This window comes from Gluconacetobacter tumulisoli, from assembly GCF_014174155.1.
In the GTDB taxonomy this organism is placed as follows: Bacteria; Pseudomonadota; Alphaproteobacteria; order Acetobacterales; family Acetobacteraceae; genus Gluconacetobacter; species Gluconacetobacter tumulisoli.
In genome coordinates, this window is the sequence record NZ_JABEQM010000005.1 from 115343 (window position 1) to 172438 (window position 57096).

At 66.3% G+C, this 57096-nt stretch carries 57 protein-coding genes and 1 riboswitch (2 of these 58 only partly in view); of the genes, 17 read left to right on the forward strand and 40 right to left on the reverse strand.

Annotated features, from left to right (window positions below):
- Positions 1-730: the 5' portion of an MFS transporter gene (locus HLH28_RS07910; protein ID WP_182957176.1), read on the reverse strand. The gene continues 584 nt to the left of window position 1, outside the view; only the first 730 of its 1314 coding nucleotides appear in the window; the start codon lies at positions 728-730; its stop codon lies off the left edge, out of view.
- A gap of 214 nt (positions 731-944) precedes the next feature.
- Here HLH28_RS07910 and HLH28_RS07915 point away from each other — a divergent pair, with 214 nt between their 5' ends.
- The 3 genes from HLH28_RS07915 (at position 945) to HLH28_RS07925 (ending at position 3467) form a co-directional block, all read left to right on the forward strand.
- Complete coding sequence (locus tag HLH28_RS07915) at positions 945-2147, forward strand: sugar diacid recognition domain-containing protein (protein ID WP_182957179.1); 1203 nt, start codon at positions 945-947, stop codon at positions 2145-2147.
- A gap of 87 nt (positions 2148-2234) precedes the next feature.
- Positions 2235-2414 (forward strand): CsbD family protein, encoded by a 180-nt coding sequence (locus tag HLH28_RS07920; protein WP_182957182.1) that lies wholly within the window; start codon positions 2235-2237, stop codon positions 2412-2414.
- A 384-nt stretch (positions 2415-2798) separates the two neighbouring features.
- Positions 2799-3467, forward strand: coding sequence for an HAD family hydrolase (locus HLH28_RS07925; protein WP_182957184.1), 669 nt, complete (start codon positions 2799-2801; stop codon positions 3465-3467).
- 41 nt (positions 3468-3508) lie between these two features.
- Here HLH28_RS07925 and HLH28_RS07930 read toward each other — a convergent pair whose 3' ends face one another.
- Positions 3509-4117 carry an FMN-dependent NADH-azoreductase gene (locus tag HLH28_RS07930; RefSeq protein ID WP_182957187.1) on the reverse strand — a complete coding sequence of 203 codons (609 nt, stop codon included), beginning with the start codon at positions 4115-4117 and terminating at the stop codon, positions 3509-3511.
- Between the two features lie 78 nt (positions 4118-4195).
- Here HLH28_RS07930 and HLH28_RS07935 point away from each other — a divergent pair, with 78 nt between their 5' ends.
- Positions 4196-4588 carry a winged helix-turn-helix transcriptional regulator gene (locus HLH28_RS07935; protein WP_246395804.1) on the forward strand — a complete coding sequence of 131 codons (393 nt, stop codon included), beginning with the start codon at positions 4196-4198 and terminating at the stop codon, positions 4586-4588.
- A 75-nt stretch (positions 4589-4663) separates the two neighbouring features.
- Here HLH28_RS07935 and HLH28_RS07940 read toward each other — a convergent pair whose 3' ends face one another.
- Positions 4664-5125: an Lrp/AsnC family transcriptional regulator gene (locus HLH28_RS07940; protein ID WP_182957192.1), complete on the reverse strand. Its 462-nt coding sequence runs from the start codon at positions 5123-5125 to the stop codon at positions 4664-4666.
- Between the two features lie 115 nt (positions 5126-5240).
- On the opposite strand from HLH28_RS07940, the gene HLH28_RS07945 reads away from it, so the two are divergent.
- Both HLH28_RS07945 and HLH28_RS07950 read left to right on the forward strand, forming a co-directional pair.
- The gene (locus tag HLH28_RS07945) at positions 5241-6722 is read left to right on the forward strand and encodes an aminotransferase class V-fold PLP-dependent enzyme (protein WP_182957195.1); all 1482 of its coding nucleotides are present in this window, start codon (positions 5241-5243) and stop codon (positions 6720-6722) included.
- A 27-nt stretch (positions 6723-6749) separates the two neighbouring features.
- The gene (locus HLH28_RS07950; protein ID WP_338029685.1) at positions 6750-7280 is read left to right on the forward strand and encodes a peptide deformylase; all 531 of its coding nucleotides are present in this window, start codon (positions 6750-6752) and stop codon (positions 7278-7280) included.
- A 42-nt stretch (positions 7281-7322) separates the two neighbouring features.
- On the opposite strand, the gene aroD is transcribed toward HLH28_RS07950, so the two are convergent.
- Positions 7323-8177, reverse strand: coding sequence for a type I 3-dehydroquinate dehydratase (gene aroD / locus HLH28_RS07955; RefSeq protein WP_182957198.1), 855 nt, complete (start codon positions 8175-8177; stop codon positions 7323-7325).
- A gap of 145 nt (positions 8178-8322) precedes the next feature.
- Positions 8323-9909, reverse strand: coding sequence for a phosphoenolpyruvate carboxykinase (ATP) (gene pckA, locus HLH28_RS07960; RefSeq protein WP_182957201.1), 1587 nt, complete (start codon positions 9907-9909; stop codon positions 8323-8325).
- A 292-nt stretch (positions 9910-10201) separates the two neighbouring features.
- Between pckA and HLH28_RS07965 the strand changes: the two genes are divergently transcribed.
- Positions 10202-11560 (forward strand): sugar porter family MFS transporter, encoded by a 1359-nt coding sequence (locus HLH28_RS07965; protein WP_182957203.1) that lies wholly within the window; start codon positions 10202-10204, stop codon positions 11558-11560.
- A gap of 66 nt (positions 11561-11626) precedes the next feature.
- Here HLH28_RS07965 and HLH28_RS07970 read toward each other — a convergent pair whose 3' ends face one another.
- The 5 genes from HLH28_RS07970 to HLH28_RS07990 form a co-directional block, all read right to left on the reverse strand.
- Positions 11627-13114, reverse strand: a complete 1488-nt coding sequence (locus HLH28_RS07970; RefSeq protein ID WP_182957205.1) for a M81 family metallopeptidase — start codon at positions 13112-13114, stop codon at positions 11627-11629.
- A 12-nt stretch (positions 13115-13126) separates the two neighbouring features.
- Positions 13127-13495, reverse strand: coding sequence for a RidA family protein (locus HLH28_RS07975; RefSeq protein WP_182957208.1), 369 nt, complete (start codon positions 13493-13495; stop codon positions 13127-13129).
- Between the two features lie 49 nt (positions 13496-13544).
- Positions 13545-14606, reverse strand: a complete 1062-nt coding sequence (locus HLH28_RS07980; protein WP_182957210.1) for a D-TA family PLP-dependent enzyme — start codon at positions 14604-14606, stop codon at positions 13545-13547.
- Positions 14607-14785: 179 nt separating this feature from the next.
- Positions 14786-16123 (reverse strand): GntT/GntP/DsdX family permease, encoded by a 1338-nt coding sequence (locus HLH28_RS07985; RefSeq protein WP_182957213.1) that lies wholly within the window; start codon positions 16121-16123, stop codon positions 14786-14788.
- Positions 16124-16221: 98 nt separating this feature from the next.
- Positions 16222-17415, reverse strand: a complete 1194-nt coding sequence (locus tag HLH28_RS07990) for an aminotransferase class V-fold PLP-dependent enzyme (protein WP_182957216.1) — start codon at positions 17413-17415, stop codon at positions 16222-16224.
- 146 nt (positions 17416-17561) lie between these two features.
- On the opposite strand from HLH28_RS07990, the gene HLH28_RS07995 reads away from it, so the two are divergent.
- Positions 17562-18419 carry an IclR family transcriptional regulator gene (locus tag HLH28_RS07995; protein WP_220789991.1) on the forward strand — a complete coding sequence of 286 codons (858 nt, stop codon included), beginning with the start codon at positions 17562-17564 and terminating at the stop codon, positions 18417-18419.
- A gap of 151 nt (positions 18420-18570) precedes the next feature.
- On the forward strand, positions 18571-19716 hold the full coding sequence (locus tag HLH28_RS08000; RefSeq protein ID WP_182957219.1) for a pyridoxal phosphate-dependent aminotransferase: 1146 nt from the start codon (positions 18571-18573) through the stop codon (positions 19714-19716).
- A gap of 148 nt (positions 19717-19864) precedes the next feature.
- Here the strand turns inward: HLH28_RS08000 and HLH28_RS08005 are convergent, their stop codons facing one another.
- From HLH28_RS08005 to HLH28_RS08020, 5 genes are all read right to left on the reverse strand, one after another.
- Complete coding sequence (locus HLH28_RS08005) at positions 19865-20761, reverse strand: pirin family protein (RefSeq protein WP_182957221.1); 897 nt, start codon at positions 20759-20761, stop codon at positions 19865-19867.
- Positions 20762-20808: 47 nt separating this feature from the next.
- Positions 20809-22401 (reverse strand): Na+/H+ antiporter, encoded by a 1593-nt coding sequence (locus tag HLH28_RS08010; RefSeq protein ID WP_182957224.1) that lies wholly within the window; start codon positions 22399-22401, stop codon positions 20809-20811.
- A 49-nt stretch (positions 22402-22450) separates the two neighbouring features.
- The gene (locus tag HLH28_RS08015; RefSeq protein WP_338029690.1) at positions 22451-22834 is read right to left on the reverse strand and encodes an NADPH-dependent FMN reductase; all 384 of its coding nucleotides are present in this window, start codon (positions 22832-22834) and stop codon (positions 22451-22453) included.
- Positions 22806-23009 carry an NAD(P)H-dependent oxidoreductase gene (locus tag HLH28_RS18035; RefSeq protein ID WP_246395806.1) on the reverse strand — a complete coding sequence of 68 codons (204 nt, stop codon included), beginning with the start codon at positions 23007-23009 and terminating at the stop codon, positions 22806-22808. Before HLH28_RS18035 ends, HLH28_RS08015 begins: the two co-directional genes overlap by 29 nt.
- A 121-nt stretch (positions 23010-23130) precedes the next feature.
- On the reverse strand, positions 23131-24003 hold the full coding sequence (locus HLH28_RS08020; RefSeq protein ID WP_338029691.1) for a pirin family protein: 873 nt from the start codon (positions 24001-24003) through the stop codon (positions 23131-23133).
- Between the two features lie 124 nt (positions 24004-24127).
- Here HLH28_RS08020 and HLH28_RS08025 point away from each other — a divergent pair, with 124 nt between their 5' ends.
- Positions 24128-25084: a LysR substrate-binding domain-containing protein gene (locus HLH28_RS08025; RefSeq protein ID WP_182957230.1), complete on the forward strand. Its 957-nt coding sequence runs from the start codon at positions 24128-24130 to the stop codon at positions 25082-25084.
- 176 nt (positions 25085-25260) lie between these two features.
- Here HLH28_RS08025 and HLH28_RS08030 read toward each other — a convergent pair whose 3' ends face one another.
- The 6 genes from HLH28_RS08030 to HLH28_RS08055 form a co-directional block, all read right to left on the reverse strand.
- Complete coding sequence (locus HLH28_RS08030) at positions 25261-26118, reverse strand: IclR family transcriptional regulator (RefSeq protein WP_182957233.1); 858 nt, start codon at positions 26116-26118, stop codon at positions 25261-25263.
- 112 nt (positions 26119-26230) lie between these two features.
- Positions 26231-27499, reverse strand: a complete 1269-nt coding sequence (locus tag HLH28_RS08035) for an MFS transporter (RefSeq protein ID WP_182957237.1) — start codon at positions 27497-27499, stop codon at positions 26231-26233.
- 22 nt (positions 27500-27521) lie between these two features.
- Positions 27522-27917 carry a RidA family protein gene (locus tag HLH28_RS08040; protein WP_182957240.1) on the reverse strand — a complete coding sequence of 132 codons (396 nt, stop codon included), beginning with the start codon at positions 27915-27917 and terminating at the stop codon, positions 27522-27524.
- A 34-nt stretch (positions 27918-27951) separates the two neighbouring features.
- The gene (locus HLH28_RS08045; protein ID WP_246395848.1) at positions 27952-28872 is read right to left on the reverse strand and encodes a PDR/VanB family oxidoreductase; all 921 of its coding nucleotides are present in this window, start codon (positions 28870-28872) and stop codon (positions 27952-27954) included.
- Positions 28873-28891: 19 nt separating this feature from the next.
- A complete protein-coding gene (locus HLH28_RS08050) occupies positions 28892-29359 on the reverse strand; it encodes an MOSC domain-containing protein (protein WP_182957245.1) in 468 nt (155 codons plus the stop codon).
- Between the two features lie 34 nt (positions 29360-29393).
- Entirely contained in the window at positions 29394-31538 is a 2145-nt protein-coding gene (locus HLH28_RS08055) for a TonB-dependent receptor domain-containing protein (protein WP_182957247.1), read from the reverse strand.
- Positions 31539-31902: 364 nt separating this feature from the next.
- Here HLH28_RS08055 and HLH28_RS08060 point away from each other — a divergent pair, with 364 nt between their 5' ends.
- Entirely contained in the window at positions 31903-32835 is a 933-nt protein-coding gene (locus HLH28_RS08060; RefSeq protein WP_182957249.1) for a 2-hydroxyacid dehydrogenase, read from the forward strand.
- A gap of 235 nt (positions 32836-33070) precedes the next feature.
- Here HLH28_RS08060 and HLH28_RS08065 read toward each other — a convergent pair whose 3' ends face one another.
- From HLH28_RS08065 to HLH28_RS08120, 12 genes are all read right to left on the reverse strand, one after another.
- The gene (locus HLH28_RS08065) at positions 33071-33847 is read right to left on the reverse strand and encodes an amino acid ABC transporter ATP-binding protein (protein WP_182957251.1); all 777 of its coding nucleotides are present in this window, start codon (positions 33845-33847) and stop codon (positions 33071-33073) included.
- The gene (locus HLH28_RS08070) at positions 33844-34551 is read right to left on the reverse strand and encodes an ABC transporter permease subunit (RefSeq protein ID WP_182957253.1); all 708 of its coding nucleotides are present in this window, start codon (positions 34549-34551) and stop codon (positions 33844-33846) included. Before HLH28_RS08070 ends, HLH28_RS08065 begins: the two co-directional genes overlap by 4 nt.
- 4 nt (positions 34552-34555) lie before the next feature.
- Positions 34556-36841 (reverse strand): cytosine permease, encoded by a 2286-nt coding sequence (locus HLH28_RS08075; RefSeq protein WP_182957255.1) that lies wholly within the window; start codon positions 36839-36841, stop codon positions 34556-34558.
- Positions 36838-37998 carry an aromatic ring-hydroxylating oxygenase subunit alpha gene (locus tag HLH28_RS08080; RefSeq protein WP_182957257.1) on the reverse strand — a complete coding sequence of 387 codons (1161 nt, stop codon included), beginning with the start codon at positions 37996-37998 and terminating at the stop codon, positions 36838-36840. Before HLH28_RS08080 ends, HLH28_RS08075 begins: the two co-directional genes overlap by 4 nt.
- Positions 37999-38053: 55 nt before the next feature.
- Positions 38054-39391 carry an LLM class flavin-dependent oxidoreductase gene (locus HLH28_RS08085; protein WP_246395809.1) on the reverse strand — a complete coding sequence of 446 codons (1338 nt, stop codon included), beginning with the start codon at positions 39389-39391 and terminating at the stop codon, positions 38054-38056.
- 212 nt (positions 39392-39603) lie between these two features.
- Positions 39604-40335, reverse strand: coding sequence for a class II aldolase and adducin N-terminal domain-containing protein (locus HLH28_RS08090; RefSeq protein ID WP_182957259.1), 732 nt, complete (start codon positions 40333-40335; stop codon positions 39604-39606).
- Between the two features lie 74 nt (positions 40336-40409).
- Positions 40410-41594 (reverse strand): glycosyltransferase family 4 protein, encoded by a 1185-nt coding sequence (locus HLH28_RS08095; protein ID WP_182957261.1) that lies wholly within the window; start codon positions 41592-41594, stop codon positions 40410-40412.
- Positions 41595-41610: 16 nt separating this feature from the next.
- On the reverse strand, positions 41611-42438 hold the full coding sequence (locus HLH28_RS08100) for a UDP-2,3-diacylglucosamine diphosphatase (protein ID WP_182957263.1): 828 nt from the start codon (positions 42436-42438) through the stop codon (positions 41611-41613).
- Between the two features lie 100 nt (positions 42439-42538).
- Positions 42539-43306, reverse strand: coding sequence for an ATP-binding cassette domain-containing protein (locus HLH28_RS08105; RefSeq protein ID WP_182957265.1), 768 nt, complete (start codon positions 43304-43306; stop codon positions 42539-42541).
- Positions 43303-44286: a FecCD family ABC transporter permease gene (locus tag HLH28_RS08110; protein WP_408869829.1), complete on the reverse strand. Its 984-nt coding sequence runs from the start codon at positions 44284-44286 to the stop codon at positions 43303-43305. Before HLH28_RS08110 ends, HLH28_RS08105 begins: the two co-directional genes overlap by 4 nt.
- Positions 44287-44303: 17 nt before the next feature.
- Entirely contained in the window at positions 44304-45110 is an 807-nt protein-coding gene (locus HLH28_RS08115; RefSeq protein WP_182957600.1) for an ABC transporter substrate-binding protein, read from the reverse strand.
- Positions 45111-45316: 206 nt separating this feature from the next.
- The gene (locus tag HLH28_RS08120) at positions 45317-47302 is read right to left on the reverse strand and encodes a TonB-dependent receptor plug domain-containing protein (RefSeq protein ID WP_182957270.1); all 1986 of its coding nucleotides are present in this window, start codon (positions 47300-47302) and stop codon (positions 45317-45319) included.
- A gap of 123 nt (positions 47303-47425) precedes the next feature.
- A riboswitch (cobalamin riboswitch) is annotated at positions 47426-47643 on the reverse strand.
- A 126-nt stretch (positions 47644-47769) separates the two neighbouring features.
- Between HLH28_RS08120 and HLH28_RS08125 the strand changes: the two genes are divergently transcribed.
- Positions 47770-48369: a histidine phosphatase family protein gene (locus HLH28_RS08125; RefSeq protein WP_338029686.1), complete on the forward strand. Its 600-nt coding sequence runs from the start codon at positions 47770-47772 to the stop codon at positions 48367-48369.
- On the opposite strand, the gene bluB is transcribed toward HLH28_RS08125, so the two are convergent.
- On the reverse strand, positions 48359-48997 hold the full coding sequence (gene bluB / locus HLH28_RS08130) for a 5,6-dimethylbenzimidazole synthase (protein WP_182957272.1): 639 nt from the start codon (positions 48995-48997) through the stop codon (positions 48359-48361). The two genes, HLH28_RS08125 and bluB, sit on opposite strands and share 11 nt — an antisense overlap.
- Positions 48998-49123: 126 nt before the next feature.
- The gene (locus HLH28_RS08135; protein ID WP_182957274.1) at positions 49124-50410 is read right to left on the reverse strand and encodes an Nramp family divalent metal transporter; all 1287 of its coding nucleotides are present in this window, start codon (positions 50408-50410) and stop codon (positions 49124-49126) included.
- 320 nt (positions 50411-50730) lie between these two features.
- Between HLH28_RS08135 and mntR the strand changes: the two genes are divergently transcribed.
- Both mntR and HLH28_RS08145 read left to right on the forward strand, forming a co-directional pair.
- Positions 50731-51246, forward strand: coding sequence for a manganese-binding transcriptional regulator MntR (gene mntR, locus HLH28_RS08140; protein ID WP_182957276.1), 516 nt, complete (start codon positions 50731-50733; stop codon positions 51244-51246).
- A 65-nt stretch (positions 51247-51311) separates the two neighbouring features.
- Positions 51312-51785 carry a hypothetical protein gene (locus HLH28_RS08145; RefSeq protein ID WP_338029687.1) on the forward strand — a complete coding sequence of 158 codons (474 nt, stop codon included), beginning with the start codon at positions 51312-51314 and terminating at the stop codon, positions 51783-51785.
- An 18-nt stretch (positions 51786-51803) separates the two neighbouring features.
- On the opposite strand, the gene HLH28_RS08150 is transcribed toward HLH28_RS08145, so the two are convergent.
- The 4 genes from HLH28_RS08150 to HLH28_RS08165 form a co-directional block, all read right to left on the reverse strand.
- The gene (locus HLH28_RS08150) at positions 51804-53150 is read right to left on the reverse strand and encodes a carbohydrate porin (RefSeq protein ID WP_246395813.1); all 1347 of its coding nucleotides are present in this window, start codon (positions 53148-53150) and stop codon (positions 51804-51806) included.
- A 99-nt stretch (positions 53151-53249) separates the two neighbouring features.
- Positions 53250-53780: an iron transporter gene (locus HLH28_RS08155; protein WP_182957279.1), complete on the reverse strand. Its 531-nt coding sequence runs from the start codon at positions 53778-53780 to the stop codon at positions 53250-53252.
- Between the two features lie 106 nt (positions 53781-53886).
- Positions 53887-54708 (reverse strand): FTR1 family iron permease, encoded by an 822-nt coding sequence (locus tag HLH28_RS08160; protein ID WP_182957282.1) that lies wholly within the window; start codon positions 54706-54708, stop codon positions 53887-53889.
- 1 nt (position 54709) lies between these two features.
- The gene (locus HLH28_RS08165; RefSeq protein ID WP_246395815.1) at positions 54710-55045 is read right to left on the reverse strand and encodes a cupredoxin domain-containing protein; all 336 of its coding nucleotides are present in this window, start codon (positions 55043-55045) and stop codon (positions 54710-54712) included.
- 104 nt (positions 55046-55149) lie between these two features.
- Between HLH28_RS08165 and HLH28_RS08170 the strand changes: the two genes are divergently transcribed.
- On the forward strand, positions 55150-55665 hold the full coding sequence (locus HLH28_RS08170; RefSeq protein ID WP_182957287.1) for a hypothetical protein: 516 nt from the start codon (positions 55150-55152) through the stop codon (positions 55663-55665).
- Positions 55666-55693: 28 nt separating this feature from the next.
- On the opposite strand, the gene HLH28_RS08175 is transcribed toward HLH28_RS08170, so the two are convergent.
- On the reverse strand, positions 55694-56149 hold the full coding sequence (locus tag HLH28_RS08175) for a hypothetical protein (RefSeq protein WP_182957290.1): 456 nt from the start codon (positions 56147-56149) through the stop codon (positions 55694-55696).
- 84 nt (positions 56150-56233) lie between these two features.
- Between HLH28_RS08175 and HLH28_RS08180 the strand changes: the two genes are divergently transcribed.
- Together HLH28_RS08180 and HLH28_RS08185 are read left to right on the forward strand one after the other, a co-directional pair.
- The gene (locus HLH28_RS08180; protein WP_182957293.1) at positions 56234-56887 is read left to right on the forward strand and encodes an SCO family protein; all 654 of its coding nucleotides are present in this window, start codon (positions 56234-56236) and stop codon (positions 56885-56887) included.
- Between the two features lie 113 nt (positions 56888-57000).
- On the forward strand, positions 57001-57096 hold the 5' end (the start) of the coding sequence (locus tag HLH28_RS08185; protein ID WP_182957296.1) for an efflux RND transporter permease subunit. Its footprint extends 3189 nt past the window's final position; 96 of the gene's 3285 nt are visible here — the first part of the coding sequence; its start codon is at positions 57001-57003; its stop codon lies off the right edge, out of view.

Here is a 57096-nt window from a genome sequence, read left to right on the forward strand (position 1 = left end):
TGTCGGACAGCTGGGCGGGCCGGTTCAGGCGATCCTGGTCCAGTGCATCCTGCAGCAGCGCGCGTTCATCCGGCGTCAGCCACGACGCCCCGCCGATCGTGTCGCTCAGCAGCAGCAGCATGCCGATGCCCAGCAGCACCGTCGGCAGGCCCTGCAGCAGGAACAGCCATTGCCAGGCCGCGTACCCCCCCTGCCCGGCCGCGAAATGCGTCAGGATCCAGCCGGAGAACGGGCCGCCGAACACGCCCGACAACGGGATCGCGGACATGAACAGCGTCAGGACCCGGCCATGCCGCCGCGCCGGGAACCAGCTGGTCAGATACAGGACCAGGCCGGGAAAAAACCCCGATTCCGCCGCCCCCGTGGCCAGCCGCAATGCATAGAAGGTCGCCGGATTGCGGACGAACATCAGGCTGGCCGACAGCAGGCCCCAGACGATCATGATCAGCGCCAGCCATCGCCGGGCGCCGACTTTCTGCAGCATCAGGTTGCTGGGCACCCCGCAGGCGATATAGCCGAGGAAGAAGATCCCCGCGCCCAGGCCATATGCCGTCTCGCTCATATGCAGGCTGTCGAGCATCTCCAGCTTGGCGAAGCCGACATTCACCCGATCGAGGTAATTGAACAGGTAACAGACGAAGATATAGGGCACGAGCCCGATCGTCACTTTCCTGAAAACGGTGTCCAGCCGGTCGTCGACCGGCGGCGAGATTACCGCACTGCTGTGCATGCCTGTTCCCCGACGCTTGTTCTGCCTCCCGCAGCGCCGTCCGGAACGCGCGGGTCCGGGGCGCCGCAAGGGCTGGTTCGCGCGCGCCTGCATCCGAACCGATCCATCACGGTAAGGCAGAAACGCCTTGGCACGCTTGATGCAAATGCACTAAGAATGGCCGGATTCTTCCATAAATTTTCAAGCAATCGACCAATATCCCGCGATGGTGCCGATGATTTCCGCCCCGGATTCCGCCCGGCCGCAGGATGCCCCGCCGCGCTGGTCGATCGATCCGGCGCTGGCGCAGGCGATCGTGGACCGGTCGATGGCCATCATCGACTGCAACATCAACGTCATGGACGCGCGGGGGGTGATCGTGGCCAGCGGCGACCCGGCGCGGCTGGGCCATATGCACGATGGCGCGCTGCTGGTCATCGCCCGCCAGGGGCCGGTGGAGATCGATGCCCGCACGGCGCGCCAGTTCGGCACGGCGGCGCGGCCGGGCGTCAATCTGCCGCTGCGCGTCGGCGGCGCGGTGGTGGGCTGCGTCGGATTGACCGGCACGCCGGGCAGCATGCGGCCCTATGCCGAACTGGTGCGCATGGCCGCCGAGACGATGCTGGAACAAGCGCAGAAGACCCGCATGGTCTCGCACGACGCCCGCCTGCGCGAGGAACTGGTCCTGAGCCTGGTGCGGGACGAGGCCCCGGTGCCGGCGCTGATGGAATCGGCGGCGCGGTTGGGCGTGGACCTGCAGCGGCCACGCGTCGCGGCGATCCTGGAGATCCATGGCGACGTGCGCGACGCCACGGCGCTGCTGGGCGAATTGCACCGGCTGACCACGCTGCTGAGCGTGCCCGAACGCGGCAACCTGGTCGCGTCCCTGTCCCTGACCGACATCGTCGTCCTGAAACCCGCGCTGAACGCGAAAGGGGTCTGGAGCCAGGACTGGCACCGCGCGCGCGCGGCGCGCCTGCTGGCCCGCGCAACCCAGGCCACCGGCCTGTCGCTGCGCCTGGCGCTGGGCCGCTATTTCGACGGACCGGACGGGCTGGCGCGATCCTACCGGGTGGCGCGCGCGACACTGGCCGTCGGCCGGCGGCTGTATCCGGACCGGCAGGTCCTGTTCTACCAGGACATGCGCCTGCCCGTGCTGCTGGACGGCCCGCACCAGGACTGGCGGGCGGAGGAACTGCGCGCGCCCCTGCGACCGCTGGTCGAGAACCCGCGGCATGCGCCGCTGCTGCGCACGCTGACGACATGGCTGGCTCACGGCATGCAGCAGGCCGCCACGGCCCGGGCGCTGGACCTGCATCGCAACAGCCTGGATTACCGCCTGAAGCGGATCGAGCGGATCTGCGGCGTCGACCTGACGCGGACCGAGGACATCGTGGCGCTGTACCTGGCGCTTCAGCTGGCGCCCCCGGGCAAATGACGGAACCGGACCGCAACCCTTGTCCCCGCCGGACGTTTCATCCCTGCCGGCCTCCGGCCAGAGAGGCACCATCATGGAGTAACCGAGATGGGCGAACTGCGAGACAAGGTCAAAGGACATGCCGACACGATGCTTGGCGAGGTCAAGCGCGGCATCGGCAAGGCGACGAATAATCCGGAACTGGAAGCCAAGGGCGCGGCCCAGAAGGTGAAGGGCCAGGCCGGAAAGACCAAGGGCGCGATGAAGGGCGCTCTCAACAAGCTCTGACCGCCGTGGGGGGCAGGAGGCGATCCGCCCTGCCCCCTGCCGCCCCGGATCATCCCTTTCCCACCGCCATTCGTTTCCCCCCGTTTCCGCCCGCGCGGACAGAACGGGCGCGAGTCGCGTTCATCCCAGCGGCAACGTCTTGGAATCCGTTTCAAAAATTCGGTCCGCTGGCAAGGGAGAGCGCCCCGGAAAGGCGCGCTCGTGGTGCGTTTTCAAGCATTGAAACGGAGCAGCCTTGTGATCGCCCGTGGCGAAGCTGCGGAAAACGCGCGTCGGATCGCCGGCGGACCGAATTTCCAGCAAACCGAATTTCCAAACGGACTCCAGGGATGTAGGCCAGGGAAGACGCATGGTCAGGGGGGCCGAATGCCTGATGCAGGAACGATGACATTCCAACCGATCGACGGCGTGGTCTTCGACATGGATGGCCTGCTGCTGGACAGCGAGAGCCTGGCCATGGATGCGCTGATCCGCGCCGGGGTGACGCTGGGCTATGACGTATCCGACGCGTTCTGCCGGCGCATGGTGGGCGTGGCGGCCGACGGGTGCCGCACCCTGGTGCGCGAAGCCTACGGCGACACTTTCCCCCTGCAGGACTTCTTCGCGGCGCAGGAGGTCCATCTGCGCGAACTGGTCGACGCCGGCCGGCTGGTCCTGAAGGACGGGGTCACGCCCTTGCTGGATTATCTGGATGCCGAGGGGATTCCCCGCGCGATCGCGACATCGTCCAGCCGCGTTCGCGCCGATCACCATCTGGCCCTGACGGGCCTGCGGCGGCGGTTCGACGTCATCGTCACGCGCGACGACGTCACGCGGGGCAAGCCCGACCCGGAGCCCTACCTGACCGCTGCCCGCCGGATCGACGTCCCGCCCGCACGGTGCCTGGCCCTGGAGGATTCGCACAGCGGCGCGCGCGCCGCCCACGCCGCCCGCATGCCCGTCATCGTCGTGCCGGACCTGCTGGAACCCACCGACGACATCCGGCGGAACGCCCTGGCGATCATGGACGACCTGCACATGGTGCTGGACTTCATCCGGAAGACCCGGTCGTAAGGAACAGGCGCCGCCCCGCCGCCAGGGTCGCGACGTGGCCGTCAGGCCGCCGGCAGGGCCGCGATCGCCTGCCGTGCGGCCGCCAGGGCCGCCGCACGCATGTCGTCACCGCGCGACACGCCTTCGGCCACCACGATGTCCGGCGCCCCGATCCCCACGAAGGCCAGCACTGTGCGCAGCCAGGTTCCGACATGCTCGGCCGCGGCATAGGGCGTGTCCGCGCCGTAAAAGCCGCCGCGCGACAGGACGATGACGACGCGCTTGCCGCCCGCCAGGCCCTTTACCCCATCGGGGCCGTAGCTGAAGGTCCTGCCCGGCACCAGGATGCGGTCGACCCAGGCCTTGAGCTGCCCGGGCACGGTGAAATTGTACATCGGCGCGCCGATCACGACGATATCGGCGGCCAGGAATTCCTCCAGCACCGTCGCGCTGACGGCGCGGGCGGCCTCGTCGCCGGGCTGCGACAGGGGATGATCGGGCGGCAGGTTGGACGGGGTCATGTGCGGCAGCGGATCGGCCACGAGATCGCGGTACGTCACCGCCAGGCCGGGATCGAGACCCAGCAGGTGATCGACGGTCGCGGCGGAGAGCGCACGGCTGACCGAATGGTCGCCAGGCAGAATGCTGGCGTCGAGATGCAGGAGTGTCATCGGGATGTGCTTCCGGTATATGTTTGTAACCGAGGCTATGTTCGTCACCATGACGCCGACGCACAAGGAGGCACATTCTTGATACAGGGGAACAGAACTGTAACCGACGTCGCGCCGGATCCCGACCACGCGGATTGCCGCAAGGTCAGCCGCGTGCTGGCGCGCGTCGGCGATAAATGGAGCGTCCTGGTCGTCATGCTGCTGGGCGACGGCCCCCGCCGTTTCAATGAAATCCGCCGGATGATCGGCGGCATTTCGCAACGCATGCTGACCCTTACGCTGCGTGGACTGGAACGCGACGGGATGGTGACGCGCACAATCTATCCCACCATTCCCCCCCGGGTGGAGTACGCGCTGACCGCGCAGGGCCGTTCCCTCCGTGAACCGGTCCGCGCTCTGGGGGAATGGGCACTGGCGAACATGGACGCCATCGACGCAGCCCAGGCCGCCTTCGACGCGAAGCAGCCGTAGACAAAACGTTTCTTCCCCGACGCTCCCCTGAAAGACGCGTCGGATCGCCGACAGGGCGGATTTTAAACCCGCCTTTCAGATCGGCAGATCGCGATTGTCGGAGATGGCTTCCATCGCCATGTAGGACGTGACCGTGTCCAGTTCGACCTGCGCGATCAGGCGCCGATAGATCTCGTCGAAGGCATTCATGTCCGTCGCCACGATTTTCAGCATGTAGTCGTAATCGCCCGCGATGCGGTAGAAATCGATCACGTTGGGAATGGCGGTCACCGCGCCGCGAAAATTCTGCAGCCAGTCATGGGAATGATGACGGGTGCGCACCATGACGAACACCGTCAGCTTCAGGCCCAGCGCCCCCGCATCCAGCCGCACGGTCTGCCCCCGCACCAGCCCGCGTTCGCGCAGGGCATGCAGCCGCCGCCAGCAGGCGTTCTGCGACAACCCCACGACGTCGGCCAGTTCGCGCTGCGAGAGGGTGGCATCCTTCTGCAGCGCCCGCAGCAGGGCACGATCGAAATGATCCAGTTTCACGGTCATTACCGATCATATGACCACACATGGCGCATATGTAAGCATGAAATTGTGAAGTTTACCCGGGCGGAACCGTCTAATTTACCGGCAGCCAGCCAACGGCCATCCGAGGACAGACCCCATGCAAGATGATCGCGCCCCGCTTTCCGATTTCGCCGCCTCCCTGATGGCCGGCGGCATTTCGGCCCTGCAGGACGGCGTGATCGGGGAAGGCGCGCCCGTTCCCGGCCCCTTCGGCATCAAGGCGCTGGTCTATGCCGACTATGTCGCTTCGGGCCGCGCGCTGCGCCAGATCGAGTCGTTCGTGACGGCGCAGATCCTGCCCTATTACGCCAACAGCCATACCGAGGCGTCGTATTGCGGGCGATACATGACCCGCATGCGACAGGCGGCGCGCGGGCATATCGCACGCCTGTGCGGTGCGACACAGGCGTTTTCCACGATCTTCACCGGGTCCGGGGCGACGGCGGGCCTGAACCGCCTGGTGCATCTGCTGGGGGTGGAGGAAGCGGCACGGGCCGGAGAGGCACCCGTCGTCTTCATCGGTCCCTACGAACATCATTCAAATATCCTGCCCTGGCGCGAGAGCGGCGCCGAGATCGTGGAAATCGGCGAAGCGGAAGAAGGCGGTCCCGACCTGCGCGAACTCGCGGCCGCGCTGGCCGCCGCCGGGCCGTCGCGGCTGAAGGTCGGGGCGTTCTCGGCGGCGTCGAACGTGACGGGTCTCGTCACCGACACGGATGCCGTCACGGCCCTGCTGAAACGACATGGCGCCCGCACGGTCTGGGATTATGCGGGGGGCGGGCCATACCTGCCCATCGACATGAAGGCCGGCACGCCGTTCGAGAAGGATGCCGTCGTCGTCTCGCCCCACAAATTCATCGGCGGCCCCGGCGCATCCGGCGTCATGATCGTCCGCGACGCGGCCGTGACGCGCGACAGGCCGGTCTTCAGCGGCGGGGGAACGGTCCGGTTCGTCTCGCCATGGGGCCATGATTATTCGGGCAATCTGGCCTGCCGCGAGGAAGCCGGTACGCCCAATGTCATCGGCGACATCCGCGCGGGGCTGGCCTTCCTGGTCAAGGACGCCATCGGGCAGGACCGGATGGACGCCCGTCATGCGGACCTGCGCCGCGCGGCGCTGGCGGCCTGGAACCGCAACCCGAATATCGAGATCCTGGGCAATACGCGGGCCACGGCCTGCCTGCCGATCTTTTCGTTCCGCGTGCGCGACCCGCGACACGGCGGCATGATCCACCAGCAGTTGTTCACCCGGATGCTGTCCGATGGCTACGGCATCCAGGCCCGTGGCGGCTGCGCCTGCGCCGGGCCTTATGCCCATCGGCTGCTGGGGATCGACGCGGCGCGGTCGCAGGCGCTCCGCACCGCGATCCTGGCGGGCGAGGAAATCGACAAGCCCGGCTGGACACGCCTGAATTTCAGCGTACTGATGGACGACACGAAGGCCGGGAAGATCATCGCCGCCGTCGATGAACTGGCGCGCAACCCCTACCCGATGGCCGATTTCTATGTCGGCGATCGCGAAACCGCCCGTTTCCGGACTGCCGGACCGACGCCAGAGGCCGCCGCAGGGGTCGCCTGATCTCCGACGGCCCGTTTCTCGCCAGGCGTGACGCACGGTGCTACCTTCGCCGCCGAGATGACCGTCCTGCCCATCGTCCCTTATCCCGACCCCGGCCTGCGCAGCGTCGCCGCCCCCGTGACCACGTTCGACGCCGCGCTGGCCCGGCTGGCGGCCGACCTGCTGGATACGATGCGCGCGGCCCCGGGCATCGGCATCACCGCGCCGCATGTCGGCATCGGCCTGCGACTTGTGGTCATCGCATTGCCGGCGGACGACCAGATACGCACCTATGCGAACCCGCAGGTCGAATGGGCCGGCACGGAGACCGTGCGGTTCGAGGAAGGCAGCGTGTCCATGCCGGGTGTCTCGGCGGACATCGAACGCCCTGCGCGCGTTCGGATCCGCTATCACGATCTGGCCGGCGCGACGCGGTCGGAGGAGGCGGAGGGCCTGCTGGCGGTCTGCCTGCAGCACGAAATCGACCAGCTTGACGGGATCTTCTGGATCCAGCGCCTGTCACGCCTGAAACGCGACCGCGTGGTCAGGCGCTTCGAGAAACTGCGCCGCACGAATTAGGCGGAACCGCCCCGCCGATCGCGCCCGGGGCCGTCGCCTGCGTCATGGTATCGCCCCGTGGGGCGGCGTGCCCGCCACACGCAGGTCGGGCGCCGCCGCGCCATGGACGATATCGACGCAATGGCGCAGGTCATGGGCATCGATCTGGCCGGGGGCGGACGGCTGGCCCAGCGTGCCGAAGGTCGCCGCCGACCCGAAGACCTCCCCCGCCAGGCGCGACACGACGCCCACTCCGCCCATCGCCATGGTGATCAGCGGCCGGTCGGCCCAGCGTGTCCGCATCTCATACGTCGCGGCCAGCAGATTCAGCACGTCGCCGCCATCGCGCGGCATGACGGCCAGCTTGACGATATCGACGTCGAAATCCTGCATCGCCCGCATCCGGTCCACCAGGGCCGGGGCGCTGTCGGTGCCGGCGAAATCGTGGGACGACAGGATGACGCCCACTCCGGCGCCGCGCGCCGCCGTCACGATGCGGCGCACGACATGACGGCCGCGATTGAATTCGACATCGACCAGGTCCGGCAGCGGATCGGGACCGGCCGCGTTCAGCACATGGTCGTAGAAGGCGACATAGGCCTCGTCCCCGATCGGGGTCATGCCGCCCTCGGCCCCGGTGCGGAAGGTGACGATCAGCGGATGGCGCGCCAGGACATGACGCACTTCGCGGCACAGGGCGGCAGTCCGCGGCCCGTCCAGCACGCAATGCAGGTAATCGACCCGCAATTCCACCAGGTCGATCGCGTCCTCCGTCGCCAGGCGATGGGCAGCCGCCCGGGCCTCGGCCGCCGTAGCGGCGATGATCGGCACGATGATGGCGGGGCGGCCCACGCCCAGCGTGACCCCCCGAACCTTGACGCCGCGAAGGGTCGCGCCCCTGGCCGTGTTGCTCTGCATCGACACGCTGCTCCATCAGGCGCACCCCGGGCACGCCCTCCGTCGCGTCAAAGCCCCGGGGGCGACTCGGTTCCCCCGGGGCGTGCCGATCGCGTGGACAAGGGCAGAGGCCCTTGCCCGGTCGGGCGGGGCCGGCCTTATGTGCCTACGGGGTGGCGCCCGTGTGGAAGCTCTCGAAATTCCTCTCGAACCGTTCGGCAAGGTCGGCGGCGGCACGGCGATAGGCCGCCGGATCGTCCCAGGTCCGGGCGGGATCGAGAATCTGTTCGGGGACGCCGGGCACGTGGGTCGGAATGGCCAGGCCGAAATACGGTTCGACCTGGAAGGACACGTCATCCAGCCGCCCGTCCAGCGCCGCCCGCACCAGCGCACGCGTGTGCGCAAGCGCGATCCGCTGTCCCACGCCATAAGGGCCACCGGTCCATCCGGTATTGACCAGCCAGCACGTCACCGGCGCACGGGCCAGGCAGGATGCCAGACGATCGCCATAGATTTCCGGACGGCGCGGCAGGAAGGGCGCGCCGAAGCAGGTGCTGAAGGTGGCCTGCGGGGTCTTGCCCAGCCCCTTCTCGGTCCCGGCGATGCGGGCGGTATAGCCCGACAGAAAATGATAGACCGCCTGTTCCGACGTCAGCCGCGACAGCGGCGGCAGCACGCCGAATGCATCGGCCGTCAGCATCACCACATGGCGCGGCACGCCGCCGCGGCCGTCCGGGCTGGCATTGTCGACAAAATCGATCGGATAGCAGGCCCGCGTATTCTCGGTCAGGCTGCCATCCGCGAAATCGGGAACGCCGTTCCCGTCGGCCACGACATTTTCCAGGACCGCGCCGAAGCGGTGGGATGCATCCCAGATCTCGGGTTCGGCCTCGCGCCGCAGGCCGATCACCTTGGCGTAGCAGCCCCCCTCGAAATTGAAGACCCCGTCCGGGGACCAGCCATGTTCGTCGTCGCCGATCAGGGTCCGAGACGCATCCGACGACAGGGTGGTCTTGCCGGTGCCCGACAGCCCGAAGAACAGCGCCACCTCGCCATCCGGCCCGATATTGGCCGAGCAATGCATCGGCATCACGTCCTGGTCCGGCAACAGCCAGTTCATGACGGTGAAGATCGATTTCTTGATCTCGCCGGCATATTGGGTACCGGCAATGACGACCAGCCGCTGCGTCAGCGACAGGATGACGGCGGTCGTGCCGCGCACGCCATGCGCCACCGGGTCCATCGGCAGGTCCGGCGCATGCAGGATCACATAGTCCGGCACGAACGACTCCAGTTCCTCCGCCGGCGGGCGGATGAACATGTTGCGGGCGAACAGGGCATGCCACGCGTGCGTGGTCACCAGCCGGATACGGACGCGATGGCGCGGATCCGCGCCGGCATACAGGTCCTGGGTGAACAGTTCCTGCCCGTCCAGATAGCCACGCACATGGTCGCAGCACCGCTGGAAGGCATCGATCGACAGGCGCGTATTGATCTCGCCCCACCAGATATCGGCACTGACGCCCGGTTCGTCGACGATGAACTTGTCCCGCACGGATCGGCCGGTATGCAGGCCGGTCCGTACCATCAGCGCACCGCCCGACGACAGGCTGCCCTCGCGCCGGCGGATCGCGATCTCGGTCAGTTCAGGGGCGTGGAGATTGGCATGGACGGGATCGATGCGGCGCAGGCCGGTATCTTTCAGTGCGCCGTCCGGGCCAGAAGGCCGGAAATCATTATTATTGTTGTTCATTTTCCGTTTTCCGAATGTGTCGTTGTCCCGGTCGCTCCCGGGACGCGGCAGTTTCGCGCGATCAGCATGGCAATTCCCTGACCAACACCCATGCGCACGATCACAAATGCGCGATCTCGACAGGACGTAGCGCGGGGCGAGACAACGCAGAGCGGAACGAGGAAGGATCGTCCCCTCAGGCGACAATCAAAAAGTTCCCAGGGAATTTCGCCAAAGCAATCAAAAAAATGTTTCGGCGCGACGGCAAAACAATATGGTTTGATCTTGGTCGAAATTTTTGCATAATATTACCATGAGCGAATTAGAACGACCAGAATCAAACCTTATTGTTGATGTCGTGGCCGGAATATCAGCTGCCGGCGGCCTGTTGTTTGGATATGATACGGGAATTATTTCCGCCGCCCTGTTGCAGATTTCGCAGCAATTCCATCTGGGCACCGGTGGGCAGCAGATCGTGACCTCCGCGATCATCGCTGGCGCACTGCTGGGCTGCATGGGCGCCGCCCCCCTGTCGGACCGGGGCGGCCGGCGACGCACCGTCATGGTGGCCGCCGCGGTCTTCATCGTCGGCACGATCATGGCCTCCCTTGCCGACAGCGTCTGGCTGCTGACGCTCGCGCGGTTCGTGCTGGGGCTGGCCGTGGGCGCGGCCTCGCAGATCGTGCCGGTCTATATTTCGGAACTGGCCCCTGCCCGGCGGCGCGGACGGCTGGTCGGCATGTTCCAGCTGGCGGTGGTGACGGGGGTGCTGATCTCGTTCATCGCCGGCTATCTGCTGCGCCATGACAGCTGGCGGATCATGTTCGCCCTGGGCGCCGTGCCCGCCGTCGTGCTGCTGCTGGGCATGGCCTTCCTGCCCAACAGCCCGCGCTGGCTGGCGATGCGGGGCGATTTCGAGGGCGCGCGCGCCGTCCTGCGCCGGGTGCGCGGCAGCCACCGGCGGGCCGACCGCGAATTGCAGGAGATCATCGACGCGCATGACGCCCAGGCGCCGTGGTCCGAACTGGCCCAGCCCTGGGTCCGCCCCGCGCTGGTCGCGGCCGTGGGCATCGGCCTGCTGTGCCAGCTGAGCGGGATCAACGCCGTCCTGTATTATGCGCCCACCATCTTCTCGGGCGCCGGCTTCGGCGAAGGCTCGGCGCTGCTGACCTCGGTCGCGGTCGGGGTGGCCATGATCGTGGCGACCCTGTTCGGAAGCTGGGCGGTCGAGGCGATCGGGCGGCGCACGCTGATGCTGTGGCTGCTGCCGGGGGCCAGCCTGGCGCTGTTCGCGCTGTCCGCCCTGTTCCACATGGGCGCCACCAGCGGGCCGAATGCCTGGATGACGGTCGTCGCCCTGCTGGTCTATGCGATCCTGAATGTCGGCAGCCTGTCGGTCACGATCTGGATCGTCGGCGCCGAAGTCTTCCCCCTGTCCTGCCGCGGCAAGGGCATGAGCCTGGTGGCGGCATCCCACTGGGGGGCGGACCTGCTGATTTCACTTACGACCCTGTCGATGGTGCAGGCGTTCGGGGCCGGGGGCACCTTCCTGCTGTTCGCCTGCGTCAACGCCTTCGCCTTCTTCTTCGTGTTCCGGTACGTGCCGGAAACCCGCGGACGGTCGCTGGAGGAAATCGAGGATCGCCTGCGTCGCGGCGTGTTCGCCAGATAAGGGGCAGCCGGACATACTGTCCGCCGAATCCGGGGCCGTCTGCCGTTGCAGGCGGCCCCCGGCGCATCAGGATGCCGTCGCACCCCCGTGCGGATCGTCGATCCTGGGCCAGATCTCGCGCCGCAGGCGGGTGTAATTGGTCTGCAGCGGGTCGGACGGGTACTGCGTCCCGGCGTCGACATACAGGATCTCGGCCGCCTGGGGCCGGAACGCGGCGTAGAAATGGTTGGTCGATTTGACGATCACATAACGCTTCGCCGCCATGTCGACCCCCAGATTGGCAAAGATATCAGGATCGAAGGTCTGCGTCCTGTTGGTGTTCAGGATGACGTCGATCCGGCTGCCGCACAGGCGCACCACCGCCGTCGGCCCCAACGGTACGCGGCTGCTGCCGAAGCTCTGCCACGATTGCTCGACGGCGCGGATCACCTCGACCTCGGCGTCGATCGGCTCGCCGCCGTCGGGACCGGATTTGCCGCCGAAGCGCAAGCTGATCCGCGCGCCCTCGCCCGCCGCACGGCAGAACACCACAGCCATGGGGTCCCAGATCGTCGCCACCCCGATATCGTCCAGCCCGGCCGCCATCATCGCCCGAAGGATCAGCGTCCCGTCGCCCGCGACACCGCCGCCGGGATTGTCCCAGATATCCGCCAGCACCACCGGCCGGTCGGGATGACGGGCCGCGATCGCCCGTGCGTCGCGCAGGGCGGCGGGGATGTCATGCTGGCGCATGCGCGTGGTGCCGCGAAGCCCGAAGACCTCCAGCCCCAGGCGCCGTGCCAATGCAGATCCGGCCGCCGGATCGCCATCGGTCACGACGGCGACCTGCGTGCCCAGTTCCGGGACGTCGCCGGCCAGGAAGCCATGGATCAGCGACACCGACAGGATGCCATCCTGTCCCTCCTGGGCCTTCAGCCGATCGACAAAGCCGCGAATCGGTTCCTGGCTGGTCGGCAGGATGTCGATCATCCGGCAATCGAAGGTTGAAATGACCGGGCGGATTTCACCCCGGGCCGCGCGCACCACCAGATCGACAACCTGTTCGGCGCGTTCGACGAAATCGGTATGGGGAAATTCCAGGAAGGCGTTCAGCACGTCCAGGCTGCGCACGCGCAGCGCCGTCAGGTGGCTGTGCGGGTCGAAGGTGGCACCCACCACGACATCCGGCCCCACGATGGCGCGAACCCGCGCCAGCAGGTCGCCCTCGCAATCGTCATAGCCCTGCGCGACCATCGCGCCATGCAGGCCCATCACCACCGCATCGACCGGCAGCGCGACGCGCAGCTGGTCCAGAATCTCGTCGCGCAGGGCCTCGTACGTCTGGCGCTGCACCAGGCCGCCGGGCTCTGCCCAGGTGGCGGTGCCCTCGACAAGGGTGAAGCCTTCGGCCACCGCACGATCGCGCAGGACGACGAACGCGGCCGAGCACAGGGTGGGGGCCGGCGGATGCTGCCCCGGCGGCGCGTAGAAGGCGGAATCGAAACACGCCCGGTCGGTCGGCACCGGTGAGAACGTGTTGGTCTCGGTCGCCAGGGAGGCCACGAAAACCCTCATAACCGGTCCTCCTCAGGCGCCCGACGGCTTGTAGGCAACGGCCTCGATTTCCACCCTGATGTCGATCATCAGCCCGGCCTCGATGGTCGTGCGCGCCGGCGGCTCGATTGGGAAATACGCCGCATAGGCGGCATTGAACGCGGCGAAATCTCCGGCATCGGTCAGGATCGCGAAGGTCTTGACCACGTCGGACATCGCGCAACCCGCCAGCGCCAGCGCCGCCGCGACATTGTCCAGCACCACACGCGTCTGCTCCGCCACGTCGGCGCCGACGATCGCACCATCGCGGACCGGCACCTGGCCGGAGACGTAGACGAAATCGCCCGCCCGCACCGCAGGCGACAGCGGCACATGGGCCGCACCATAGGCTATCCTGCTCATGCCATCGAATCCTTCCTTTTCATGTCGTCGATCTTGGAAATCAGGTCCGTCAGGTCACGCAGCCGCGGGCGGCCACGGGAACGGCATCCAGCACTGTGTCCCCCGACACGAAATAGACGCGGTCGAACATGTTGCTGACGACGCAGGCGTGGTTGGGCACGATCCGGACACGCTCGCCCAGCGCCGGCAGAACCTCCGCGTCGGCCTGGATCACGCCGTGCTCCTCGCTCAACGCATCGACCCGCGCCGACGGGCACGACAGGACATGACCGAACCCGTCCAAGCCCAGAAGGTCGCTGGTCAGCGTCTTGGTGCCCGCGTCCAGCACCGCGCGCGTCTCGGACGGGCGGCTGACGACCGTGGCCTGCACCGTCAGCGCGCACTCGTCCAGCGTCGCCGCCCCGGCGGCAACCTGCGAGCGGTCCATATAGATGTAGGTCCCCGGCCGATATTCGGTCACGCCCGGCACCAGGTGGGCGCGCCACATGTCAGGCGTGCCGCCGCTGGACACCACCGGCACCGCCATCCCCGCCCGCGCGAACAGATCCAGCGCGCCCGCGATCCACGCCGCGGTCTGTTCGGTGCCGCCAGCCTTGGGATAGGTCATCAGGCCGCCGAACCGCGCATGCGACGCCCCCTCCAGCCGGCGCGCCAGGTCCAGTGCCGCATCGGCCGTGGCGACGCCGCAGCGTCCGGCCCCGGTGTCGCATTCGACCAGTACCGTCAGCGTCACGTCCGCCGCCCGCGCCGCGTCGATATAACCGCTGACGGTGTAGGCGCTGTCGGCCGCGACCGACAGGGTGATGCGCCGCGCCAGCGCGGTTAGGCGCGACAGCTTGTCGGCGCCGACAATATTGTAGCTGATGAAAATATCCGACAGGCCCGCGTCGGCCATCACCTCGGCCTCGCTCAGCTTCTGGCAGGTGATGCCGCAGGCGCCCAATTCCACCTGCAGGCGCGCCAGCGCCGGGACCTTGTGCGTCTTGATATGCGGACGCAGCCGCAGCCCATGCGTGTCGGCATAATCCTGCGCCCGCCGCAGGTTGGCGCGGACACGGTCGATATCGATCAGGACCGACGGTGTCGCGAGTTTGTCAATTGTCAGGGACATGAATGGTTTCTCCAGCCCCGGCCGTCACCCGGCCCGCCCGGGTGACGCCTCCCTGGGCGTCAGCAGTGCTCGCGTCAGAATCGACATCTCATGCGACAAGGGTTCCGTATCTACAGGTTCGGAAAGGCGATCATTCGCTGAATCGCCCCGAAATTCCGACCAGATTCGAAATAATCCTGTTAAAACATGGATAGAATGCAGACAGACCCCAGGACCATCAACGAGATGATGGTTTCGATCACCGACCATGTCAGCAGGGTCTGCGTCACCGACAGGCCAAGATATTCCTTGATCTGCCAGAATACCGGGTCGGTCACCGGTCCGAACGCGACCGATCCTGCCCCGGTGGCCAGCACCAGCAACGCCGGCTGCGTGCCGCCCACCTGCAGAAAGACGGGGGCGAGAATGTTCGCCGCCGTGCTCATCGCCACCGTGGCCGAGCCGGTGGCCAGGCGCACGATCGCCGCAAGGCCCCAGCCCATCAGCAGCATCGAGGCGTGCATCCTGACAGCAACGCCGGTCAGAACGGAGGAAATGCCCGTGTCGATCAGGGCGCGTCCGAAGCCACCGCCCGCCCCCACAAGCAGGACGACGAAGGCGATGGGCCCCAGGCTGCTGTGCAGATAGTACGCCAGGACCTTTCCCTTCATCCCCCGGGCAAGGCCCAGCACCACGCAGGCGAAGACCGTCGACAGCGCCAGCGCGATATCGGTATTGCCGACAACCTGCCCTACACGTGCGACCGGGCCGTCCGTCGAACCGACACGCTGCATCATCGCGCCGCCCAAGATCAGCAGGACCGGCATCAGCACCGACAGCAGGCTGACGGCGAACGAAGGCGGCGTCCCCGATGTATCGCGCTCCAGAAACTGATTTTCCAGGGACGATGTGCCCGTCATGCGCAAACGGGGCACGACGAGCCGGGCGAATAGCGGCCCTGCGACCACCGCCGTGGGGATCATGACCAGCAAGCCGGTCATGATGGTCCGGCCGATGTTCGCCTGATACGCCTGCACGGCAAGCATGATGGCCGGATGCGGCGGCATCAGCGCATGGGCGATCGACAGGCTGGACGCCAGAGGCAGCGCCGCCATCAGGATGGGCCGTCCCGCCCGCCGGGCGGCAACGAAGGCCAGCGGCGCCAGCAGCACGAAGCCCACGTCGAAGAAGACCGGCAGCCCCACCACTAGCCCGATGACGGTCATCGCCCAATGGATGTTCCGGGCCCCGAACAGGCGGATCAGCGTATCGGCGATTCGGTCCGCGGCGCCGGATTCCGCCACGATCCGGCCCATCATGGTGCCGAAGGCGATGATGAAGGCGATATGGCCCAGGGCATGGCCGGCTCCGGCCTCGAAGGAGGCGACGCCGGCCGCCGGCCCCTGGCCCGCCGCCAGCGCGACCGCGACGGACACCCCGAACAGGACCAGCAGCGGTTCGCAGCGGAATCGGGCAATCAGCACGATGATCGCCGCGATGGAGAAGACGCCCAGGAAGACGGCATAGCCGACAGTCATACACCGGTTAATCCATAATAATATAACAACGTCCGTTATTAGATATCATGGATCCATTTCACTTTCGTGCCAAGCCGAAAGGACCGATGCGACGGCAATCAGTCCGGCCAGCGCATCAACGCCGCGATGCGCCGGTCTGCCCGCGCGGCGAAGGGGGTGAAGATGCCGTGGGGATGGGCCGCCGCCCGCCGCAGTTCGTCGGCCAGCCGGCGGGCCACGATCGCCGCCTGTCCCGGATGCAGATTGCAGGGGTCGAGGTGAAAATGACCCAGTTCCAGTTCGTGGTCGCGCACCATCACCGCCGGGTCGCCCGCCGCCAGCGCGTCGGCCAGATCCCACGCGGTGATGCGGGCCTGAGCCGGCTGGACCGATATTTTCAACCGGTCGAGCGGATTGCCGGTCGGATCGGGCTCGCTACAGGTCTGCACGCCTGCGAACGGCGCCAGCGCCTGCTGCCAGGACGACAGGATGTCGGCCTCGCGCGCACGGATCGCGGCGTGGTCGCGCAAGCCCCATGCGCGCAGGGCGGCAATCAGCCCGGCAATGCCTTCCTTGCCCACCTTCATGCCCCGGCCGATTCCCAGATTTTGCAGGAAGAGGTCGCGGACCAGCCTCCGCCGCCCGGCGACGAGGCCCGAGGTCGGACCGCCGAGAAATTTATGGCCCGAATAGACGACCAGATCGGCGCCCGCCGCGACGAAGCGCCGCAGGTCATATTCCGACGCCGCATCGACGATGACGGGCACGCCGCATGCATGCGCGACATCCAGCACCGTCTCCAGCGCCGGCAGCCCGTACTGCACCGTGTGATGGGATACGACGAACAGCAGGGCGGCCGTTCGTTCGGTGATCGCGCCATCCAGGTGATAACGCTGCGCCGACGTCACCTGGCCGGCCAGGACGACCCGCGCGCCGGACAGGCGCACGGTCTGTTCGACCGGCGCGCCGAAATTGACCGCGTGCCCCGCCAGCAATACGACCTCATCGCGCAATCCGGTCGTCACGGGCAGGCGCTCGATGGCCGCAAGGTCCCCACCGGTCATGCAGGCCGCGACGGCCAGCGTGATCCCGGCGGCGCAGGACGCGGTGACGCACCCGGCCTCGGCCCCCGTCGCGTCGGCGATGGCGGCGCTCGCCTTGCGTTGCAGGTCGTTGATATCGACGAAACATGGCAGGATCGCCTCCGCGGCGCGGACTACCTCCGGAACCGCGATCGAGGCGCCGAGCCCTGTCATGGTGCCCGAGACGTTGACAAGCGGGCGAAGCCCGAAATCCTCAAGCCTATCGTCCATGATCGTTCCCAATGGGCCCGTGCGCAAAATCCCGCCGGCTCCGGTCCGGGGGTTCTTGGGTCCAGAGCTCCTCAATTCTGGTATCTATGGTATTATAATGTGATAGCCTTGCACAGGCGGAAACACCTGCGACGAGGGAGTGTATTTTGGCCCCGAAACTATCATCGTCCCGGGCGAAGGACGGGACGACGACGGATGGCCGGCGCTCTCGCGTCAGCGGCATCGATCGCGCCCTGCAGATCCTGGATCACCTGCACGGCCGGGGCGAAGCCGACGGTGCCTACAGCATCGCGAAGGCCATCGGCGCGCCGCTGTCCACCGTCTACGTCATCGTCGACGATCTGCTGGAGAAGAATCTGCTGGCCCGCACGCCGGACGGGTCGGTCTGGCTGGGTGAACGCCTGTATCATTACGGCCTGGCTTACGCCCGGTCGCTGGACCTGATGAAGGTCGCGCGGGACGAGATGCACGTCCTGCGCACCGAGGCCGGCGAGACGGTGCAGATCTGCGGCCGGGACGGCGATTTCATGGTGGTGCTGGACATGGCCGACGGGCCTGACCATTTCCAGGTCGCCTCGCGCATCGGTACGCGCGTGCCCCTCAACTGGACCGCGTCGGGCCGACTGCTGGTCGCCCACCTGCCGGAGCAGGAGCGACTGGACCTGTTCCGCCGCTGCACGACGGCATCGCCGACCGGCAAGGCCGAAACCGATCCCGAAGCGCTGTCGCGGGCCTCGGTCCGGGCCTTTGGGTCGCGGATCAGCATCCAGGCCGGGGAATCCGACTTCGCGGTGGCGTGCATCGCGTCGCCGATCTGCGACGCGCGGGGCGATTGCCGGGCGACGATTTCCATCGTGCTGCCGGCCACCAAGGCGCAACGCGACAGCGAACGGTACGGTGCCCTCGTCCGCCATGCCGCACAGCGGATCGAGGAACGGATGGGGTGGCGCCCCCTGCACGCCGTCCTGGAAAACGATCCCATGCCCGTGACGGATGACCCGTGACGGAGGAAACGGAGGAATAGATATCGCATCGTCATGGAATGGCGCGGCCATGACCCCGGGAAGTGCGGAGGACCCGCCGGGGCGGCGCCTTGCCAGCGGCCGACCGACCGACTATGCCGCCCGCTGGCGTCCCCTTACGGATCCACTGCCCATGACCGTCCCCCGGATCGATCCCTTCCACGCCATCGGCATCAGCACCATCGCCCATCGCATGGCCGCCGAGGGACATGACATCATCCATATGGAATTCGGCCAGCCCTCGACCGGCGCGCCGCGCGCGGCGATCGCGACGGCGCACCGGGTGCTGGACAGCGACGCCATGGGATATTGGGAGAGCATGCCGCTGAAGACGCGGATCGCCCGTCATTACCACGACAGCTACGGCGTGACGATCCAGCCCGACCAGGTGATCCTGACCTGCGGGGCGTCGCCCGCCCTGGTCCTGGCGCTCGGCTCCTGTTTCGCGCCGGGCGCGCGGGTCGCGCTGGCACGCCCGGGTTATGTCGCCTATCGCAACGCGCTGCGTGCGCTGCATCTGGAACCGGTGGAAATCGCCTGCGGCCCCGCCGAACGGTACCAGTTGACCTCCGCCGCCGTCGCGGCCCTGGATCCGGCGCCCGACGGGCTGATCGTTGCCAGCCCCGCCAACCCGACCGGCACGATCCTGCCGGCCGAGGAGATGCAGGCCATCGTGCAGGTCTGCCGCGCGCGCGGCATCCGCATCATCTCGGACGAGATCTATCACGGGCTGAGTTATATCGCGCCGGCACGTTCCATCCTGCAGGACGACCCCGACGCGCTGGTGGTCAACAGCTTCTCGAAATATTTCAGCATGGCGGGCTGGCGGCTGGGCTGGCTGGTGGTGCCCCCGTCGCTGATCGAGGCCGCGCGGGCGCGCGTGGGCAATCTGTTCCTGACACCGCCGTCGCTCAGCCAGCATGCGGGCCTGGTCGCCTTCGACTGTCGCGACGAGCTGGAAGGACATGTGCGGACCTACCGGCACAATCGCGACCTGATGCTGGACCGCCTGCCCGCGATGGGGCTGGACCGGATCGCGCCCCCGGACGGGGCCTTCTATATCTACGCCGATATCGGCCACCTGACGGACGACAGCCTGGCATTCTGCACCCAACTGCTGGCAGACACCGGCATCGCCACCGCGCCGGGCCTGGATTTCGACCCCGTCGACGGCCATCGCTTCATGCGCTTCAGCTTCGCGGTTTCGACCGACCGCGTGGAAGACGCGCTGGCCCGCATGGCCCCCTGGTTCGACGCCGCCCACGCCCGGCGGTCCTGACGTGGCATCAAAGGCCGTCTGAACCGTTTTTTTGCCAAGCAAGAGTTCCGCGCAACGGCACGCCCGGTGTGTGCTTCCGAGCATCGAGCGGAACGGCCTTCATGGCCGCGCGCGCCGGATCGCCGGCAGAAAACGTTTTAAGATGGAATCACGACATCGGTTCGGGGGTGGGGCGTGGGGCCTCCGGCAAGGGGATGAATTCGTCCCGGTCATGCACCGGCAGGATCATGCGTCCGGCCTGCCAGTCGGCTTTCGCCTGTTCCAGCCGATCCTGGGACGACGAGACGAAATTCCAGAACAGGAACCGCTCGCCCAGCGGCTCCCCGCCCAACGCCATCGCGGTCGTGGGCTCCAGCGCCGTCAGTTCTGCCGGGGCGCCGGAGGAAAACAGGATCATCTCCCCGGCGCCGAAGCGCTGTCCCTCGATTTCGACCTGGCCCTGGGCGACATGCACCGCACGGTCGGTGTGGCCCTCCGGCAGCGCCACCTTGGCGCCGGCCTCCAGTTGCCAATGCAGGTAGAACAGCGGCGACAGGGTTGGCACCGCCGCGCGCAGGCCGAACGCCGTCCCGGCAAGCAGGCGGGTCGTGGCCTTGCCCTCCTGCCAGGCCGGCAGATCGTCCAGGCCCTGGTGGTGATGGAAGGATGGGGCGATCTCCTCCTGCCCGTCAGGCAGGGCGACCCAGGCCTGGATGCCATGCAGATGGTCGCCGGCGATCCGCGCGTGCTCGAACCGTTCGCTGTGGGTGATGCCGCGCCCCGCCGTCATCCAGTTGATCTCGGCCGGGCGGATCGGCTGTTCCGATCCCACGCTGTCGCGATGCATGATCTCGCCCGCGAACAGGTAGGTCACGGTCGACAGCCCGATATGCGGATGCGGCCGCACGTCGGCGTGGCGGGCGTCGGCAGCGGCCAGGTCCAGCGGTCCCATATGGTCGAAGAACACGAAGGGCCCGACCATCCGGCGCCGGGCAAAGGGCAGCACGCGTCCGACCTCGAATCCGCCGAGGCTGCGGCGGCGCTGAGGAATTACCATTTCGATCATCAGACGTTCTCCTCGGATCCCGGATTTTTACCCGACGTCCCGCGCCGTCATTCGTTCCCCCGGGCCCCCTCCGCCGCCAGCTGCTGGAGATCGAGCTCGTTCTCCAGCCGGCGGAGGACATGATCGTGGATCATGCCGCCCCGGTGCAGGCGCAGCAATTCCGCGCGCCCGGCCTCGATCGTCTCCAGCAGGACGGCGAAATGCGCGTCGCGATCCTTGCGAAGCGTCTCGGCCTCGTTGCTGAAGCGTGCCGCCACCCGGGCGCGATAGCGATATTGTTCCAGCAGACGGGGATGCAGGATGGTGCCGTCCGGCGCGTGCGCCAGTCGCTCCACCGTCTGCCGCTGCGCGTACGCCAGGCGCGCCCGCGCCTGCGGCTCCGTCAGATGATCCGCCTGCGGTATGGCCTGCCCGGCGACACCGGTCCAGCGGATGACCATGCCGATGGTGGCCCCCTGCCCCAGGACCGTCACCAGGATGACGGCGAACGTCGCGAGCAGGATGAAATCGCGGCCGGGCATGGCCGCGGGCAGCGAAAGCGCCACCGCCAGGCTGACCACGCCGCGCATCCCCGCCCAGCCCAGGACGGTCGCGCGGCCCATCGCATCGGTGGGTGTGGGACGGGTCTCGGCGGGGGCCAGCATCCATTCCAGGAGGGCGGCGCCGTACATCCATGCGAACCGGGCCGCGATCGTCGCCACCACCACGCCCGCGACCGGGCCGGCCAGATGCCATAGCGACCCGGCGGCGCCCTGGTGGGGGTGCAGCGCGCCGCGCAGCGACAGGCCGATCAGGATGAAGATCAGCGATTCCAGGATGAAGGTCAGCACGGACCACACGGCGGTGGCGCGCAGCCTGACATCGGCGCCGAAGATCTCATGCTGGTGCCAGCCGATCAGCAGTCCGGCGGTCACGGTGGCCATGACGCCCGACACGCCGACCCGTTCGCCCATGATATAGACGATCCACGGCGTCAGCAGGGTCAGGCTGATGACCAGCATCGAGTCATGGATCCGGCGCAGGATCTGCAGGACGATCCAGCCGGACGCGCCCCCCAGGACCACGCCCCCCACCGCCAGGACGCCGAAGGAGACCGTCGCGTGCAGCAGGTTGAAGCTGCCGGTCAGCACCGCCGCCACGGCGAAGCGGTACACCACCAGGCTGGTCGCATCGTTCAGCAGGCTTTCGCCTTCCAGCATGACCGCGAGTTTTTCCGGAAGATGCACCCGCTCCAGCACGCTCTTGGCCGCCACCGCGTCGGGCGGTGCGACGATCGCCCCCAGGGCGAAGCAGGCAGCCCAGGGCAGCGACGGCACCAGCCAGTGTGCCGCCGCCCCCACCGCCAGGGTCGTGAACAGCACCGTCCCGACCGCAAGCTGGAGGATGGGCCCGAGATTGAGGCGAAAGGCCGGCCAGACGGTGAAATAGGCCCCCGACAGCAGCAGCGGCGGCAGGAACGCGACCAGCACCAGTTCGGGATCGAGGTCGACCTCCGGCATGCCTGGGATCAGGGCCAGCGCGATGCCGCCGACGATCAGTGCCGCCGAAGTCGGAAGCCGCAGCAGTTGGGCCGCCAACGCCAAGGCGACGATGGCCACGACCAGCACCAGGATGAATTCAAAACGACCGACGTCCGACACATGAGCCTCCCTGCCTCGCCGGCCACGACGCCGTCGCCGCGTTCCGCCCTTATACCGGCGGAGCCAGACGGGTGGCGAGAGCGACCAGACGGGCCAGCCGGTCGCGCAGCACGTTTCGCGTCGCCTCGTCGGTCAGGACCCCGTTCGCGTCGAATTTGGCGCCGGCGCCCCCGACCAGGATTTCCGCCCCCGGCAGCACCAGCACGCCGACGATCGAGAGGACCTGCCGCAAATGATAATTAGCCAGGCCGGTACCCAGCGCGCCCGGACTGGCGCCCATGATCGCCGCCACCTTGCCGTCGAAGGGCTGAAGCGGCGGGCGCGAAACCCAGTCGATCGCGTTCTTCAGCACCCCCGAAAACGAGCGGTTATATTCCGGGGTCGCGAACAGCAGCGCATCGGCCTCATGCACCCGGCGGCGCAAATCTTCCACGGCAGGCGGATAGCCCCGCCACGCGCACGTCGTCGTCATAGGGCGGGATATCGCGCAGCCCTTCATAGATCTCCACCTGGACGCCGTCGGGCGCCAGGGCGCGGGCGGCCAGCAGCAGGCCGGTATTGAACGAGGCCCGTCGCAGGCTGCCGGAAAGGCCGAGGATCCTGATCATGCGCCTGCCTTCCCGCTGATTATCTGGTCGGTATATCTGGTCGACGGATGGGGGCCGGGACCGGGAACCGGGTGAAGGGCATCGGATGGAACCGATGCCCTTCACCCCCGAAACGCGTCCGTCAGGCCGGGATCATCTGGCCGAAGCGACCGTCCTGGAAATCGGCGATGGCCTGCCGGATTTCGGCCTCGCTGTTCATCACGAACGGACCGCGCCCGACGATCGGCTCGTCGATCGGCTCCCCCGTCAGGACCAGTACCGTCGCGTCGCCATCGGCATGGACCGCCACGCCGGCGCCCTTCCGGTCCAGCAGCACCATCTCGGCCTCGCCCGCCGCCTGCGTGCCGTTGACCGTGACATGACCACCCAGGACCACCAGCATGCTGGTGTGTCCTTCCGGCAGGTCCAGCGTGACGTCCGCATCACGGGTCAACCGCATGTCCCAGACATTGACCGGCGTGAAACTGTGCGCCGGTCCGGCATGGCCGCCGAACGCCCCCGCGATGACACGGACCCGGCCGGCACCGGCCGGCAGGTCGACCACCGGGATATCGGCATCCAGGATCGACTGGTATCCCGGGGCCGTCATCTTGTCCCGGGCCGGCAGGTTGACCCACAATTGCACCATGCGGAACGGGCCACCGGTACGGGTGAAGCCCCTGGAATGATATTCCTGGTGCAGGATGCCGCCGCCGGCCGTCATCCACTGCACGTCGCCCGGCCCGATCACACCGCCCTGACCGGTGGAATCGCGATGTTCGACCTCGCCGTCATAGACGATCGTCACCGTCTCGAACCCGCGATGCGGATGGATGCCCACGCCGCGCGGCCGGTCGGCCGGATTGAACCGGTAGGGGCCGGCATAATCCAGCAGCAGGAACGGACTGGCATGCTGCCCCAGCGTGTCATAGGAAAACAGCGAGCGAACCGGGAATCCGTCGCCCACCCAGTGGCCGTCAGTGTTGCCGTAAACGCCAAGGATCTTCTTCATGATAACACTCCCGCGCCGAGGGGCGCCTGTTCGGACGGGCGTCGTTCGCCGTCAGGGGAAAAGGTAATCCGGGAACGATCGATCCGGCAGATTGTAAAATAGCACGGAGCGTCCTACTGACAGGACGATGCAGGATCTCAACGACCTCTATTATTTCGTGCAGATCGTCGACCATGGGGGCTTCGCGCCGGCCGCACGGGCGCTCGGCGTGCAGAAATCGAGGTTGAGCCGCCGGATCGCCCTGCTGGAAGACCGGTTGGGCGTGCGGCTGATCCACCGGTCGACACGGCGCTTTTCGGTCACCGAGATCGGCCAGGATTATTACCGCCGCTGCGTCGCCATGCTGGTCGAAGCCGACGCGGCGCAACAGGTGATCGACCAGATCCGCGCCGGGCCGCAGGGCGTGATCCGCATGGCCTGCCCGACAACCCTGGTGAACTTCCAGTTCGGCGCCCTGATCGCCCGCTTCATGGCCGAAAACCCGCGTGTCGACATCCATCTGGACAGCACCAACCGCCGGGTCGACGTCATCGGCGAAGGGTTCGACCTGGCCATCCGCGTCCGCTTCCCGCCGATCGAGCCCACCGACCTCGTCATGAAGAAGCTGGACGACAGCACGCAGAGCCTCGTCGCCTGCCCCGCCCTGCTGGAAGGTCGCGCAGCGCCCGCCGTGCCGGCCGACCTGGGGGGATGGCCCAGCCTCGATATGGGGCCATCGCACCGCGACCATGCCTGGCAGCTGGAACACCGCGACGGCCAGACCGCACGGGTACCGCACACGCCGCGCCTGGTCACCGACGACATGAGCGCCCTGCGCGAGGCCGCGCTGGCCGGCATCGGCATCGTCCAGTTGCCGACCCTGATGGCATGGACGGATATCCGGGACGGACGCCTGGTCCCCCTGCTGCCCGACTGGACGCCGCCCAGCGGGATCGTGCACGCCGTCTTCCCGACCCGGCGCGGGCTGCTGCCCTCCGTCCGCGCGCTGGTCGATTTCCTGGCCGATCACTGCGCCAACCAGCGCGCCCTGATCGGATCCCGGCCCGGCAGCGCCGCAGCTTCAACGGACCGGCCTGGCGCATAATCCGATCCGATACCGGAGGGAGCCGCCTGGAATTTCCACCTCGACCGAAATCTGCGCCATTCTGACCATCACCATGAAGGCCGACAGTCATGAGCCCTATCGTCCGATTCCGACGCCAAGCCATTGCGGCGAGCGCGTTGGCATGGGCCGCCGGACGACGACCGAACGGAAGGGTCTTAGCCCACCCCGTCCAATGGACTGCCGATCGCCCGCACCAGGCTCTGCAGGCCTTCGAGCAACCGGGCATGACGCTGCTGGTCGAACGTGACCTTCACCGAACTGACGGACACGCCCATTTTGGGGCCATTGACGCCGCGCGTGGGTACCGCGATCCCCAGGCACATCACGCCAGGCGTAGCTTCCTCGTCTTCGATCGCATAGCCGCGCAGACGCGTTTCCTTCAACTCCTTGCGAAGCTGCGTAACGGTCCGGATCGAATGCTCCGTCATGACCGGAAGAATCTTGACCCCGGTGAACATCTTCTGCACGTCCTCATCGTCCAGGCGCGAGACGATCGCCTTGCCGACCGCGCATAGGGACACCGGCATATGGTCCCCGATATTCGACGTGAGATGAATGGCGGGATGCCCTTCGTAGCGGGCGATATAGATGATTTCATTCCGGTCCAGGATGGCGATCCGGACGGTTTCGTCCTTCAGGATATCCGAATTGGAGCAGAACCGGTAAAATTCCTGGACCGGATCGAATTTCCGCAGATAGGCGCTGGCCAGCGTGACGATCTTGCGGCCCAGCGAATAATCGTTCCCCATCCGCTCGACCAGGCCGCATTCCTCCAATGCGCTGAGAAGGTTCGCGGTCGAGGAGCGCGGCAGGCCCATCTGCTGCGTGATATCCGCCCGCGACAGCACCGGTGAGCGTGCATTGGCCAGCAGGTCGAGGATGTCGTAGGAGCGGTTGATGGCAGGCGACTTGGATTTCGAGCCCGAGGCGGTTTCGTCCGCCTTGTGGATAAGCGGCTCCGCAAGCGGCTTTTCCGCAGAAAATCTGGTCGATCTCTGACCTGGTGGCGCCATGACGGTCCTGTCGCTCCGTGTTGCCGGTCGATTGATATCTGTATCATACAGAATATAGACAACCGTACCAAACACGATAGCGGAGTTCCAACCGCGAGGAAACCTGACCCGGTCAGTCGGGCACGCCCGATGCAACCGCCAGCCCGCCGCCATCGTCGCGCGCCGATACACCGCCCGCGCGTCCCCTCGGCCGAAGGCACATCGAAAACAGGATATATAGCGCCATACATGTCAGGAAATACCCGTACAGCGCGCCGTAGCCCCAATTTTTCACGATCCACCCGGACACGATGCCGACCGCGATCCCCCCGAACGTCCCGGAAAAATTCAGGATGCCTCCGACCAGTCCCATACGGCCTTCCGGCGCGATCGCGGCCGGAATAACCCAATAGATCCCCCCGAACATATAGAAGAACAGGCCCACTACTAGCGTCGCCGCGCAGGCCGCAAGGTTACCGATGGCATTCGCGGCCACCAGCGCCGCCAAGCCGACCGAACCCGACAGGCCGATCGTCATCCGAAGGGCGGAATCGAACCCCCTGCGACGCCGCAGGCGGCCGAAGACGGCCCCGCCGACGATCTCGCCGGCGCCGGCGGCGACGAACATCAGGGCCGTGATGATCCCGGCGGTTTCGAGGCTGATATGGCGGCGTGCGATCAGCAGCGACGGTGCCCAGGAGGCAAAGCCGAAGAACACATTGGCAAAGGCGATCCGGCCCAGGCACATATAGAGGACGTCCCGCGTCAGCACGCCGCGAAACCCGGCAGGGGCGCCCCGTCCGCCTGACGGGAGGGCAAGAGGCCGGCCGGCCGTTCCGTTCCCGACCAGCCGCCGCCACGCCAGGGGCGCCAGACAGACCGCCGCACCGCCGGTGAGCAGGAAGGCAAGTCGCCAGGATCCCGTAGCGGCGACGACCGCCGATGCCACATATGAACCGACGGCGGCGCCGAACGCGGCCCCGCTGTCGATGATCGTGATTCGACCCTGGCGGGCCGAGCCACCCGCCGTCCGCTCGACGATGAGATTGGCGGCGGGCATGAATGGCGCCTCGAACAAACCCAGCATCAGGCGCGAAGCCAGCAGCGTTCCGAACCCCACCGCCGCGCCAGAGAGCGCGGCCGCGATTCCCCAGCATGCCACGGCCGCCACGATCACCACCGACGGCACCACCATGTCCAGCATCAGGCCGGACGGCACCTGGAACAGGCAATAAGTCCAGAAGAAACTGCTGAACAGAACGCCCTCCTGCATCGGCGAAAAATGGTAGTGGTCGGCAAGGAGCGGCATGGCGATCGACAGGCAGACCCGATCGATCCCATTGACCGTGTACAGGACGAACAGCAGGCTGACGGTGGCGGTCTCTTTGGCGATACGCGGCATGTCGCTCCCCTTCCGGAATGAATTACAGTACCACGAACGCTTCCGCCTCGAAGAGAAAGTCCGGACTGGCCAGGGCCCTCACCTCGACGAATGTGTTGGCCGGCGGCTTGTCCATCCCGATATAGGTCGGCCGGATCCGGCGCATCAGCGGCAACGCCGCTTTTATATCGGTTGCGTAATATGTCAATTTGACGACATGCTCGAACCCGGCATTGATCGCCTCCAGGCATGCGGCTAGATTCCGGTAAACCTGGTGGATCTGCGCCTCGATGTCGTCCTTTCCCACCAGGCGACCTTCGGCATCTACCGAGACCTGACCCGAAATGGCGACGAAGGTCCCCGACGCCACCACCACGTGGCTCCAGCCACTTCCGGGGGGAACGTTCGGGGGAGCGATGATATGTGTCGTGCTGTCCATGACAATGCCTTTCTTGTTGAGATATGTTCGATTTTCAGATGGAATTGATGACGATCCTACCCCGCCCGCGTGAGACACAGGGTGTCATCACTGTCCGACGTTCATCCTCGGTCAGGCATTGGTCCCGGTGGATGATCTCGCCTTCGATCACATCCACGATGCAGCTCCGGCAGACACCGGCCTCGCAGGCGTAGTCGATGTCGACGCCGTCCTCGAGCAGGACGTCCAGCATGCTCCGGTCCGAGGGAATATCCAGCACGTGACGACTGCGCGGCAGGTCCACCACGAATGGCTCGCCCAGATACCCGGCCTTGACCCCCGACACGAAGGATTCCACCTGGATGGTCCCCAGTCCCAGGGACTCCGCTGCCCCCTGCACCCCGGCGACGAACGGCGCGCTCCCGCAGCAATAGATCGCGTCGCCTCGCGATCCGTCCAGCAGGTCCTCGAAACTTGCCCGCCCACCCTGGGCCGAATTGAAAATTTCGACCTGCGGACACAAGGCGCGGATCTCCTGCTCGAACGGAACGGCGCCGTCGGCACGGACGAAGTAGCAGAGCCGGATCCGGCACGTCCGACCCTGCAGCGCATAAAGAAAGGACAGCATCGGGGTAATGCCGACGCCGCCCGCGAAGAAGCTGTAGGACGGCCGGTCCGGGTCCAGCAGAAAGTCGGGCTGGGGATAGGACAGGTAGAAGATATCGCCGACGTGCGCAGATTCATGCATGAAGCGCGATCCGCCACGCCCGGCCGGATCGAGACGGATCGCAAGACGATAGCGCCGATCCCCGGGTGGTGCGCACAGCGAATACTGGCGCATCATCCCCTTCGTCACCCGGAGCAATGTATGGGCGCCGGGCAGGACGGGCGGGAACTGCCTGCGATCCTCGGGTCTGAAATAAAAGGACCGGATGCCGCCTCCTTCGTCGACGATCTGATCGACGCTCACCTTCATCAACAGCCGCACCGCCATCCTAGAGGACCCTCTCGATACGGTCGCCCAGCCGAACGATGCCGCCCGAGATGACCTGGCAGTTCAGGCCGGACCGACCAAGCAGGCTGGCCATTACCTGCTTGTCGATCAGACGCTCGAGATACTTGCAGGGGTGATTCAGCTTCTCGACGTAAACCAGGGCATTTTTTCCGACCCGGATCGTCTGTCCCAGAAAATCGTTCAGGCGCACGCCGCAGGTAATGATATTCCTTCTGGTTTCACGCGGAGTAAGCACCACGCCGGTTTCATCGTAGATCTGATGAAGGACCTCCAGTTCGATGAAGGAGATCTGATGTTCCGTCTTGGGGCGATCCGACCATCGCCCGATACGCCTGGCATAGCGGTCGCCCTCGATTCCGACATTCGCCAGCAGACGGCATTCGTGGCCTTCCATCATTTCCTGCGCGGCGACCTCGGCGGTATATATCCCGCAGACACGACCGGTCATGCTCTCTCATTCCTCTTTGTTACCCGGCCGACTTTCAGAAATCGTAGCGCATCGTGGCACCGACGAATCTTGGCGCGCCGGGGATGCCGTAGAATGAGTTGTAACCATTGTCCTTCGTGATCACGTAGCGACGGTCCAGAAGATTCGACACATACACTCCGACGGACCATCGCCCGCGATGCGGTGCGACGGTCAGGCTCATGCCCATCAGGAAATAGGCCGGCAGCCGGTAGATTTCGTTGCCAGGCACATCGAGCTGCGAGCCGCGATAGGAGTAATCGCCCTGCCAGGTGACGTCCCACGCACGGGTCGGGTGCATCATGTAACTGACGCTGCCGTTTAGCGTTAATTTCGGAATGCCGGAATCGTATCCATCATAGCTGGTATAGGCCGGAGAAAAAACGCCGGTCTTGGCGTAATTGGCATAGACGGCAGTCGTATTGAGAAATTTCAAATCGTCGTATCGGCCCCTCTGATAGCCGAAATGCTGTTCCAGAAGCAGACCAGGGATCGGGTTCGCATCGATCTCGCCTTCCAGCCCCCAGATCGTCGATTTGGGAATATTCACGAAGTCGCCTACCAGTCCGTAATTCTGAACCAGTTCCAGGCTCAGGATCTGCTGGTCGTGATAATCGTAATAGAAACCGTCGAAATTCACCCGCAGGCGGTGTTTCAACCAGTCACTCTTGATCCCGCCTTCATAGGCCAGAAGGGATTCCGGCTTGTAGGGGTTGAGCTGCTGGGAAATGACGGTGTTGTTGGCCGTGAATCCCCCTGGCTTGAATCCCTTGCGGACGTCGGCGAAGACCAGGAAATTCGGCGCCGCCTGGAAGTCGATCTCGCCCTTTCCGCCGAACTCGTTCGTCAATGCACCATGCGTCGGGAAGCGGACGTCGCTGAAACCATACTGTATGGTTTCGAGATTCGAGAGATGTCGGTCGTCGGCTTCATGATTGACCGAGGCCGAGATCTTCCAGCGTGGCGCGAGACGGTAGGACGCGGTCGCGTACTGGTTGAAGGTCTGGATGTCCTGATTGTAACTGGTCGCCTCGATATACGGGCGCAGGGCAGGCCCCGACCCGGAAAAATCATAGAAGAACCGCGCCTTGGTCGCCGTTCGCGCATAATAGGCGCCGATCGTCCACTGGAAGCGACGCGGCCGGTTTTCGTTCGACAGGCGTAATTCCTGCGAGAAGACATTGGAGTTGTTTGTGAAATATTGGTCGTCCGTCGCAACATTGGTCGAATCGAGATCCAACAGATTGTGAACGTACATCGCTTCGTAGGCGCTGATCGACCGGAATTCCGCCCATCCGAAATCATGGCGACCCGTCAGGTCAATGCCCCAGGTCGTATCGTTGCGAAATGGCTTGGTATTGGCGGCCACACCGATCATCTTGGTGAATGCCGGGCGGAATCCCCATCCCGTAAGCAGATTGTTATTGTCCGGCGCAATAAAGGGCGTAACCAGATCGCTGACGTTGAATACGCCCGGCGTGTCGGAATCGTCCTGAGCCCAGTGCCCCGTCACATTAATGCTGGTACGGGAATCGACGTCCCAGTCCAGCTTGCCCCGCAACGCGCCGTCATTGGCATCGCCGAGATGCTCGCCGTTATAGCGGTTGACCTGGTACCCGCCGCCATGGGCGGTATAGCCGGACACGCGATAACGCAGCCGGTCCGAAAGCGGCCCGGATACATAGAGCGCGGTACGACTTCTGGAATAGCTGGCGATATCCTGGGACACACCGGCATGAAACGTGTCGGTCGGACCGTTGGTCGTGATATTGACCTCACCGGCGGTCACGGCCTGGCCATGGGTGTATCCCACCGGTCCCGGCATCACGTCGACCCCGGCCAGATCATACATCAGGCCGGACGTCATGAAGCCGATCGGATAGGCGATCCCGTCAACATATGTCATCACCGAGGGCGTGTTGTTCGATGTGAAATCCTTGAAGCCCACGCCGCGCAGGCTGAAATTATTGTTCGCCGTTGCTCCCTGGGGCTGAATCGTCAGGTTCGGCACCAGATTTTGAATATTCTGCAGCGTCTCGACATGATGCGTCGCCAGATCCGCCGAACTGATATGCGTGACTACTTCGCCGACATGCTGCGACTTGCGCAGGCTCAGCGGGGAATTCCGCAGACCATCGACGGTGATCGCCTCATCCGTCACGGGCCTTGGATGAGCCGCGCGCCGGACAGGCGCATGGGGCACCGCACGGATCGGATATTTCGGGGTCATGGTGTCGGCACGGGCGGGACGGTGCGCAATCGTGGCGGCCGAGCAGCAGAGTGCCGCAAGCAGGGCCCGGTGGCCGTCATTCCTTATTCGAATCAATATATTATGTCTCAGAATCGTCATTCGGCGCCCTCCAGTTCAAGGTTGCGGAGAACGGATAGCCATCACGCGGACCAGCCCAGTCGACGCCCATACAATGGCAGACCGTCAATATGCTGTATCGTGGACAGCATATTGTCTTTCGTCAATCGAAATGTTCTGGCATGATCGCTCCCACATGAAATGGGGGAGGACGACGATGGCGAGCCTGGGAATCAAGGTGGTTTCTGTTCCGGACATGGTGCTGAAGGCGTATCTTGAAGAACGCTGTCCAAATCTTGATTTTATTCTCTGGAGAGATGAGGAGTATCCGTCCGTCGAGGATCTTTCCGTCATCGACGCCGTCATTACCCCCTACGCGCATTCCAGCCTGACGGTCGAACGCCTGGCATTGCTGCCGAATCTCAAGCTGGTACAGACGCAGAGTACAGGGGTGGACAATTTGGTCGGCAAGGTTCCCCCCGGCGTAGTGCTGTGCAGCGCGCGCGGGGTGCATGCTGCATCAACGGCCGAACTGGCTGTTGGCCTTGCCATTGCATCGTTGCGTGGGATTGATATCGCCGCCCGCAACATGACCCGCCGCGTCTGGCAGGAGGAACGTCGCCTTACCCTGACCGACCGCAAGGTAGCACTGCTGGGGTACGGCAGCATCGGGCAGGAACTTCACCGCAAGCTTTCGGCGTTCGATGTCGAAATCGTTCGGATCGGCCAGACCGCACGTCGGGACCAGCACGGCGACATCCATGGAATGGAGGACCTCCTGGGGCTTCTGCCCCAGACGGATATCCTGATCAGCAGTCTGCCTATGACGCCACGCACCGGGCACCTCATCAATCGGCCTGTTCTGTCTGCGATGAAGGACGGCGCCCTGTTCATCAATGTCGGACGCGGCAGCGTCGTCGACCAGGATGCCCTCGCGGCCGAACTTTATTCCGGACGCATTTCCGCGGCGGTGGATGTGACCGACCCGGAGCCGTTGCCCGAGGATCATCCGCTATGGAGCGCGCCTCATTTTCTCCTGACGCCCCATCTTGGCGGCAATACGTCGGCCTTCCTGCCACGCATTCGCACATTCCTCGCGGACCAGATGAAACGGATCGCGGATGACCAGCCCGTCATCAATCAGTCGTAATGCAGGCAGATGACAAACGGCATTCCCGGCCGGATATGTGCGATGCCGATTTATGACGGATTGCGACGGAACCGTTGATCCCCGCTCGGGTGGCCGTGGCGAGGAAGGGATCGCCGGCGACATCATCGGTGTCCAGGTAAAGGGATAGATACCGTCGTATGATTTTCCTGTCGGCAGGAGAAGTCGGCGGGGTGGCGCCTTCAAGGACGGAGGAGTTCACCCGCCGCCGCCCGCATCATTCGTGAATAGACCGGACGAAATCCGCCAGGCGCGCCGACCGGGGACGCTGGAAGATGTCGTCCGGGCAGCCTGATTCAACAATGCGCCCGCCGTCGCAGAAATGGACCCGGTCGGCCACGTCGCGGGCGAATTTCATTTCGTGCGTCACGATCAGCATGGTGATCCCCTGCTGTGCAAGATCGTTGATCACCCCCAGGATTCCCTTGACCAGTTGCGGGTCCAGGGCGCTGGTCGGCTCGTCGAACAGGATGACCGACGGCGCCATTGCCAGTGCGCGCGCGATGGCGACGCGCTGTTTCTGTCCACCCGAGATCTGATCGGGATAATGATCCTCGCGGTCGGCCATGCCCACATCGCGCAGCAGGCTACGGGCCCGTTCGATCGCGGCATCCCGGTCCAGACCCAGGACCGTCACCGGCCCTTCCATCACATTTTGCAGCACCGTCCGATGGCTGAACAGGTTGAAATGCTGGAAAACCATCGGCATGCGGCTGCGCGCCCTGCGCAGGATCCGCTCCGGCGCGATATGCACACCTGCCCCATCGTCCTGGCACAGCATTTCGCCGAAAATGGAAATCGTCCCCCCGCTGGGCCGTTCCAGGAAATTCAGGCAGCGCAGCAGCGTCGATTTTCCCCCGCCGCTGGGACCGATCAGGCAGGCGACCTCCCCCCGGGCCACCGTCAGATCCACGCCGGCCAGGACCTGGACAGCGCCGTAGTTCTTGCGCAGCCCGCGCGCGACCAATACGGGTTCCGGTGCGGCCCCGGTCATGCCGCAATGCCTTTCGGATCGGACGGGATCATGGCGCCGCGTCGCTGATGGCGTGGGGTCAGCCTGCGTTCCAGCAGACCGATCAGCCGGGCGCTGCCGAAGCTCATGACGAAATAGATGAAGCCCACCATGATATAGGTGTTCATGCTGTCGAACGTATCCGCGATGACGATATTGGCATGCCGCAGCAATTCGTTGACCGAAATGAACGAAACCAGGGAACAATCCTTCAGAAGCGAGATGAAATATCCGCCCACCGTCGGCAGCGTCGCCCGGAACATCTGCGGCAGGACGACCCGGCGATAGATCGAGGCGCGCGACATGCCCAGCGACAGGGCCGCCTGCCGCTGGCCCGGGTCGATCGCGGCAATGGCCGCGCGAAACACTTCCGAGAGATAGGCCGCGAGATTGAGCGACAGCCCCATCACCCCCGCCCAGAACGCCGGCAGCGTCAGGCCGAATTCCGGCAAGGTGAAGTAGATGAACAGCAATTGTACGATCAGCGGCGTGTCGCGCCACAATTCGACATAGGCATCCAGCGGCCAGCGCACGGCCCGGTACGGGGACAGGCGCCCCAGCGCGACGGCCAGGCCGACAGCCAGCCCGCACGCCATGCTGACCAGGGAGAGCAGAAGCGTGATCCAGGCCCCTTGCAGCAGGAAGGGAAAATATTCCGGGACTTCCCTGAAGAAAAATCTGTACACGCCCTTATCGTCCCGTCGGCTGCGGCTTGATCAGATGATCCTGCACCGGTTCCCATACGCCGTTCTTCTTCAGGATCGCCTTCAGCGTCCCGTCCGCGCGCATCGCCTCCAGCGTCGTGTTCAACGCGGCCAGCAGGTCGGTGCAGGCCGGGCGCACCACGATTCCCTCGTCGCCCAGATAGTATGGCGACGCGCGCTCCGCCTCCCGCCAGGCCGGCTTGGCCTGGTAGAAGAGCGGATCGCCGACAATGCGCAGGCTCTTGAACTCGTCCTTGTGGGACAGCAGGGAATCCTGGTCGAGGACAACGGCGTCGATCTGGCCGTTTCGCAAGGCCATGAACGGATCACCCCAGTTATTGTAATCCGAGACCGACGCCCCGTACCCCTGCGCCACCAGACCGTGCGCGACCATGGAATCGGTCGATCCGACGACCGAGCCCAGGATCTTGCCCCGCAGATCGTCCATGGTCCGGATCGGTGAGTCGCCCAGCACGATCACGTGGTCGTACAGGCGGAAATAGGGCGCGGAAAACAGCACGTTTCCGTCGATGATACGTTCCTGCGTGATCGCGATGTCCGACAGCACGATGTCCCACCGGCGGGCCTTCAGGCCCGGGATAAGGGTCGGCCATTCGGTGGGGATGAAACGGGCCCGGGAGACGTCCATCCGGCGCGCGATTTCAAAGAACAGGTCGGCGGTTACACCGTGATATCCACCCTCCCGGTCCTGCCACAGCGCGATCCGGTCGCCCAGCAGGCCGGTCCCGGACGTCAGCACGCCCGCCCGCCTGACATCGTCCAGGCATCCGGCGCCCGCCCGCGTAGCGGGCAGCAGCAGTCCGGCCAGGAGGACGACCGTCCAGACCCGCCGTCCGTCCCATCCGTCCGCCCCGGAAGGGGCAAAGACGCGCAGCAGCCACAGATAGGCCGGCGTGGTCAGCGACAGCCCCACGATCCATGAGATATCCACTCCGTGCAGCAGCGGCACCGCCGGCCCGGTATAATATCCGTTCGTCATGAACGGGAACTGCACCACCAGCCCGAACCCGTAGGCCAACAAGGCGGCGACGTTGAAGCGCCCGTAGATGCCGCCATCGGCACGAAAGAACGAGGCCACGTCATACGCGCCCCGCCGGACCAGATAGTAATCCACCAGATTGACCGCCGTCCACGGCACCAGGAACGCCATCAGCATTTCGAGGAAAGCGGTATAGGACTGGAAGAAATGCCGTTCCGCCAGCAGCGCGACCCCCAGCGACAGCAGCAGGATGGCCGCCGTCAGCCCCAGCCGGACGGCCCGGCCGGGGCGCCAGCCGGCGACGAAGGTCTGGATGATCGTGATGCTCGACAGGGCGGCACAATAGATGTTCATGGCGGTCGAGATCGCGATGCCGAGTGCAAGCACACTCAGGACCGGTACCGCATGTGGCGACACCAGGCCCGCCAGCGATCCGGTCACGTCATCCTGCCGTACGAATGGCCCCAGCAGCGCGCCGACCACCATGGGCAGGACCGACCCGGTGACGCTGCCGGCATAGCACGCGGCGAACGCCCGCCGGCCGCCATCCGTCGTGGCCGGCAGGTAACGCGAGGAATCGGACACGTTCGGCGCATAGGCGATCTGCCACAGCGCCGCGGTCGACAGCGCCCCCAGGAATCCCAGGAACGACCCATGCCGGGGCAACGCCGCCAGGTGCGCCAGCAGCGGCAGGCCCCGCGCCAGCGCATACAGGATCGCCAGCCCGCCCAGCCAGGTCAGGACGCGCGCGCCGGCATGGATGCCGCGATAGCCGAAGATGGTCGGCGCCATGCTGCACACGCCGATGGCCAGGACCGCCGGAACACGCCCCAGGCCCGGCAGCGCCACGCGCAGCGTCTCGCCGCCCAGGACGAGGTTCGACGCCGTGAAGCCCAGATACATCAGGGTGGCCAGGACCATGATCGGCACGGCACCCACCGATCCGAACTGACCCCGTGTCTGGACCATCTGCGGCACGCCCAGCATAGGCCCCTGCGCCGCATGCAGCGCCATCACGACACCGCCGACCAGACTGCCTAGCACGATGGCCAGCAGCGCCGGGCCGATCGACAGGCCGAACAGGCCGGTGGACAGCGCCCCTGTGACGATCGTCAGCATCATCATGTTCGACCCGCACCAGACGGTGAACAGGTCGCGGGTCCGGCCGTGACGCCGGTCATGGGGAATGGGAAAGATCGTCTCGGCCTCGATGACCGGGCCGGCGGGGGAATCGCCTGGGGCGCCGGCAACGGGGCGGGACGACGCCGTCATGCCCCGCCGGCCGGTCCGGACGCAGGATCGAAACCGACCGTCCGCCCGGCAAGATACCGGGTGAAATCATACAGCGGCCGTTCCAGGTGGGACAGCCGGCCCGGCGTCGCCCGGGTGGCCTGCATGCCGCGGAACACCTTTTCGGTGCAGCGGCGATCCTCGACATTGACGGCGTCCAGCAGCGCCTTCAACGCCGCAACGTACTCCTGCCCCTGGGGATCGTCGATGAATTCGGGCGACAGGCCGCCACCGAAGATCATCCTGACCTTGCCCACGCCCTCGGGATGGAGGGACAGGTACCAGAAATAACCGGGGGTCAGCGTGATCAGGTGCGACGGATAGATGGTGATCAGGCCGGTGGTCCGGCGCCAGTGCCCGGTCAGCCGCGTATTGGCGGGATGGGCATTACCGATCGCCAGCGACGCTTCCTTGGTGATCCAATGGTAGTTGAATGCCGCAAGGCCGGGCGGGCAGTCCATTTCCTCCAGCTTCGAATGCGGGCCGACGGTGCGCGCATGGCAAACCGGCAAATGGTAGCTTTCCATGAAATTCTCGGCCAGGATCTTCCAATTGGTGTCCCAGACATGGGTTTCCCGAAAGCATTCGACGTACCGCTCCATGCCGTAGGGCGCGATCATCTGCTCCAGAGGGCGCAGGCGGTCCGCCACCGGCACCGCGTCGGCGTCCAGCGTCACATAGATCCAGCCCAGCCAGTCCTCGCACCGGATGTCGGGCAGCCGGTACTCGTCCTTGCAGAAACCCGGGCGCCCGTTCATCAGCGGCGCGCCCCGCATCGTGCCGTCCAGATTGTACGACCAGGCATGATAGGGACAGACGATGGCCCGGACGTTCCCCGCGCCCTCCAGCAAGGTGGACATGCGGTGCAGGCAGACATTCGACATTGCCCGCAACCGTCCGTCCCGGTCGCGCAGGACGATGATGGGCTGCCCCGCGATCTCGCAGGTCAGGTAATCGCCGGCCATCGCCAGCGCGGATGCCCGCCCGACGCAGATCCATTCCCGCGCGAAGATCGTCTCGACCTCGCGCGCCAGGAACGCCTCGCTCGTATAGGGCTCGGGGGACATGGCGACCGCCTCGTCGAACGGACGCGACGCCGTCCGCAGCAGGGCCGTCCCGGCCGGATCCATGAAGGTCATGAGGTGCGCTCCGTCACAAGGGATGCAGGCAGACAGTTCCGGCATGGGACCATGATCAGTCCGCAGGCGCATGGCGGTTGCGCGGACGGGCCAGCCCCAGATTCTCGCGCAGGGTCGTGCCCTGGTAGTCGGTGCGGAACAGTCCGCGCCGCTGCAGCTCCGGCACCACCTTTTCCGTGATGTCGGTCAGGCTTTCCGGCAGGACCGGCAGCGCCATCATGAATCCGTCGCTGGCGCCGGCCGCAACCCATTCCTCCATCCGGTCGGCGATCTGCCGGGCGGTGCCGTAGAAGATCGCCTTGCTGCGGTTGTAGCGCTTGCAGACCTGGCGCAAGGTCAGGCCCTGGCGGATCAGTCCGGCGATTTCCTGAAAATAGACCTGATGGAAATTAGATTTTTCCGGAATCCGATGCTCCGGAACCGGTTCGTCCAACGGCAGGTCGGACAAATCGGTTTCCAGGTCGGTCTTCAGGTACATCAGCCCGATATCGATATGGATCATCTCCTGCCAGGCGGCCCATTTCTCGCGCGCATGCTCCTCGCTCTCGCCCAGGACGATGGACACGCCGGACAGCACCTTCAGTTCGTCCGGATGACGGCCGTGGCGCGGCATGCGTCCCTTCAGGTCCTGGTAGAATGCCACGGCCTCGGACATCGAGGCCCCGGTTCCGAACACCACCTCGGCGGTCCGCGCCGCGAATTCCCTGCCGGTTTCCGATGCCCCCGCCTGGAAGATGACCGGCTGCCCCTGCGGCGAGCGCGCCATGTTCAACCCGCCCTGCACCCGGAAGAATTCACCCTGGTGGTCCAGGACATGGAATTTCTTCGGGTCGAACATCCGCACGTTCGTCTTGTCGTGGATGAAGGCGTCGTCTTCCCAGGTGTCCCACAAGGCCTGCACGACGCCCAGGAATTCCCCGGCCCGGTCATAGCGCCGATGATGCGGCGGCAACGCGTCCAGGCCGAAATTGCGCGCGGCGTAATCGTTGGCGGTGGTCACGACGTTCCACGCGGCGCGGCCATGGCTGATATGGTCCAGCGACGCGAACAGGCGGGCGATATTATAGGGTTCATAGAAGCTGGTGGAGGCCGTGGCGCCAAGGCCGATATGCGACGTCGATCCGGCGATGGCCGACAGCAGGGTGATCGGCTCCATCATGTTCATGTAGAGCGGCGCCCGCGTCCAGGCGTCGAGGTTTTCGGTCCGCGCCGCCGGCGTATCGGCCAGGAAGAAGAAATCCAGCTTTCCCCGTTCCGCCGTCTGGACGATGCGGCGGAAATAATCGATGTCGGTCGCCGCCCCATCCTGCGCGCCGGGCATCAGCCACGCCGCGGAATGATAGCCGTTGGCCTCGAACAGGCCGCCCAGAACGATATGTCGTCGCGCACCCAATATGCTGCTCCTCCAGAGGCTGGTTTAACATTCGCCCTTTCGACGATCAGACGCGGTTTGCCCACGCTTCTCGGCGGGCGGCGGACAGACCGCTTCGCTCCGATGCGCGAAAATCACGCCGGGCATGCCGTTGCACGGCACTCTTGCCCAACAGGACGCCCAACAGGACGAATGTTAAACCAGCCTCTCAGGCGTGTAGCGCCTGCGGGGCGTCAGTCGGCGTAGGACGGATCCTCGTGGTCGAGAATCCGCTTCATTTCCTCGAAATGGGCGATGGAGAAATCGCGGATGCCTTCCCAGTCGCGGGCGGTCTTTTCCGCCACGTCGTCGTCCAGGATCTTCAGCGGCTGGCCCGTGGCATAGGCGGTGACCAGGATCTGGCAGGCCCGTTCCAGGGTATAGATATCGTCGAAGGCCTCGCCGACCGTCGGCGCGGTGACCAGCACGCCGTGATTGCCCATCATCAGCCGCGACCGGTTGCCCAGCAGGCCGGCCAGGCGCGCGCCCTCGGCCCCCGTATCGGCCATGCCGCCATACAGCGTGTCCGTGGCGACCCGGTTGAAATAGCGCGCGGTGTTCTGCTCGATCGGCTTGATGGCCGGGTCCGCGAGGCAGGCGATGGTGGTGGCATGGACCGGATGCAGGTGCATGGCCACGCGCACCTGCGGCAGCAGGCGATGGATCTGGCCGTGGATGGCCCAGGCCGTCGGATCGATGTCGGCGCGATGACGCGCGTCCTCGTCCTCGGCATCCAGCAGCACCAGGTCGCTGGCCCGGATGCGCGAAAAATGCCGCCATTTCGGGTTCAGCAGGAACCACCGGCCATCCGGAGACACCGCCGCGCTGAAATGATTGGCGACGGCTTCATGCAGGCCAAGCCGCGCCACGATGCGAAACGCTGCCGCGAGGTCGACGCGGATCCGGCCTTCGTCCTGTAAGGTCATGCCCTGCTCTTGTCCTGCCCTGCGACAGGATGAACGGAGGCACGGCGACAGGTAAACCCGGTTTTTCCGATCCATTACCTCGCCGAATCGGTTGCAGTGCCTCCATCGGAGAGCAGACACGCAGGCGAAGGTGCCTGCCACCCGCCCCGCTGCGCCGGCCTGATGGCGTCGGGTCGCGCCCGCATCATGGCGTCGTGCTGCGCCCGGGCGATGGCGTCGAGAAACATCCGCGCGCAGGCATCCCAGCCGAACCGCGCCACATATGCACGGCACATCGCCCGGTCGCCATGCAGGGCCGCCAGCACGTTGCGCCGCAGATCCGGGCCGATCGCACCGACCGGCGACACCCCGGGGGGCAGGATGTCGCGCGGCCCCGTCACGTCGAAGGCCGCGACGGGCAGGCCGCAGGACAGGGCCTCGAGAATCACCAGGCCGAACGTGTCCGTCAGGCTGGGAAAGACGAATACGTCGCTGGCGGCATAGGCGGCCGACAGATCGGCCCCATCCAGATAGCCCGTGAACACCGCATCGGGATAACGCGCCGCCAGGCCCGTGCGGTCGGGCCCGTCGCCGACGACGATCTTGGTTCCCGGTACATCCAGGTCGAGAAACGCCGTCAAATTCTTCTCGACCGCCACCCGCCCGACATAGAGCAGATAGGGGCCTTTCACCCCGAACCGCGTGTGCCAGTCGCACCCCGCCTGGCCGGGCCGGAACCGGTGGGCATCCACACCCCGCGTCCAGCATTCCAGATGACGAAACCCCCGGTCGCCCAGCGCACGCAGCAGGCTGGGCGTCGGCACCAGGGTCAGGGCCGCGGCGCCATGGAACCAGCGCAGGAACCGGTAGGGCAGCCCCGTCGGAAACCCCGTCCTGGCCTGGATATATTCGGGAAAGCGCGTGTGAAAGGATGTTGTGAAGCAGCGATGGTTGCGGATCGCCCATCGCCGGGCCGCCAGGCCGAGCGGCCCTTCGGTCACCAGATGGAGCGCATCGGGGCGAAAATCCTCGATCATCCGGGCCAGGCGTCGGCCGGGCAGGACGCTCAACCGGATCTCGGGATAGGTCGGACACGGCACGGTACGGAACAGATGCGGCCCTACGACCGCCACCGTCCGGCCCGCCGCGCGCAACTCCTCGGCCAGGCGCGATACCGTCCGGACGACCCCGTTGACCTGGGGATACCAGGCATCCGTCACGATCAGGATACGTACAGGCGACGGACGTGTCGCCCGCCCCGACAAGCGGTCCGGCGCCATGACGTGCGACACCCCGTCAGGCATGGGCCGGAGACAGCACGGTCCCCAGGTGCCGCGGCGCGGCAACGCGCCACCGCACGTCCGTCATGTCCAGAAGCTGCATGCTGCCGTCATGATGTTCCACCAGCGCGCTGCAGCTTTCCACCCAGTCGCCGTCATTCATGTAGAGGATGCCGCCCACGTCCTTGATAACCGCATGGTGGATATGTCCGCAGATGACGCCGTCCATGCCACGCCGCCTGGCCTCGTCCGCCACCGCGGTCTCGAACCGGTCGATGGCCATGACGGCGCCCTTGACCTGCCGTTTCAGCCAGGCCGACAGCGAACGATAGGGCAGGCCCATCCGGCGGCGCACGATGTTGAACCAGCGGTTGACGACCAGGGCGGCGGAATAGGCCCGGTCGCCCAGCACGGCCAGGAAGGGCGCGTAACGTACCACGCTGTCGAATTCGTCGCCGTGCAGCACCAGGAATCGCTGCCCCGTGACCGTCACATGTTCGGCCTGTTCGCACAGGCGAATGCCCGCGACCTCCAGCCTGTGGGGAAGCCAGCGACGGAATATCTCGTCATGATTTCCGGGGATATAGAAAACCTCGGTCCCGCCGCGGGCCATGCGCAGGATCAGGTTCAGGACGTCATCGTGATGATCGTTCCAGAACCAGGACCGTTTCAGTTTCCATCCGTCGACGATGTCGCCGACAAGATACAGCCGCCGGCAGGACAGGCCGCGCAGGAAATCGGCCAGAAGGTCGGCCCGGCAATCCCGCGTGCCCAGATGCACGTCGGACAGAAAGACGGCCCGATAATCGTGGGAGGGGATACGATCATGAAGAATCACGTTCATCGCGGTCAGGCACCCCTGATGAAAGACGGCCCCCTTCTAACCGTATCCATCCGTTTCTTTTGTGTATCTTTCGTGAAATCCCGAAAAAGGGCACGCGATGTCAGTCCTGCGGGCCGGCAAGCGCCCAGGGGATGACGGCGTCCTCCACCCGACGGACCTCCACCCCGTAGACGGCGCGCATGGCGGCATCCGTCAGCACGTCGGCCGGTTGGCCCTGCGCCACGACACGCCCCGCCCGCATCAGGACCAGCCGGTCGCAGAACCGCGCGGCCAGCATCAGGTCGTGCAGCACCACCACCAGCCCGGTGCCGCCGGCCGCCAGGCGGCGGAACGACGCCATGACCGCCAGGGCATGGGCCGGATCAAGGGCCGCGACCGGTTCGTCGGCCAGCAGGTACGCCGCCTCCACCGCCAGCGCCCGCGCCAGGCGCATGCGTGCGCGCTCGCCGCCCGACAGCTGGCTTCCGGGACGATCGCGCAGGGCCAGGAGGTCGGTTTCCGCCAGCGCCCGCGTGACGGCTGCGCTGTCGCGCGCGCGGTCCGGATGCCCGCGATGCGGCAGGCGGCCCAGCGCCACCAGGTCCGCGACGCGCATGGGCGGGGGCGGCACCTCGTCCTGCGGCAGGAAGGACAGGGTACGCGCCCGCCAGGTCCGCCCGGCCGTTGCCAGGGACCGGCCGTCCAGCACGATTTCGCCCTCGTCCGGGGCCTGCATGCCCCCCAGCACCCGCAGCAGCGTGCTCTTGCCCGCGCCGTTGGGGCCGATCAGGCCCACCAGTTCGCCCGGCGCGACCCGCACCGACGACGGGTGCAGGACCGCCCTCCCACCCAGCGACAGCGCGACGTCATGGGCGGCAAGACCGGTCACGACGTTGCCCGCCGCATCTGCAGGACGCGGAAGAAGAAGACCGGCGCGCCGGCCAGGGCCGTCAGCACGCCGATCTGGATTTCCGTTCCGGTGGACAGGACCCTGACCGCCGCATCGGCGACCAGCAGCAGCACTGCCCCGCCCAGAAAGGACGGCAGCAGCAGCCGCGACGGCTGGTGGCCGGTCAGCGGGCGCAGCAGATGCGGAATGACCAGCCCCACGAACCCGATCGCCCCGGCCACGGCGACGCATGACCCGACCGACAGGGCGGCGCCCAGCACCACCCGCGCCTGCACCCCGACGGGGCCGCGCAGGCGGAATCCCAGGCTTTCCGCCACCTCGTCACCCAGTGCCAGCGCATCCAGCGCGCGCGCCGTCGTCAGCATCAGCAGGCAGCCCAGTATCGTGCCGGGCAGGCTGATCCAGACATGGGTGAAGGTCCGGTCGGTCAGCGAGCCCATGACCCAGTGCATGATTTCGAACGACGCATAGGGGCTGGGCATCAGATTGAGCGCCAGCGCCGTCAGCGCGGCGGCGAAACTGCTGAGCGCCGCCCCCGCCAGCAGCAGCACCAGCGCCCCCCCCTGCCCGACCAGCCCCATCAGCAGCAGTACCGCCAGCAACGCCCCCGCCAGGCCGCCCAGAGGCAGCATCGCGACCGACAGGCCCATCAGGCCGGTATAGAACACCAGCACCGCCCCCAGCGCCGCGCCGCCGGAAACGCCCAGCACTCCCGGATCGGCCAGCGGATTGCGCAGATATCCCTGCAATGCCGCCCCGGACAGGCCCAGCGCCCCACCCACCGTCACCGCCAGGATGGCGCGTGGCAGGCGCAGCTGGCCCAGGATCACCGCCCCCGCACTGTGCCGTCCGGCCAGCAGGTCGGCGCAGGCCGGCCCGAACGCGATCGCGGATTCTCCCCAGGCCAGGGACAGGACGAACAGCAGGACCACCGTCCCGGCCAGGGCGGCGATCAACATCATGTCACGGCAATCGGTCATCGATCCTGCCTTTCCAGGGCGTCGCGCGCCCGTACCAGCCGGTCCAGCGCATCCAGCGTCTGCGGCAGCCCGCAGAGCCACAGCCGCGTGGGAATCGTCACCTGATGGGCACCGGGAAAGGCGTCGCGCAGGGCCGGATGGTCCAGCATGGATTGCGCCAGCGACCTTCCGACGCCGGACCTGTCGACCACCAGCAGGTCGGGCGGACGGGCGACCAGCGTTTCGATCGGCAGGAAATGCGCGCCGCCCACCCCGGCGACGGTGGTGAAATTGCGCAGGCCGGCATGGGTCAGGACGTCGTCGGAAAGCGATCCCTTGCCGGTGACGAAGCCGTTGGCGCCATAGATCGCGGCGACCGGATCGGTGGGGGATGCCATGCGCCGCAGCGCATCCAGGCGCCGCGTGAACGCCGCGGCCAGTTCGTCCCCGCGTTCGGGAACGCCGACGGCCCGCGCAATCTCGCGGATCTGCCGGGGAATGTCGTCGAGGCGTTCGGCGGGGGACAGCTGCATCACCGGCAGCCCGGTTTCCCGGGCGGCCAGGATGGCGGTGGCGGCGGTGTACACCCCCCCCAGCACCAGGTCCGGCCGCGCGGCGATGACGGCCTCGGCGGTCTGGCGAATGACGGGAATCCGCCGCGCCGCGTCGCACATCACCGAATTGGAACAATCCGCGGCCAGGGGTGTGACGCCCGCGATATCCTGCGGCGGAACCAGAAGCAGCAGCATCTCGTCCGTACAGAGATTGAGCGACACGATCCTGTGCCGGGTCTGTGCCCACGCGCCACCCCCGGCCAGGCACATCCCGACCACGCTCAGCGCGACCAGGGTCGGGACGATCAGGCGCAACAGGCGCGGCAGCCAGCACATGTCATCCCAACCCGCTTCGTTCATGGCACGGCAGCGCCCCCGCCAAAGACCGTCCTCCCTTGAAAACCTGTTCATGATCGGGGTCCAGGGCCTCAGGCCCTGGTGGGTTCGGGCAAGGCCCGACCTTCCCCCGCCCGCTCTCAATAGGCCAGCGTCACGCCGCCATATCCGGCCCGGCCCGGCTGCAGATAGCCGATCGGGTTCTCGAACTGCCGGTTCAGAAGATTGTCCGCCCGCGCAAACACGGTGACGTAGCGATTGACGCGATACTGCGCCGCCAGGTCGATGGTGAAATAGCCATGCGCCTTCACGTCGCTGTCCATCCCGTAGCGATCCACGTCGCGCCAATGGCTGACATACAGGATGGTGGGCGTGAATGTCAGGCCGGGCGTCGCCGTCCAGACCGCGCTGAAACTGAATTTATGCCGCGGACGACGCTGCAGTTCCTGTCCGGTCTGCATGTCCTTCGCCACCGTCCAGGTGTAGTTCGCGGTCAGGTCCAGCGTGTCCAGCGCCTTCCAGTCCACGAAGGATTCAACCCCGTAGAGCCGCGCCCGCGCGACGTTGACATAGGTGTAGTCATAGCCCGACAGGCCGGTATTGATCAGATTGTCGACCTTGCTCTCGTACCATGTCGCGCCGAAATTCAGGCGGCCCTGCAGCAGGGTCTGCTGCACGCCGGCATCGTATCCCAGCAGGCGTTCGGCCTTCAGGTTGGGATTGGCCACGAAGAAATAGGCCGGATAGCTGACGAACAGCTGGTTCAGCGACGGGCCGTGATAGCCGGACCCGGCGCTGGCCTTGATGACCGTTCCGGTATGCGGCACGTGGATCGCCGGCGCCACGCGCCAGGTGACGTAATTTCCGTACCGGGAATTGGAATCGTAGCGCACGTTCGCCGCCCCGAACAGGATGTGTCGCCATTGTCCCTGATACTGGCCATATCCGGCGTTGGTATCGGTATGGGCGGTGATCGGGCTGTTCCAGATCACTTCGTGGATATGCTCCGCGCCGACCAGCAGGGTGCCGGCCCGGCCCAGGTCGGTGGTGCCGTGCCAGTCGATCTTCACCCGTCCGCCGCGATTATAGGCCGGGTTGCCGATGTCGGTGCCCTGCGCCTCGCCCGCCGTCAGGTCGCGGCGGCGATAGACCGAGTAGCCAAGGCCGATGATCTGGTCGAACCGGCCACCGAACGACCGCAGGTGCGCCGTGCCGCGCACCACGGCCTGGTTCAGGTTCGAGGTGCTGCGATCGGCCATCGGCACCGGCGGATAGACATTGTAGTTGTCGCCCACATAGCGATAGGTGCCCTGCGTCAGATGCGCGGTCAGGCCCAGGTCGAAATTGTCCGTGACGTCATAGCCCAGCCGCACGTTCGCCGAACGGTTGTCGTTGCGGCTGCCCGGGATCTTCACCCCCTGCGGGATCAGCCGGGGCGGCGTGACCTGCACATCCTCCACCCGGGAATGGGTGGCATAGACCGCGTAATGGAATCGCCCCGCCCCGCCGCGCACGCCCAGCATCTGGTTGAAGGTGCCGAAGCTGCCGCCCTCGATCCGGCCCATGGCCTTCATCGGCCCGTCGCCCCGGATGCTGGTGATATCGATGACACCGCCCATCGCATCCGCACCGTACAACCCGCTTTGCGGGCCGCGCAGGATTTCCACCCGGCCGATTCCATCGGTCAGGAACTGCGCCGGGTCGAATGCGCCGCCCGGGGTGCTGGGGTCGTTGATATCCATGCCGTCCAGACGCACCTTGACCTCGTTTGCGTTGGTGCCGCGCATGAAGATCGACGTCGTGCCACCCGGGCCGCCGGTCTGGACCAGGTTCAGGCCGGGCTGGGTCTTCAGCAGGTCGGGCAGGGTCCGGCGCTGGCGAAGCTGGATGTCCTGCTCCGTGATGATGCTCAGGCTCGTGCCGATTTCATCCGCGCGGACCGGGCGCCGGGCGGCGCTGACGGTAATGGTTTCGGGAAGGGTGGCCTGCCCTGGCGACACCGTGACGCGGGCCGCCTTTCCGTTCTTCGGCGCCGCCGGGTCGGACGGGTCCTGGGCCAGCGCGTCAGCGACGCCCAATCCCGTGAAAAGGGTCGATATGGAAAGGAAATGTCGAAGAAAATACATCGCAGGCCGTTCTCGTGACTGTTCACGGCTGCCACGAGAACACGGACCCGCCCGGATCGCCGGACACCCGTACGATCCAGGACCATGCCCGCCCGCCAGATCACCCCGCCTGACGGTTCCCGGTCGCAACCAGTGCTGACGGCAGGTCTCCTGGCTCGCGACGTCGCATCCCGCATTGCCTTCCCGGGGACGAGAACCCCAGTGGCCCGGACCATGACGCCCGGCGATACGTGGACATGCCGCTTACAGTTGCGGGGACAGCCGCAGGGTTGGACCACCCGGTCCGCACTGCGTTCCCTTTTAATCCTCTCGAAAGAGGAACCATCGCGCCCTTCATATAAGGTGCGCCCGGCCTGTCAAGAAACCGTGACCCTGGCTGGCAACAACAACCCTTGCGCCCGCCGTCGCTTTGACACCTCATCATGCAGACACGGTCGCATGGACGCCGTGACCCCGGGGAGACGCAGGTGGATTGTCCCGCCATCGACATTATGCCCGCCCCGCTCGCCATCCTCCTGACGCGCCATCCCCCCGTCGACGTGCCGCCCGGCACCTGCTACGGCAGGCACGACGTCGCCCTGCTGCCGGGCTGGCAGGGCCGCGCCGACGGGCTGGCCGTCCTGGCGCGCGGGGCCGGCTGCCGTGTCATCCATGCCTCGCCTGCCGGCCGCTGCCGGCTGGTGGCCGAACGGATCGCCGCGCGCGCCGGGATCGCGCTGCACGCCGACCCGCGCCTCGCCGAACTGGATTTCGGCGCGTGGGAAGGTCGATCCTGGCAGGATATCGATCGCGCGACCCTGGACGACTGGGCGGCCGATCCCGAAGGGTTCGCGCCTCCCGGCGGCGAGACCGGCCGAGACCTGCGCCAACGTGTCCAGTCATTCTGGCAGGATCTGCTGGCACAGGGTGTGCCGGCCTGCGTGCTGTCGCATGGCGGCCCGTTGCGGCTGATGGAAGGACTGGCGGCGGGTCGGCGCCCGGATCTGCTGGCCCCCGCCATGCGGCAAGGGGGCGCGCGCCTCCATGCCGTGCCGTGCCGAAACCTGGTGCCGGAGCCTACCGGATGATCCAGCCGCGCCGGTCCGGATCGCGCCGCTCCCATCCCTGGCGTTCCAGTTCGGGCGTGTCCGCGTGCTCCTGCGGATATCCGACGCAGAGATAGGCCAGGAACGTCCAGTCGGGATCCGCGTCCAGGATCCGCGCGATTCGTTCGGGGTCCAGGATCGACACCCAGCCCACCCCCACCCCGGCTGCGGTCGCGGCCAGCCAGAACGTATGGATGGCCATCACCGCCGACCAGATCGTGGTCTCGGGCATCGTCATCCGGCCGAGCCCCCGTCCCTGGAGGGGATCGGCGTCGCAGAATACCGCGACATGATGCGGCGCCCGGTCCAGCCCGGCGAGTTTGAGGGCCGCGTACCGACCATTGTCATCCCCGGTCCGCGCGGCCAGGGCGCGGGCGTTGCAGCGCGCGAAATCCGCCCGCACGGCCGCGCGCCGGTCGGGGCAATCGACCCGCATGAAACGCCATGGCTCGCTCAGCCCCACCGACGGAGCCAGGCAGGCGGTCGCCAGCAATCCGTCCAGCGTCGCCTCCGCCACCGGATCGGTGCGGAAATGCCGCACGTCCCGGCGCCAGAGAAACAGCCGGTCGAGCATGTCGCGAAAATCGGTCGAAAAGACGGGGCAATCCATCGGCGAACCAGAAAGAAGAGGGCCAGGAGCGGCCCGGTCCGGTCCGCACGCCGTCATAGCCGCGCGGCTCCGGAACTCAAGGGGTCCGGAACGCAAGGGACATCGTCCGGGCAGGCCCCTGGACTCTTACCCGTTGCCCAGGACCATGTCCCAGAGCAGCTTGCCGTTCAGGACCAGGATCACCCCTGCCACCAGCCAGGACAGCGCGGCCATGCGGCGCGAAATGGCGAAGGGCCCCATCATCCGCCGGTCGGACACGAACATCACCAGCGGAATCACCGCGAAGGGCAGTTGCATCGACAGGATCACCTGGCTGAACACCAGCAGCCGGTCGGTCCCCCCGGGGCCGTAGAGGGCGGTCACCACCACGACCGGCACGATGGCCAGGCCGCGCGTCAGCATCCGCCGCGCCCAGTGCGGCAGGCGCAGGTGCAGGAACCCCTCCATGATGATCTGGCCCGCCAGCGTGCCGGTAATCGTCGAATTCATGCCCGCCGCCAGCAACGCCACGGCAAACAATGTCGAGGCGACCCCCAGCCCCAGCAACGGCGAGATCAGGCGATAGGCCTGCGCGATCTCGACCACGTCGCGATGGCCGCTATCGTGGAAGGCGGCGGCGGCGACGATCAGGATGGCCGCGTTGATGAACAGCGCCAGCGTCAGCGCCAGCGTGCTGTCCCAGGTCGACCAGCGGATCGCGTCGCGTCGCCCGGCCTCGGTCCGGTCATAGGCGCGGGTCTGCACGATCGAGGAATGAAGGTAGAGGTTATGCGGCATGACCGTGGCGCCGATGATGCCGATGGCGACATACAGCATGCCATGGTTCGTCAGGATCGCGGGCGACGGGACGATGCCCCGCAGGATCGCGGCCACGGGGGGCGCCGCCGCCACGACCTGCACCAGGAAGCAGGTCGCGATGACGACCAGCAGCCCGATCACGAACGCCTCGAGATGACGGACGCCGCGATTCATCAGCAGCAGGACGATGACGGCGTCCAGCGCGGTGATCACCGCGCCCAGCAGCAGGGGAATGCCGAACAGCAATTGCAGCGCGATGGCGGTACCGATGACCTCGGCCAGGTCGCAGGCGATGATCGCGGCCTCGCACGCCAGCCACAGCGCGACATTCACCGGCATCGAAAACCGGTCCCGGCAGGCCTGCGCCAGGTCGCGCCCGGTCGCGATCCCCAGCCGGGCCGACAGCGCCTGCAACAGGATCGCCATCATGTTCGACAGCATGATGACCGACAGCAGCGTATAGCCGAACCCCGCCCCCCCGGCGAGGTCGGTCGCCCAGTTGCCCGGGTCCATGTATCCGACCGACACCAGGTATCCCGGCCCGATGAACGCCAGAAGCCGCCGCCATCCGGTGGCGTCGCGCGGCACGCTGACCGTCGCGTTGACCTCGGACATGCTGGACGACACTCCTGACTGCTGGCGCGGATGCGGGACGGCCCAGCGTAAGGCCCGCCGCCGAAAATATGCAATATGCTATATGATGTGGCCAAGGCGATCTGGTATATGCTCACGTCAGTTTGTGCGGTCCCGGCGGGCAAGGCCTTCGCCGCGACACGGAATTGAGGCAGGACGGAAGTCCGGTATAAAAGTCTGTCTGCAAACGCGGTTTGCCGGGCGAAGATGCCGCGCGCTCGCAGACCGTGCTTGCAGACCGTGCTTGCAGACAGACTTTGGGGGCAGCGTCCCCGGCAGACGATTCACAGGAGGTCCCGGCGGTGAAGAACGCCCGCTCAGCGCGCAAGCCGGTCGAGACCATGCCCGACCCCGACATCCAGTCCGAAGGCTTCCGCCAGGCGCGCGAGGCCCGGCGAACCGCGCTGGTCGAGGATTATGTCGAACTGATCGCCGACCTGCTGGCCGAAGGGCGCGAGGCCCGGCAGGTCGACATCGCCTGCCGGCTGGGCGTGTCGCAGCCGACCGTCGCCAAGATGCTGGCACGGTTGGCCGCCGACGGATTGGTGACGCGCCGCCCCTATCGCGGGATCTTCCTGACCGAATCCGGGCAGAAAATGGCCGAGGACAGCCGGATCCGCCATCGGGTCGTCGAGGCCTTCCTGCGCGCGCTGGGCATCAGCGCCGACACCGCCCGCATCGATGCCGAAGGCATGGAACATTACGTGGGCATGGAAACCCTGGCTGCCTTCCGGCGCGCCATCGACGCGGGGCTGGCGGATTTTCTCGCCGGCCGGCCCGGCTCGGGAAAGGTGCCTGATGCATCGAGAGAGTTGTAAAATCCGCGACGCCGGGTTTCAGTAGCCTGACAGGGCCGGCGGGCGGCCCGGGTGGGGATGGTGTCGTGAAGAAAATCCTGTTCGGGGTCCTGGCACTCTGCGGTGCAGCACTCGGCGACGCCTCGACCGGCATGGCGGCCACGGCACCGACCGTGCCCACCGCCGCGGACGCGGCGACGACGGGACAGATTTCGTTCTCCCTCAAGGAACTCGATGTCGGGGCAGGCTTCACCTGGGGGCGGGGCCGCCTGGTCTATGGGGGGCGAACCTATGATTTCACCATTTCGGGGGGCGGCCTCGTCGGGGTCGGCTTCTCGCGGATCGAGGCAAGCGGCACCATCCGCAACCTGACCCGCCTGCGCGATTTCGACGGCACCTACTGGGCCGTGCAGGCCGAGGCGACGATGGGCCGGGGCCGTGGCGGCAAGGTGATGGAAAACAATCACGGCGTCGATATCAGCCTGACGACCAGCACGCGCGGCGCCCGCCTGGCCGCCGAGGCGATGCGCGTGACCCTGCATCTGCGCCAGGTCGCCTGATCAAGGCCGGCTGCCCGCCTAAAATGCCACGCTGGAATGCAGTCCGAAGATCGCCGCGTTTCCCACGCGACGCCCGGCGGTATCCAGCACGCCGCCGCTGGGTTCGATCAGGCCCTGCAGATCGGGCTGGACCGCCATCCAGCTGGTAACCTGGACCGTATAGGTCAATTCGAGGTGATATTCGCGGCCCTGCCCCGGCAGGCCGGCCGCGCGATCGGCCCGGCGCAGCAGCGGGCTGGCCGCCCCCATCCCGAACCCTAGGCCGACCGCATCCCCTGGCCGCCCGAAGGGACCGCGCAGCAGAACACCGGCATCGATACCATAGACGACCTGATTCCGGTCCTGGGCGCCGGTCCAGTTTCCACGTACGAAACCGTCCAGTTCCTGCCGGTTGCCCATCCGGTACAGCGTCTGGTCGCCCACGACATACACGGCCCAGTTGGTCCGGTGCAGGCGCGTGGTGTCCATCTGGTCGGGGAAACGGCCGGTATCGACGTAATCGCCGATCCGATATGTGCCCGTCCGGCCGCCGATCCGGGTGCGGTACTGGATTTCCGTCATGATCAGCGCCCCGGTGCGAAAGCTGAACCGAGTTCCCCCCGGGTCCTGGTTCTGGTTCCACGGATCGTCCGGGTTGATGAAATGACGCGCGCCCACCGGATTGTCGTCTCCCACCCCCAGCAAAAACGTCCAGGCCTGACCCGGGTGGTAGCGCAGACGCACCGCGGGCGTCGCCAGGGGCGCGCTGGGCCCCTGCGCATACAGATCGTTGCTGGGCATGATGGGCCAGGAAAACGAGCTGTTCAGGAAAGTCTGGGCATAGGTGCTGGCCGTGAAATCCTGCCCCAAGTCCAACTTGCCGATCCGTAGCGACAGCCGGGAATCGAGGAAAGAGCGGCTATAGGCCAGCTCGTACAGCCGTAGATTGTCGTCCGCCTCGATCGACGAGGTCTGGTTGAAGGCATAGAGGGGTACATTGCTGAACGGCCGGCCCCGGATGTCCATCATGCTGACCTCCAGCCTGCCCAGCGCCTGTCCTGTCAGCCGCCCGGGATCGAAGTCCAGCTCCACCGTCGTGGCGCCCAGATAGGCATTCGACGACTGCCCGCCGCCCGTCGGGAACGCCCAGAATTCGTCGACGTCGGTGACATGCAGGCTGACGCCCCGGTCAGCCATGCGCCGTTGCAGGTCCCGCCAACGGGACAGGATGCCCATCGGACCGACGTCCTCTGCCGCGGCGGGGATGTCCAGGGCAGGGACACGGGGGACTGGATCGCCCATGGCCGGATCGCCGGGTGTCAGGCATGACACCGCCGTCATCAGCCAGGGCAGCATTGCCTTGCGCCACGGACGGTCGAACGCCATTCCACCTCGCCACACGCCATCGTGTGAGGGAAATGGAACGTCCGTTCGTGTCAGGCCATAGCCCTATCCCGCATGGCTGCCATCACCCGCGGCGGGGGATTATTTCTGCGGATAGGAAAAGGTGAATTTTTCCGTGAAGGACGTCCAGAATCCGGGCGTCCCGGTTTCGGCGTCCACATGACGCATGAAGCCGTTCCGTTCCGGCGAGGAATAACGCAGTTCGACCGTATAGGTCCCCGGCCCGTCCATCATGACGTTATCGGCGTAATGCGGCCCGTCCTTGGCCGTCATGGCATGCATCACGCCGGACGCCTTCCACGCGCTGCCGGCCCGGGTAAGGGTATAGTCGATGGTCAGGTAGGGCACCCAGGCCCCATCCGAAAAACCCCACACATTGTCGGCGGTGGCGTGGATGTCGGTTTCCAGATGAATGGAATTCGGGCCCGTGGGCATGCCTGCCATCATCGGCGCGACTTCGACCCCCACCAGGTAATTGGCGGCGATTTCCATGTCGTGCGCATAGACCGGACCGCCGATCGGATATTCGCGCGCCACCGCGCGCGACAGCGGCGAAAACCCGATGGCGGCGCCGGCGACGACGGCAGTGGCGAGAATTATCCTGTCGGTCATCGTTCCATTTCCGGCTGAGGCAGGGCGCGGCCTGGCCGGACACCCGGCCGCGCGCAGAAAATCATCGAAGAACAGTCTCTAAAACAGGGTGACGTGGCAAGATCGGTCATGCACGGGCGGGGCCGGTCCGGCGGCCGACCCGATGACCCGCCACCGTCAGGATCAGCAGGGTCACAACCCAGGTGATGACCTGGATGCCGGTGGGCCGGTCGGAATAGCCGGCCAGGGCCTTGGCGGCACGCCCGGCCATGCTGCCGTCCGACAGCAGCCACGACGAATCCCAGATATCATAGCCCAGCGCCGGGATCAGGTCGTCGTTCGCCAGCAGCGCCGCCGCCTGGCTGGCCATGCCGGCCGCCAGCACGGCGACCAGCAGGCCGGTAACGGCAAAGAGATGCTTCATCGGGATCACTACCAGCCCCCGATACAGCGCCCAGGACAGGGCGGCCCCCGCCGCCACGCCCAGCAGCCCGCCCGTCAGCATCGGGACCAGTCCCGCACCGGTCGAGACCGCAATGCCGTAGAGGAACAGCGCGACCTCCACCCCCTCGCGCAGGACGGCGACGGCCACCACGACGGCCAGGGCGGCCAGCGAACGGCCGCCGCTGGCCACCGACGCGCCGACGGCGCGCATGTCGCGTGCCATCTCCCGCCCGTGCCGCGACATCCATATGATGTGCCAGCCCAGCATCAGCACGGCCAGGCACAGGATGCTGGCGGAAAACACGTCCTGCCCGTTGCCCGACAGCGATTGCGACAGCGCGCCGGCGAACAGGGCGACGATCGCGGCCCCCACGACGCCCGCGCCGATCCCGCCAGCGACCCACAGGCCCCGGCCGGCGATGCCACGCGTCGCGGCCAGTACGATGCCGACGATCAGGCCGGCCTCCATCACCTCGCGGAATACGATCAGCAGGCTGCCCAGCATGTCAGTTCGCCTCGACCGCGGTGACCGTGCCGGTGGCCGTGTCGGGGTGGTAGTCATCGAAGAATTTGTAGGTACCGGGATGCAGGGGCCCCGCATGAACCCTGATCGTGGCGCCCTGGACGACGATCTTCTCGAACTTCATGTCGTAGCTCTCGAACTCATCCACCGTGTCGTCCTGGTTCGTCAGTTCGATCAGGAAGCGTTGGCCCGCCGGCACCGTCACATGGTCGGGGGTGAAGCGGTGAGCCTTCACGACGAGGCGAATCGGGTCCTGCGCCCATGCCCCTGCCGCAGAGGACAGAAGCACCGGCACCATCAGCAACAGTGCGGTACGCATAGGTGAATCCATCAGGAATATATTCAAGCAGCTAGTGCGACTGGTTCGCACTGTCAACTCGTCATGCTATGCACCGGCCTGAACCGACGATCCGGAAGATGCCGATGTCCCATCCCCTGGCGTTCATGCGCCTGCCCTATGCCGTGCTGATCATGCTCGACAGCCGTATGTACCATTACTGGATGCAGCCGGTCCATTACCTGGTGCGCACGGTACATATGATCAGCATGGCGGGCTTCTTCGGCATCGACGTGGTGTTCGACGCGGCGCTGTTCCGGCATGGGGGACAGCAGGCCCTGGCGGCGGTATCGCGCCTGATCGTGCCGTGGATCCATACCCTGTTCGCCGTCGCGATGGTCACCGGGGTTGCGCTGTTCTTCTACGACCCGGTCCATATCGGCAGTCGCGGCTATCTGACGCCGAAGCTGCTGCTGATCGCCATGGCCGTGGGGCTGGCCGCTTTCTCCCACCGCAAGATCTACCTGCCCGCGCTGGGCGGCCGGCCCGCCGGGACGACGCAGGCGCGGCTGGTCGCGGGGACGTCGCTGCTGCTGTGGACCGGGGTAATCATCATGTCGTGCCTGAACAGCGAAGGCGTGCCGAAGGTCTTCCTGCGCTGATCCCCAAGCCTCCGGGCGAGCCCGGCCGTCAGAACGGCAGGTCCCGGATGTCCGGCGCGCACCACCCCCGCCGCGCGGCGACCGAAAACAGGACCGGCCGCGTCCAGTAGGTCAGCAGCCAGTCGCTGCGGCCGAACGGCGAGGCCATCAGCGTGTTGCAGGTCGCGAAAAGTGGACGGGACGGATCTTCCGCCAGAATCGCGCGCGCCGCCCGGATCGATGCCTGGGTGATCGTTTCGTGATACCCGCTGGTGTCGGTATTGGTCCCGCCGACCGCCAGGTTATAGACGCGGATCAGGTCGGGCATCTCGCGCGGCAGATCCATGTCGGGCCGCGTCCGCAGCAGCCAGAGCGTGGCGGCGAAATGGGCGGCATGGGTCCACGCCGCCTTCGGCAGGGTGCGGTCCAGCAACCCGCGACCGATCGCGGCGATCGCGTCGTCCGAGGCAAACGGGGGTGGGACGGCAGGCGGCGGGGAGGTCATGAGGGTTCCGACGACGAGGCAGGCCGCGGGGATACACCGCCTGGCCGCGTTGTGAAGGGCGGCGGAAAGACGATATAAAACGCCATGGCGCGACGCAACGACCAGCAGGACAGGATACGGGCGCACGACCGGCGCGCCCGCCGGGCGATCATCGCGGTCGCCGCCCTTCTGCTGGGCGGTGCGGCGCTGTACCGGACGGTCGTCGGCCTGTTGCCGCATGCGCGGATCGGCGGCGATTATACCCTGGTGGACGATCGGGGCCGGACGGTGTCCCAGGACATGTTCCGGGGCAGATATACCCTGATCTATTTCGGCTATACCCATTGCATCGACGTCTGTCCGCTCACCCTCGCCACCGTCACGGCGGCGCTGGCCGAGCTGGGGCCGCGACAGGACGAGATCGTGCCGCTGTTCATTTCGGTCGACCCGGCGCGCGACACGCCCGATGTCGTGCATCGCTATGTCGCGTCCTTCTCGCCCCGGATCGTCGGCCTGACCGGCAGCGATGCCGAAATCGGGCGCACCCTGGCGGAATTCCACGCCCTGGCCCGCAGGCGTCCCGAACCGCACCAGGCGGACGGCTACCTGATGGACCATAGTTCGGTCCTGTACCTCATGGATGGCGACAACCGCCTGGTCTCGCTGTTTCCAGTGGACTCCAGCGCCCCGGATATCGCGCTGCGGCTGCGGCGCCTGCTGCCGCCGATCCGACCAGGCCAGGAACGACACGCGGCATAGCCCACTGGCATTGGGAATAATTTAGCCCATATCCGCTGGACGCGCCCACATACGGGCGCGGACCATCGGCCCATGGAAAACGTCGTGTCCCACCGCGCCGCAAGGCGCCCGGCATGAATATAACCGGCCTGTTCATCCGTCGGCCGGTGGCGACGACGCTGCTGGCCCTGGCCTGTGTCCTGTGCGGCGTTGTCGGCTACCTGACGTTG

Coding starts and splice junctions, on each gene's coding strand:
- HLH28_RS18035 (WP_246395806.1), bottom strand. CDS start 23,009: ATGATCAGGATCCTCGGCCTTTCCGGCAGCCTGCGACGGGCCTCGTTC.
- HLH28_RS07965 (WP_182957203.1), top strand. CDS start 10,202: ATGAGCGAATTAGAACGACCAGAATCAAACCTTATTGTTGATGTCGTG.
- HLH28_RS07915 (WP_182957179.1), top strand. CDS start 945: ATGATTTCCGCCCCGGATTCCGCCCGGCCGCAGGATGCCCCGCCGCGC.
- HLH28_RS08100 (WP_182957263.1), bottom strand. CDS start 42,438: ATGAACGTGATTCTTCATGATCGTATCCCCTCCCACGATTATCGGGCC.
- HLH28_RS07970 (WP_182957205.1), bottom strand. CDS start 13,114: ATGAGGGTTTTCGTGGCCTCCCTGGCGACCGAGACCAACACGTTCTCA.
- HLH28_RS07985 (WP_182957213.1), bottom strand. CDS start 16,123: ATGACTGTCGGCTATGCCGTCTTCCTGGGCGTCTTCTCCATCGCGGCG.
- HLH28_RS08155 (WP_182957279.1), bottom strand. CDS start 53,780: ATGACCGACAGGATAATTCTCGCCACTGCCGTCGTCGCCGGCGCCGCC.
- HLH28_RS08050 (WP_182957245.1), bottom strand. CDS start 29,359: ATGACCGGTCGTGTCTGCGGGATATATACCGCCGAGGTCGCCGCGCAG.
- HLH28_RS08045 (WP_246395848.1), bottom strand. CDS start 28,872: ATGAAGGTGAGCGTCGATCAGATCGTCGACGAAGGAGGCGGCATCCGG.
- HLH28_RS07945 (WP_182957195.1), top strand. CDS start 5,241: ATGCAAGATGATCGCGCCCCGCTTTCCGATTTCGCCGCCTCCCTGATG.
- HLH28_RS07925 (WP_182957184.1), top strand. CDS start 2,799: ATGACATTCCAACCGATCGACGGCGTGGTCTTCGACATGGATGGCCTG.
- HLH28_RS08025 (WP_182957230.1), top strand. CDS start 24,128: ATGCAGGATCTCAACGACCTCTATTATTTCGTGCAGATCGTCGACCAT.
- HLH28_RS08165 (WP_246395815.1), bottom strand. CDS start 55,045: ATGCGTACCGCACTGTTGCTGATGGTGCCGGTGCTTCTGTCCTCTGCG.
- HLH28_RS07980 (WP_182957210.1), bottom strand. CDS start 14,606: ATGTCCCTGACAATTGACAAACTCGCGACACCGTCGGTCCTGATCGAT.
- HLH28_RS08115 (WP_182957600.1), bottom strand. CDS start 45,110: ATGTGCCTGGCCGGGGGTGGCGCGTGGGCACAGACCCGGCACAGGATC.
- HLH28_RS08080 (WP_182957257.1), bottom strand. CDS start 37,998: ATGACCTTCATGGATCCGGCCGGGACGGCCCTGCTGCGGACGGCGTCG.
- HLH28_RS08180 (WP_182957293.1), top strand. CDS start 56,234: ATGGCGCGACGCAACGACCAGCAGGACAGGATACGGGCGCACGACCGG.
- HLH28_RS08095 (WP_182957261.1), bottom strand. CDS start 41,594: ATGGCGCCGGACCGCTTGTCGGGGCGGGCGACACGTCCGTCGCCTGTA.
- HLH28_RS08110 (WP_408869829.1), bottom strand. CDS start 44,286: ATGTTGATCGCCGCCCTGGCCGGGACGGTGGTCCTGCTGTTCGTCCTG.
- HLH28_RS08030 (WP_182957233.1), bottom strand. CDS start 26,118: ATGGCGCCACCAGGTCAGAGATCGACCAGATTTTCTGCGGAAAAGCCG.
- HLH28_RS07990 (WP_182957216.1), bottom strand. CDS start 17,415: ATGGACGATAGGCTTGAGGATTTCGGGCTTCGCCCGCTTGTCAACGTC.
- aroD (WP_182957198.1), bottom strand. CDS start 8,177: ATGCAGAGCAACACGGCCAGGGGCGCGACCCTTCGCGGCGTCAAGGTT.
- HLH28_RS08150 (WP_246395813.1), bottom strand. CDS start 53,150: ATGGCGTTCGACCGTCCGTGGCGCAAGGCAATGCTGCCCTGGCTGATG.
- HLH28_RS08060 (WP_182957249.1), top strand. CDS start 31,903: ATGGCGAGCCTGGGAATCAAGGTGGTTTCTGTTCCGGACATGGTGCTG.
- HLH28_RS08000 (WP_182957219.1), top strand. CDS start 18,571: ATGACCGTCCCCCGGATCGATCCCTTCCACGCCATCGGCATCAGCACC.
- HLH28_RS07975 (WP_182957208.1), bottom strand. CDS start 13,495: ATGAGCAGGATAGCCTATGGTGCGGCCCATGTGCCGCTGTCGCCTGCG.
- bluB (WP_182957272.1), bottom strand. CDS start 48,997: ATGGATTGCCCCGTCTTTTCGACCGATTTTCGCGACATGCTCGACCGG.
- HLH28_RS08170 (WP_182957287.1), top strand. CDS start 55,150: ATGTCCCATCCCCTGGCGTTCATGCGCCTGCCCTATGCCGTGCTGATC.
- HLH28_RS08075 (WP_182957255.1), bottom strand. CDS start 36,841: ATGACGGCGTCGTCCCGCCCCGTTGCCGGCGCCCCAGGCGATTCCCCC.
- HLH28_RS08040 (WP_182957240.1), bottom strand. CDS start 27,917: ATGGACAGCACGACACATATCATCGCTCCCCCGAACGTTCCCCCCGGA.
- HLH28_RS08120 (WP_182957270.1), bottom strand. CDS start 47,302: ATGTATTTTCTTCGACATTTCCTTTCCATATCGACCCTTTTCACGGGA.
- HLH28_RS08175 (WP_182957290.1), bottom strand. CDS start 56,149: ATGACCTCCCCGCCGCCTGCCGTCCCACCCCCGTTTGCCTCGGACGAC.
- HLH28_RS07920 (WP_182957182.1), top strand. CDS start 2,235: ATGGGCGAACTGCGAGACAAGGTCAAAGGACATGCCGACACGATGCTT.
- HLH28_RS07930 (WP_182957187.1), bottom strand. CDS start 4,117: ATGACACTCCTGCATCTCGACGCCAGCATTCTGCCTGGCGACCATTCG.
- HLH28_RS08005 (WP_182957221.1), bottom strand. CDS start 20,761: ATGATCGAAATGGTAATTCCTCAGCGCCGCCGCAGCCTCGGCGGATTC.
- pckA (WP_182957201.1), bottom strand. CDS start 9,909: ATGAACAACAATAATAATGATTTCCGGCCTTCTGGCCCGGACGGCGCA.
- HLH28_RS08090 (WP_182957259.1), bottom strand. CDS start 40,335: ATGACCTTACAGGACGAAGGCCGGATCCGCGTCGACCTCGCGGCAGCG.
- HLH28_RS08160 (WP_182957282.1), bottom strand. CDS start 54,708: ATGCTGGGCAGCCTGCTGATCGTATTCCGCGAGGTGATGGAGGCCGGC.
- HLH28_RS08065 (WP_182957251.1), bottom strand. CDS start 33,847: ATGACCGGGGCCGCACCGGAACCCGTATTGGTCGCGCGCGGGCTGCGC.
- HLH28_RS08135 (WP_182957274.1), bottom strand. CDS start 50,410: ATGTCCGAGGTCAACGCGACGGTCAGCGTGCCGCGCGACGCCACCGGA.
- HLH28_RS08035 (WP_182957237.1), bottom strand. CDS start 27,499: ATGCCGCGTATCGCCAAAGAGACCGCCACCGTCAGCCTGCTGTTCGTC.
- HLH28_RS07940 (WP_182957192.1), bottom strand. CDS start 5,125: ATGACCGTGAAACTGGATCATTTCGATCGTGCCCTGCTGCGGGCGCTG.